Here is a 57,671-nt window from a genome sequence, read left to right on the forward strand (position 1 = left end):
CAACAGCAACAGCAACAGGCTCCGCAACAGGCGCAAATGCCGCCCATTGAGTACGACGATAGTGACATCCCATTTGCCTACATCGGACTCTCCGAAGGCAAACAATATATCCATGTTATCTAAGGGAGATGAAAGATGAAAAGATGCTTTAAATGCAATGAAATAAAGCCACTTTCATCATTTTATAGACACAAAAAGATGAAAGATGGCCACTTGAACAAATGCAAAGAATGCACAAAAATAGATGTTAGGAAAAATTATGGAAAATACGACAATACAGAGAAAGGCGTTATTCGTATAATTTATAAAACACAGAAATCAAACTCAAAGCAAAGAAAGATGCCACTACCACAATATTCAAAAAAAGAATTTACAGAATGGTTGTATAGAAATGGGTTTCGTGAGCTTTATGACAATTGGGTTAAACACGGCTACAAAAAAGACCTCAAGCCGTCCGTAGATAGGATAGATGATTTTAAACCATATTCCTTTGACAATATTCGTCTTGTTACATGGAAAGAAAACAGAGAACATCAGATAAACGATATTGTGAACGGAAAAGGGACAAGCGGAAAAATATGTAAGCCTGTTTTGTGCCTTAATGGTGATCGCAAGTTAATAAAGAAATATGTTTCATTCAGAAGTGCAGTACGAGATATTGGGTATTCAATGCGGCGTTCATTAAAAACTGGTTGTCCTGACAGGGTTAATGGCTATTACTGGAAATTTGCATCTTGATACGGAGGCAACCATGACCGAAGAAACCTACTGCGCACAACTCGCATGCGACAAGAAAGAGCATTGCCGCCATTACCAGCGCGCAAAAGAGATCGCGCCTGACAAGGCGTTCATGATGCGCGCCATCGAGGAGAGCCAATGCTCGCCAAAAAACGGCTGGCTCAAATACCTGCCGTCAAAAGGAAAACGATGAAGAGCAAAAAGAGCAGCGCGAGAACCGTCGAACGCGAACTGGCATGCATCATCATCGCCCATGACGCCATCGAGCAGGTGCTTGAAAAAACCACGACGCTGAAAGACCTGGGCATTTACGATCGCATGATCGTCCAGGCGTACAACACGATGAAATTCCTGATGAATATGTATCGCGGTTCAAAGACCATGCGAAACGCGGCAAAAATAGCTCTCAACGCCTACGAGAGAGAAGGACGCGAGAGGCCGAACGCTATGATCTTCGCGTTATCGATAATCGGAAATTCATACGATAAAAGCGGAATGAAAAGATTCCCGGTCGCAAAAATCATGGACGTTTGCGATATGTTCGATGCCGTTGCGCTTTATGTGGATGACAGAGACATCATAAAAGCAGCTGTCGATTACGCAGAAAAGATCGTCAATCGCGTCTACAAGAGCGACGCGGCGCATATCGACGACAAGATTTTGCATGTGGCGTAAGGAGAAACAATGGCATACACGCTCGACGACATCTATGGCTGCACCATCGACGAATACGCCAAGGCCCTCGGCAAAACCGTCGATGGGCTGATAGAAGAGAAGTACCGCGAAATCGAACTGCTGGAAAAGCATGTGGATGATCTCATGCCGCAGCGAGACAGGAGCATGAACGCGACGAACCTCATTCGTCATATCCACGGCGTGATCCACTCCAAGCGCAAAAAGATCGATAGGTTCGAAAAATGGAAAAGGAGACGCAATGGTTGACCTTGCAGACAGCGCGCATGTGCTGGAAGAGAAGGCGAAAAAGATCGCACTCAACACAAAAGGAACAGACGCAATTATTGAAAACTACGCAAAAAGGAATGATATGACATTTGAATAAGCAGCGAAAGCATTGGGATACAAGAACGAGACAGGCGTTCGCAACATGATCAACAAAGGCTACCTGAAAGGCGATATCAAGGCAAAAATCGTCGATGATGCTTCGGTTGAGGCATTGGCCAAGAAAAGGAATCAAACAACAGTCAAACAAAAACAGCTCAATGAGATCACGACCGATGACGACGACAGCACAATCATCGTCACGACAAAAGGCGAACTGAAAGAGGCGTTTCGACGATGGCTGCATAGCCAGAAGCGAGTCACGGTCGAGGAGATTTTGGAAATCGTAGCGTGAAGGAAGATGCCATGTTGATAGGAGAGGATGTTTTAAGTAAACAGTGGGGTGTGAGCAAAGAGTACCTTCAGAAACTCCGCGCCACAGAATTGAAAGAGGGCACTCATTATTTTAAGCCGACGGCCCGTACAATACTCTATGACGAGGATGCCGTCGAAGCGTGGGTAAGGAGCAAGTATGAGAATTTACACGCGAAACGGCACGCTTTACGTCGATTTACGGGCTGAAGGTCTTGGAAGAACGTCTACCGGGCTGAAAGATACGCCGTACAACAGGCGAATCGTTGAGTCTGAATACGCAGACTACCGTCCTGCTAAAGACTTTGGCTATTTTGCCAGAATGTACCTTCGGAACAAAGAAATCGAGGTGAAGCCGAGTTCTTTTCAAAAATATGCCAGGATCGTATCATCTGTATGCGCAAAGTTTGGAGACATGCCAATAGGCGACATCAAAGTATCCAATCTTTCAAAATGGCTTGATTCGCTCGATGTATCGCCAAAGACGGAACGAGACTACCATACCGTTTTGCGCGGCATCTTCCAGGAAGCCGTCTATGATGACGAGATCACTGATAACCCCGCGAAAAAACTTCGCAAACCGAAGCTGAAAAAACCGGAGATAGAGCCGTTCACGCCAAGCGAAATGGAACGCATCATCGCAACGGCCGATGGATGGTTCAAAAACCTCGTAATGCTTGGATTCTACACCGGTATGCGCACCGGGGAGATCGCCGGGCTGAAATGGGACGATATCGACTTCAACGCGAAAACCATTCATGTCCGCAGAACGAGACGGAAGGGAATGAACGGTGATACCAAAACCGATGGAAGCAGGCGCATCATTCCGATACTTCCGTCGCTTGAACCAGCGCTTCGTAACCAGTATGGGTTGACTGGGCTTCGCAATGGATACGTTTTCATGAAAGATGGCAAACCGTTACCGGATACGTTGCGATTGAACGAGTCAGAATGGAAGTCAACGTTGCGACGGGCTGGTGTGCCATACAGACGAATGTACAACATGCGCCACACATTCATAGTAACGATGCTCAATAGCGGGCACTATCCAGTCATGACCATTGCGAAATGGGTCGGGCATACGTCACCGCAGATGATATTTAACTGCTATGCGAAGCATGTGAAGTCAGAGTTGATAAATGCTGATTTTGATCCGTTTGGAGATGATTTTGGCACACTTTTGGCACAAAGTGGCTGAAAATACCGAAGTTATGGTGCGCAGAGCGAGACTTGAACTCGCACGGCCGAAGCCACTGCCCCCTCAAGACAGCGTGTCTACCGATTCCACCACCTGCGCATCTGTCGATAGGTAGTTGTTGTTAAGAGGCCGAAATTTTAGCAAAAAAAAATGGCCGCGTCAAGAGTGACGCGACCGTTTTGAAAAATCCTGCTATTATCCGAGGAACGGGTTTGCATAAAGTGCGATCAGGGCGATGACGAGAGTATAGATGACCTGTGCTTCGATCATCGCGAGGGCGATGAACATTGTAGTCATCAGCTTGCCACCGAGGCCTGGGTTGCGTGCCGTACCCGCGATTGTCGCTGCAGCAGTATTACCCATACCAAGGGCACCACCGGCAGCTGCAAGACCGAGGCCCACACCTGCTGCTACGACACTGTACGCCTGAATCATGGACTCACCTTCGCCTGCAAATGCAAACCCTGCAAATGCAACCATCAAAAGAAAAAACTTTTTCATCGAAAAGCTCCTGTGAAATTTTGTTTCCGGAAAACGGCGCTCCGGCTGCGCTGCAAAGTCCGTTCGGCTTGCGTATCCCTACTTATCACTTTGCGGGCAAATTATAGCCCCTCTTTTGTAAAATTACGATTAATCCAAGGGTTTCGCCAATGCCAGTTCGATTTTGTGGCCTTTTTGAGATTTGACGAGAACATCGATCTCCTGCCCCTCATGGAGCAGATCGCTCGGGTGGGCGATGTGGCCTCTTGAGATTTTGGAGATATGCAAAAGGCCGTCCACACCTCCGGGCAACTCGACAAAGGCTCCGAAATCCACGAGTTTTTTCACTTTGCCCTTCATGGGTTTGTCCATTTCAAATTGCGGCACCTCTTTTTTCGCGCGTGCCCCCTCCGCAATGCTTCTGATATGATCACACGCCGCTTTGACTTTCGCTTTGCTGGGGCCTGTTACTTTCACTTCGCCCTGTTTTTTGTCCAGATCGACACTCACTTCGAACTTCTCGATGATTTCGCGAATCGTTTTTCCGGCCTGACCGATGATATCGGCAATCTTGTGCGGTTCGATATGGAAAATTTCGGTACTCGGAAGCACCTCTTCATTAATTTCGATGGCGTTGGCCGCTTCATGCATGATGCCAAGAATGTGCAACCGCGCCTCTTTCGCCTGTGTCAGTGCTTTTTCGAGCAGATCGAGACCGATGCCGCCGAGTTTGATATCCATCTGCAGAGCGGTGATTCCCTCTTCGGTTCCTGCTACTTTGAAATCCATGTCGCCGTCGTGGTCTTCGAGTCCCATGATGTCGGTGAGAATGACATACTTCTCCCCTTCCATCACAAGACCCATCGCAACACCCGCAACGAGTTTTAGAAGCGGCACGTCCGCCGCCTTGAGCGCCAGAGAACCGCCGCAGACAGTCGCCATCGACGAAGAGCCGTTGGATTCGAGAATTTCCGAAACGAGGCGGACGATCGCATCGAGCTGCGTCTTGTCCAACGTGGGTTCGAGTGCGCGTTTGGCCAGATTGCCGTGACCGAGCTCACGTCGGCCCGGAGGTCCGATGCGAGACGCCTCCCCAACGCTGAATCCGGGGAAATTGTAATGGACCATGAACTCTTCGTAGCTGGCGCTCTTGCCGGTGATGCGCTCGAACATCTGCGCATCCTGCCGACTGCCGAGAGTACAGGTTACCAGTGCTTGGGTCTCCCCGCGGGTAAAGAGGCAGGAGCCGTGAACGCTGGGAAGGATGTTGGTTTCGATGGAGATGGGCCGCACCTCCTCGGGCCGTCTGCCATCAGCACGCCTTCCCTCTTCCAAAATCATGGAGCGGACGCGTTCGCGTTTCACTTCGCCGACTGCCGCTTTGACCTGCTCTTCTGTCCACTCTTCCGTTTTCGCAATCTCATCTTCGAGCAGTTTTTCTACGATCGCCTTGATCTCCGAACCCCGTTCGCTCTTGGCCATGCCATCAAGCGCCCGGTTGATCTCGTCCATGTAGAACTCTTTGACATAGGTGACGATAGAAGGGTCCGCTTTCACTTCAAAAAGCGGAACATCTTTTAAAGGTTTGGCGGCCTCGACGAAGACCTTCTCATACTCCGCCGCCGCCACTGAAATCGCCTTCTGCGCCACTGAAATCGCTTCAATCAGTTCTTCTTCTTTGAGCTCGTTGACATGGGGAATCTGGATTATTTCCTCGGCCAGCATCGGGTCGATCATCGGATCGACGGCCACGGTGGGCTCTATCTCCACTTCGACCGTTCCTATGGCGCGCATCTCGATCATCAGAAGATCCTCTTTCGTTCCGGAGACGAAAAGATCGAGGGTCCCCTCTTCCAGTTCGTCCAGTGTCGGATTGACGACAAACTGCCCCTCTTTTCGCCCGATGCGCACACCCGCGACACACCGGTTGACCGGAATGTCCGACAGATACAGCGCGGCGGATGCCGCATCGAGTGCGAGCGATTGCAGATCGGCCTCTTCGCCGACACTCAGCAGCAGCACCGTGATCTGCACGGGATTGAAAAATCCTTTGGGAAAGAGCGGGCGGAGGGAGCGGTCGATGAGTCGGGATGTAAGTGTTTCGAAATCTCCCGGTTTCGTCTCGCGTTTGACAAATCCGCCCGGAATCTTGCCGGCGGCGTAACTCTTCTCGATATACTGAACCGTCAAGGGCAGAAAATGATCTTCGATTGGCTTGTCGTCCATCACCGCCGTCGCCAGCAGGACGGTTTTGCCGCTTCTTAAAATCACCGAACCGTTGGCCTGCCTGGCGACCTTGCCCGTTTCGACCGTCACGGTGCGGTTGTTCATCTCAAATTCGAATGTACATGCCATATCTTTCATATCCTTTTGTCGTCTTCTTTGAATTTTACCCTATTCATCGATCAAAACCGAAATCGCTTCGCATGGCTATCCTCGGGAAACTGCCGCGCGATCTCCTCTTCACTGAAGGAAAAACGGTAATTCTCTATATAGGTTTTCAGTATTTTATAGGCTTCGTTGATCCGTGCCATCTCTTCGGTTTCGCCCCCGACGTCGGGATGCTTGCCCGACGCGAGATACCGGTACCGGTCGGTGATCTCTTTGAGGCTCACACGTGTAGGAAGCCCGAGAATGTCAAGCGCTTCGTGGATTTTGTCGTAAGCCTTGCTCATTTTGCGGCACTGACACCGGCCCCGGCCCCGGCCCCAAGCAGATATTTCATCCTATCGTCTTCGAAGCGGATGCCAAGACCGAAAAAGATGTTGTCGGCATCGGAGTTGAGAAAATTGTCGTATCCGATGTAGGCGTTGATGAATTTGTAGAACCGGTATCTCGCCGTCGCGCGCAGGTGGACATTGTCTCCCCGTATATCGTTGACGGCATTGAAATCGTAGGCATCGAGCGAGAGTTTCAGCCTGTCGTGATAGGCATAGTAGTCGATTCCGGCACCCGCGGTGCTTTCGATGATACCCCCGCGCACCATGAAATCGCGGTACCGTTTCCCAATCTGGGCGGAGACATACCAGTTGCCTTTTTCATGCTTTTTGTCGCCATCGTAAACGCATTCGCCGTTTTCCATCGAACACTTTTCGTAATCGGGGGAGGAGATGACATCGATCATGTAATGCCTCGAATAATAAGGCATGTAGTCGACATGCAGGCCGCCTTTGAAATTGTCGTCTTGCGCCAGGTAGAAGGCGTCCATACCCAGCTCCAGCCGTGTCTGCGTCACCGCATCAAGATAGTTGTTGAGTTTCACCATCGTGCTTTCACCCTTGGTGAAAAAGGTGTTGACGGACGTGAGGGCGTCGTTGAGCGGTTTTTTGTTCTCTTTGATCACGTCGTTGAGCTGATCTTCGAGCGATTCGAATTTTTCCGCCAGTGAGGGAAGCTTTTCGTCCAGTGTCTGGCCCGCCCCTCTGTAGGCGTCGATGGTCTCCTGCAGTTTGGCCATGAGACCGGGAAGATCGGCATTGATCGTATCGGCGCTTGTGGAAAACTTTTCCGACATCTTCGCGAACTTTTCGGCCGCGTTGTTGATGTTGGCAATTAGTTTGTCCATATTTTCCCTGTTTTTTACAACAATCTCTTTCATGTCCCGAGTCAAAACCTCGAGATTGGCGAATGTCTTCTTGAGTCGGGACCGGCTCTCCTTGTCAAGCGTCTCTCTTAGTTCGTGAATGAAGTGTTTCAGCTCTTCGGCCGCCGACGTTACGCTCGTTCCCATCTCTTCGAACGACGACATCGGCTTCTGGCGGCTGATGACTCCGTTTTCCCCAAGATAGGCGTGCGAGCTTCCGGGAATGATGTTGATGTATTTGCTGCCGAGCATCGACTCCTGTGTCAGCAGCACTTCGGAGTCGGCGGGGATTTTGGCGTTTTTGTAGATGAAAAGGGTCACGACAACTTTCGTACCCGAGAGCGCTATGTCTTTGACGTAACCGACTTCGACCCCTTTCATTTTGACCTTGGCGTGCTTTTCGAGGCCGCTGGCATCGTTGATGATCGCTTCGACTTCGTATCCCTTTTTCCCGACACCCTGAAATTTGTTGACCTGGGTGCTCAGCAGAAAAAGGAGAATCAATCCGATCGTGACAAAAAGGCCGACTTTTGCTTCCGTTTTCATTTATAATTCCTGCTCGAATGCATGTTCATATTCACCAAAAGGCACAAGGTTGATCCGGAAATAGAACGTGATATTGTGAATCGAATCGGCTTGCGCCGATGTCAGAATCGGTTTCATCTCATCCCTGATTCCGATATCCAGATCCCAGCAGTGCCTGTAAAAATGGGCACCTATCCCCCATCGGTTCATACGCCGGTTCAGGTTGTCGTACGAGATGTTGGCATAGTAGTCGTGCCCCGCTTCGCTTCTGTAAGTGCCGTTTAGATTGAAAAAATCGGATGTTTTTTCTACGTTTTTTTCGTCGTTCAACCGCTGCTTGATGAAATGGTTTACCATTATATCAAATTTGGGTTGGCTGATTTTGAAATAGGAGGTCGCCGCGGAGACGGTGTGGAGGTAGTAGGAGAAGAAAATATCGGTGTATATCTCGTAATGATCCAAAAAACGGTATCGGATCTCGTTTTCCAGGTCTCCGTAACGGTTGTACTTTCCGCCGCTTTCCTCGGCAGGCTCGTAGAGGATCGGCTGGGCGATCCGGTAGTAGAGAAACTCCTTATCCCGGGCATCGTAGAGATAGTTGATGACACTCATCATCAGATTTTCCCGGGGGGAACGCAAAACGGAGATCTCTTCGATCGTCGCCCCCTTTTCGCTGCTGAAACTGGGTTTGTTGTAGGTTACCCGAAGCTGCATCGTGTGGAAATTTTCTCCGTAGCTTCGCGCCAGATCGCTGTAAAGATCGATTCTGTGGTAGTTTCTAAAGAGCGAATAATAGTCGTTTTCGACACCATTCTTCTTTAGGACATCTTCCATGTTTTTGTAGGCCGAATAAGAGTAGTAGAGATTTTCCGAAATCGAGAACTTCAAGTAGTCATCGAAAAACGAGGTATAGAAGGTCAAAGGAAGGTTGATTTCCTGAAATTCGATATGTTTTCCCGATTCGGTGAAAAAGTGGTTGAAACGGTAGTCGGCCGAATATTGAAGACTGTTGAACCCCAAAAGAGCGTTTTGGTAATGGTGCAGCTGGATGATCGGAATATTCTGGAAGGTCTCTCTCCTCTCTTCATCGGAAAGCGCCGTGTCGATAAAGTATTTCCCGTAGATACCGGCGTAGTTGTCCTGCGTATTGTAGTAGTAGTTGATACGCGACTGCACCTGCGAACTGTCCGCCAATTCCGCGTTGGTTCTTGCCTGCAGATTGATATAATCCGGGTCGTTGAGATAGGTGATATCGGCATAGAAGCCGTCTCGTGAGTCGCCTCCCAAAGGTGAGAAAAGTCTCGTTCTCTCGTATCGGAGTTCCATACCGTAATGGGAGCTGTTTTTCAGATCATACTTTTCGACGTAACTCTTTTTCGTCTTGAAATAGCCCGCTTTGATATGCCCTTTCGAGTAGGGTGAGTCGACAAACCGGAAGAGCGCGTAGGCGCCGATACCCCTGTCCACCCTGTATTGGGGCGTAATCTGCAGATCCCACTGGGGGTCGATGGCGAGATAGAAGGGCTGCTCGTAGATAAAGCCGTCCCTGTCGGAAATGCCGAAATTGGGACGCAAAAGACCGCTTTTGCGCTCTTTTTCCGTCGAAACCCCCAGATAGGGGAGGTAGAAAACAGGCATATCCTTGATGTAAAAGCGGGGATTCCAGATATTCATCCACTTGGTCGTCATGTTGTAGTCGACGGACCTGAATTCGATATGCCAGTCGGGGCATGTCACGTCACAGCTGGAGAGCAGCGCCTTTTGCAAAGATATCTCCTCCTTGTGCCTTTCGGCTTTTTTCCCGCGTGCCCAGAGCTGTGTTTCGAAACCGGCGAGGAAGTAGTTTTCGAAGATATCGTGATCGTTTTTCAGATCGAGGTAGACATAGTCGCCAAGCAGCGCGTACTCCATCCCTTTCATCAGCGTGACATTGCCGAAAAATTCCATGATGGAGCGGTTCGTATCGTAAAGCGCCCTGTCGGCCTGTAGAATCATGTCCTTGTAGTAGACGACGACACTCTCCTGTGCGCTTAAAACGGTCGCATTTCTCTCCACTTTCGAAGCCAGTATCTGCACCTGCGACATCTCTTCGGAGGCGGCAAGCATAAAGGTGACCGCAAAAAGAAGGAAGAGCAGATTACGCATCGACAACCAGGGTGGAGGCTACTTTGTCATGCCATGTCTGGCGAAGAGGGTCGAAAAAGGCCCAGGCAAAACCAAGATAGAAGACCATGCCGCTGATGACACGGAATATGGCGCGATTGAAAGCGACGGAGAAACGGGGCCTTTGCATTGTCCCTGTCTCGACCACGACCATTTTCATCGCGATTTTCCCGAGTGTCGCGCCATACTGCCAGACAAACCATGTATGGTAGATAATGTGCGCCGTCGCAATCAGCAGCCAGACGCTGTTGATGACGGCTGCAACCTCCTGCGGCCCCTGTGCCATCGAAATCGGCTGCCACAGGAGTATTATAAAGATTATACTGATCAACATATCGTCGATGGCGAAAGCGACGCTTCGCCTGCCAAGCGGAGCGGGTTGCAGACCGCTCTTGCGCAGGCGGTTTTCTATCGGCTCATCCATCCGTCTGACGCAGCGCCTGATAGGCGATGTCGCTTCGGCACTGTTTGCCGGCAAAATGGACCTGCCCGCAGAGCATGTAGGCGTTGTCCCGGGCTTCTTTGATCGAATCGCCGAGCCCGACACATACGAGTACCCGGCCGCCGGTCGCCATCAGTTTCCCGTCGATGAGGGAGACACCGGCGAAATCGATGTGCGCTTTTTCGGCCAGTTCGGTATGAACGATCCTGTCGATGATGATCTCCGCCGGCTCGCTGCTTTTGTAGGGGTAGTTGCGGCTTGCCATGACGACACCTACGGCATATTTGTCCATGAACGCCACATCGAGCTCCTTAAGTCTTCCGGATGCGGCTTTGTCAAACAGCTCTCCCGCCGGCGTCTTCAGAAGCGGCATCAGCACTTCACACTCGGGATCGCCGAAGCGCACATTGAATTCGAGGGTATAGGGTTCGTTGTCGACGATCATCAGGCCGGCAAAAAGGACACCTTCAAAAGGCATCCCTTCCTCCGCCATTCCGTCGACGGTGGGCTTGATGATGCGCGCCTCGATCTTGCGGTAGAGTTCGTCGTTGATCAGCGGCGTCGGGGCGTAGGCTCCCATCCCCCCCGTATTGGGCCCTTCGTCATTGTCGAGAAGACGCTTGTGGTCCTGCGCCGCGGGCAGCAGCACGTAGTCTCTGCCGTCGCAGATGGCAAAAAGTGAAAGTTCATACCCATTAAGAAACTCTTCCACGACGATCTTGGTCCCGGCTTCGCCGAACGCTTTGCCGCTGAGCATTTCCGAGGCGGCCTTTTTCGCTTCGTCGCGGCTTTTGGCGATAATGACACCCTTGCCGGCACAAAGCCCGTCCGCTTTTACGACAATCGGTTCGGTTAGCGAATCGATGAACCCGAAAGCCTCCTCGATGCTCTCCGTCTCGACATAGCGGGCCGTCGGAATGTTATGGCGCGCCAGAAAGTTTTTCATGAAAATTTTGCTGCCTTCCAGCTGTGCCGCCTTCTTCGAAGGCCCGAAAATCTTCAGTCCCCGTGCCTTGAAAATATCGACGATCCCTCCGACAAGCGGCGCTTCGGGACCCACGATCGTCAGCTCAATCCCCTCTTTTTCCACATAGTCGGCCAGCGCTTCGTAGTCGCTGATATCGACATTTTCTCCCATCTGCGGCGTCGCCCCGTTACCCGGTGCGAAGTAGATCTTCTCCACCGCCGGATCTTTGTGCAAAGCACGCCCTATCGCATATTCACGTCCACCGCTTCCCACGACCATCACTCTCATACCGAAGACCCTTTTTTAACAAAAAATTAAAAACTAAAAATTGTAGTGAGCTGCTGACGCAGAGAATATATACAATTGGAAAAAGCAGACCGTTGGGTAAAATTTTTAGTTTTTAACTTTTAGTTTTGTTGGATTGTGACCGAGCGGGCGTTCACGCGTGAGTGTGGTCCATCAATAGACCAACGGTGCAGGAGGGAGATGCGCTTTAGGCGGCAGCTTCTCGCCGTTGGCTCCGGCTCGAACGAAGTTACCGACACACCACGCATCTACGCCAATCCCGCGATATCAAAGTGTTGGACCCCCGATATGCGGGTAGCGCACCGCTCAGTCACCCTGACGGCCGGAAGGCCGTACAGCTAATTCAATTATACTCCAAATTGCTTAATCGGGGACTAAATTTTTCGAAAAACGGATCGCTTCGTCGATGGATGTGGAGGGAGAAATTGCCGGTTTGACGCCATTTGGGAATGCTTGTGCCGTTTTGTTGCCGATGGCCACCGCCTTCCAGCTTTCGTCCCAGTCGAAATTTTCGAAGAAACATTTGACGATGGAAGGAGCAGTGAAAATGAGAACGGCGCCCGCTTCCGGTCTCTGCTTTCGTTCGTAATGACTGCAGGAGGTTTCGTAAACGACCGCCTCTTCCACTTCGATGCCCGCTTCTTGCAGCTCTTTGGCGATTTTTGAGACCACCACCCTGGGACGGGCATAGAGCCAACGCAGTTTTTTGAAACGCTTCGCCAGCTCTTTCGCCAATACATCGCCGTAGGCTTTGGACGCGACGTAAATCACTTTCCCTCCCCGCGCTTGCGCTTCCGCCGCCGTCTGCTTTCCGATGGCCGCCACCGGCAGCCTTTTCCACGCCCCGCCAGAAACCTCATCCAAAGCGACAATCCCTTGCCTTGAGGTAAGAATTATGGCGTCGAACCTGGAAAAATCGATGGTTTGTGGCAGCAGCGTAAAACGGATCATCGGAAGGTGCTTCGCCTCCGGCCGGGAGGTGGGGGAGAGAAGGTAGATTCGGGTGGGTGTTGCGTGTCGGGTGTCGGGCTTCTCGGCGGCCCGCACCGCTTCTTTCTTGTTTCTCATTTCACCGTTCACGCCGCGGCAACGCTTTGCCTCACTCCCACTCGATCGTCGCCGGCGGTTTGGAGCTGATGTCGTAGACGACCCGGTTAATGCCGTCGACTTCGTTGATGATCCGCCGGCTGATGCGCTCGAGCAGATCGTGGGGGAGGTGGGCGAAGGTGGCGGTCATGCCGTCCACGGCTTCGACGACACGCACACAGACCGTGTTGTCGTAGGTGCGGTTGTCTCCCATGACACCCACACTCTTGACGTTGAGCAGCACCGCGAACGCCTGCCATGTCTTGTTGTAGTAACCGCTCGCTTTCAGCTCCTCGAGAAGAATCACGTCCGCTTCCCTCAGAAGATCGAGATCGTAGATGTTCACCTCCCCCATGATGCGGATCGCCAGGCCGGGTCCCGGGAAGGGGTGACGGTACACCAGCGACTCGGGCAGCCCCAGCTCCAGCCCCAGTTTTCGCACCTCATCCTTGAAGAGTTCCCGAAGCGGCTCGATCAGTTCGAAATCCATCCACTCGGGAAGGCCGCCCACATTATGGTGCGACTTGATCGTCTCGCTGGGCCCCTTGACCGAAACCGATTCGATGACGTCGGGGTAGAGGGTGCCCTGGGCCAGGAATCTGATCCCTTCGTGCTTTTTCGCTTCCTCTTCGAAGACCTCGATGAAGGTGTGGCCGATGATTTTGCGCTTCTGTTCCGGATCGGTGACGCCCGCCAGTTTCACCAGAAAATGTTCGCTGGCATCGACGGTGATCAGTGGTACCTTCAAATGGACCTTGAATACGCTTTCGACCTGCTCGCGCTCCCCTTTTCTCAAGAGGCCGTTGTCGACAAAGACCGGTATAAGCTGATCGCCGATCGCTTCATAAAGCAGCGCCGCCACGACGGAAGAGTCGACCCCGCCGGAGAGGGCACAGAGCACCTTCCCGTCGCCGACCTGCTCCCGGATCTTTTTGATCTGCTCCTTGAGGAAATGTCCCATGTCCCACTTTTCGCTCACCCCGCAGATGGTGCGGGCGAAATTGCGCAGCATGATGTGCCCCTCTTCGGAGTGGTGAACTTCCGGGTGGAACTGGAGGGCGTAAATTTTTCTCGTCTCGTCCGCGATGGCGGCGTAGGGGGAGTTGTCACTGTAGGCGATCGGCTTGAAGCCTTCCGGAAGTTTTTCGACCCTGTCGGAGTGGCTCATCCAGACGACGGTGCCGTCGTGACACCCTTCAAAAAGCGGCGAAGTATGCCCATGCTCTTCGTGGAAATGGAGTTCCGCTTTGCCGTATTCGTGATGACTGGAGCGAACAACCGACCCCCCGAAATCGACGGCGATGCGCTGCATGCCGTAACAGATGCCAAGTATCGGAAGTCCCAGATCGTAGACCGCTTTGTCGACTTCGTAGGCATCCTTGTCGTATACCGAGGCAGGGCCGCCGCTGAGGATAATGCCTTTGGGGTTTTTCGCACGAATCTCTTCGACTTTCGTGAAATAGGGAACGATTTCGCAATAGACCTTCTCTTCCCGCAGCCTTCTTGCGATGAGCTGGGTGTACTGCGATCCGAAATCGAGAACGATGATGCTGACGTCTTTCAAAATGGAATCCTTGGAAATTTATTGATCGTATTTTAGCGAAAAAGGGTTGAGTGCGATATGAAGAGGAGTATGGAAGCCGCGAAAGCGGCATCCACGGTTTTTCAAAGATTCTTGTTTGGGTTCAATACAGTCCCATCATCTCGAACTGGATGTACCACAGTACCATGCCGAGCGCATAGCCGGCCAGGACGGTCCACGCGAGTTTGATGTGGGCGTTGAAGGTGTAGATACCGCGAAGGCGTCCCATAACGCCCACACCCGCGGCGGAACCGAAACTGATGAGACTGCCGCCGATACCGGCTGTCAGCGTCACCAGCAGCCACTGATCGATGCCCATTTCCGGACTCGCCTTCAAAATCGCGCTCATGACCGGCACGTTGTCGACGATCGCGGAGATGAAACCGACGCCGATGTTGGCAGCGGTCGGTCCGACGATGCCGTAAAGATCGTGGATATAGTCGAGATACCCCAGAAAGTGGAGCGCTCCCACGGCAGAGAGGATGCCGAAGAAAAAGAGGAGCGTGTCGTTTTCGACCTTCTTCATGTTGACAAAGACATCATACCCTTCCGCCGTGGTACTGTGCTGAAGCTTGTAGGAGTGGAGTTTCAGCAGCGAGAGACCGAACATCATGCCCCACATGGCGGGAAAGTGGAAAAACTGGTGTCCCAGCACCGCGATGGCGATCGTGAAAACTCCCAGCCAGATGACGGTTTTTCCCCCGTCTTTCATGGTCGGAATCTCCTCGGCCTCCACATTGAAATGGGGCTCTCCGTCCGGCACATAGCGGGCAAGAAGCCATCCGGTCAGAAGCCAACTGGCGATGGAGGGTATGAAAAGATAGAGAAAATCGACAAATTCGCCTTTGCCGGCCGTCCATGCCATCAGGGTCGTGATGTCGCCGAAGGGACTCCAGGCACCCCCCGCATTGGCGGCGACGACAATGTTGATGGCACCGGCCACGAGGAAATCTTTGTTGTTTTTGTCGATCGTGAAAAGAACGGTCGAGAGTATCAGTGCCGTCGTCAGGTTGTCGGCCACCGGAGAGATGAAGAAGGCCAGCAGGCCCGTCAGCCAGAAGAGTTTTTTGTAACTGTACCCTTTCGAAACCAGTTTGTATTTGAGCACATCGAAAACACGGCGTTCGATCAATGTTTCGATGAATGTCATCGCCACGAAGAGAAAGAAGAAGATTTCGGCGATTTCCAGTATCAGCTTGCTCATCTCGTGATGGAGCGGGTCGGGGTCCATCCCGTTGAGTGTAAAATAGATGCCGATGAGCATAAACATGAAGGTACCGGCAAACAGCGCGGGCTTGGCTTTGTTGATTTCATACTTCTCTTCGGTCGCTACGAAGTAGTAGGCCAGCAAAAAGATCGCCAGGTCGATGATGCCGACCCAGGTGGTCGTCAGATGAAACGTCGCTTCGTGCATTGTTTTCCTTTCTGTAATGACATAACGTTGCGCAAGCGGCGCAAAATCACGTCGTTGATATTCGCTCAATACGACGATCGAGCAGATCGCGCCCGACCGGGCGCCGCATCTGCTTTCCATCGATTTGAGTAAATATCGGTACTATTCGTTGATTATGTAATGCGCTCCCACCGATTCTTTGCGGGCAAGCGCCGATTCGATAATTTTTCTGGCGGTTTTAAGACGCAAAGCAAGCAGACGGCCGATGGTCAGATGCTGGACGTCGTCGACGAAATCGAGGGCACGTTCGAGCCCCGAGCGGGTTCTGACGATGCCCACCTCCTGCCACATCGTCCGCCGCAGGCGCTGTTTGAGAATCGTATCGTCCTTTTCGACCAGTTTGCCCTTGAACTCGGCGAAAGCGGGTTTGTGGCTCCAGGAGAAACGTTTTTCGACCAGGTGGATCGCGGCGCGACGGCCAAAAACGAGTCCCTCCAGCAGCGAATTGCTCGCCAGCCTGTTGGCCCCGTGAACCCCGGTACTCGCCGCTTCGCCGACGACATAGAGGTTTTCGAGCCCCGGCACCACGCCGTCGAGGTCGCAGACGATGCCGCCGATCGCGTAGTGGAAAGCCGGCGAGATGGGCACCCAGTCTTTGGGCAGATTGAAGCCGACCGAGGCGAGGGACTTCTTGATGTTGGGAAAGCGGTGGGCGAAAAACTCTTCGTCGAACATGTCCATCTTCAGATAGACTTTGGTGCCCCGGCGCTTTTGATAGTCGAAAATCGCCCGGCTGACGATATCCCTCGAGGCCAGCTCTCCCCGCTCGTCGTAGTCGAAAAGAAAGCGGCGCCCCTCTTCGTCTACGATTTCGGCACCCTCCCCCCTGAGAGCTTCGGTCAGAAGCTGTTTTCTCGCCCAGGGGTTGTCCACATAGACGGTGGGATGAAACTGCATCATCTCCATCATGTCGAGGCGAATGCCCCGTTCGAGGCCGATGCCATGGATGTCGGAGCTGATGGTGCGGGAGTTGGTGTGGTAGGCGTAAAGGCTTCCCACACCGCCGCTGGCGATGATGATCGCATCGGCGTAAAGTTCCTTGATCTCGTCGTTGATCAATGCACGCAGCCCGTAGCAGGTATCGCCCGAACGCAGAAGGTCGAAGACCCGGACATTGTAGACAAAGGGGTGGGGGTTGGCCTCCATGAGAAACTGGTGAAGGTAGCGCCCCGTCGCGTCGCCGCCGGCATGGAGAATGCGCGGTCGGCTGTGGGCGGCCTCCTTCGTGTAAAGAAGATTGCCCTTTTCGTCACGGTCGAACAGAAATCCGCGTCGGACGAGATCGGGAATCACGTCAAGGCTCTCTTTGACCATCACCTCCACCGCTTCGCGGTTGCACAGGCCCGCGCCTGCGTTGAGCGTATCTTCGATATGGGCTTCGACATCGCTTTCATCCACGGCAGCAGCCACGCCACCCTGGGCGTAGAAAGTGTTGCACTCCCACGGAATATCCTTGCACAAAATCAGAACGCGCTTCTGTTTGGGAATATGAAGTGCCGCGTAGAGCCCGGCGATTCCCGCGCCGATTATGATGACATCGTATTTGCTGTCGGTTTTCATGATGGTTTCATCTCTCCCTTTGCGTATCGTTCCCTCCGGCCTTTTCCCTAAACTTTAGTGGCCGCTCTTCTCTTTGGGGTAGTAGGGCGGCGCCTTGTGGCCGCAGCCTCCAAGGCCTGCCAGAAGTGATGCTATAATAAGTATATGAAAAAGATTGATACTGTTCTTCATCATCTCGTTTCCCAACCCATCTATGCCCGACTGCGGGAGCGGGAGTGTTTTCGGCGCATCAAAGCCGCCCTTCCCGAACCGATGCGGCGCGGCATTCTTTTTATGTATATCAAAAACCGGACACTCTTCTTCGTGGTGAAACACCCGGCCTTCAAAATGGAGTTCGATTATAAGCTCTCTTTAATTAAGAACCTATTAAGCTCTCTTCCGCCGGTAAAGGAGGCGTGCATCGATGACGAAATCACCGAAATCAGGGCTTTCGTTTCGAAGTTCTCACCGGCACCGAAACCCCCCGTGGATACAGAACCGAGGTATCGTGAACGGGCACGGGGCACGTTCGACGCCGATTCGGCCGATCCATCGATCAAAGAGGTTTTCGCACAGATAAAAAAGAGTATAGAACACAACCTGAGACGATGATAGAGCGTTTGAAAAACCTTCCCGACACGCCGGGTGTTTACCAGTATTTCGATAAAGAGGGGCGGCTTCTGTATGTCGGCAAAGCCAAAAGCCTGAAAAAACGTGTCAAAAGCTATTTCAGGTTTACGCCCACGCTGGCCCCCGCGCCGAACCTTGGTCCACGCATCTACCAGATGATCGCCCAGGCCGCACGCATCAAAACGATCGTCACCCCCACCGAAAGCGATGCGCTCCTGCTGGAAAACTCCCTTATAAAGCAGCTCAAACCCAAATACAACATACTGCTCAGAGACGACAAAACCTATCCCTACATCTACATCGACATGAGCGAGCCTTTCCCCCGCTTCGAACTGACACGCAAGGTAGTCAGAGGCAGAAAAGTGAAATATTTCGGCCCCTTCCCCCACGGTGCCAGGGCCATTCTCGACTCCTTGTACGAACTGGTGCCGCTGGTTCAGAAAAAGGGGTGCCTCAAAGGCAAGAAAGCGTGCCTTTTCCACCAGATCGGCCGCTGCGAGGCTCCCTGCGAAGGGAAAATCGACGAAACCGCCTACAAAACCCTCATCAAAGAGGCCCTCTCCTACATCCACAACCGGCAGAAGATAAAAAAAGCGCTCGAGCGGCGCATGCAGCAGTATGCCCAGTCGCTCCGGTTCGAAGAGGCGGCACAGATTCGCGACCGCATCGACGCGATCGACAAGATCGAGGAGTTTTCCAGTGCCGACCTGGCCAAGCTCGAGGACCTCGACATCTTCGCCGTCGATTTCGGCGAGGAGGGAGGTGTCCTGGTCAGACTCTTCATGCGGGAGGGCAAAATCGTGGCTTCGAGCCATACATGGCTCAATCTGCATGACGAGTCGGACATCGGCGAAGTCTATCGCCGCAGCATCCTCGAATTCTACAGTGCCGAAACCCCCTTCACGGCCCGCGCCATACTCACCGCCCATCCCTTCGAAGAGCAGGAGGAGCTGGCCGCGCTTCTTGCGAAACGTCTTGGGAAAAAGGTCGCCATCGCGACACCCAGGCGGGGAGACAAAAAACGGCTCGTCGCGCTGGGCATGCAAAACGCCAAAGAGCTGCTCAGACAAAAAAGGGATCGTCCGAAATCCGACGTTTCCGAGCAGATCCGCGATCTCCTGGATCTTGCGGAGCCGCCGGAGCGGATCGAGATTTTCGACAACTCCCATCTTGCCGGCAAAGCGCCGGTGGGCGCGATGGTCGTCTTTAATGGCGGAAAATGGGAAAAATCCTCCTACCGCCACTACAATCTCGCCGCAAAAGACGAATACCACCAGATGGAGGAGATGCTCACACAGCGCATCGCCTCTTTTAAAAAATCGCCACCCCCCGACCTGTGGGTCATCGACGGGGGGGAGACCCTGCGCGCACTAGCATCTGGACTGCTCAAAAAGTTCGGAACGAACCTGCCTGTTGTCGGCATCGCGAAGGAGAAGATCGACGCCAAAGCCCACCGGGCGAAAGGATCGGCCAGGGATCTTCTCTACACCGAAAAGGGCGCGATGCGCCTGATGCCAAGCGACCGGCGACTTCAGTGGTTCCAGCGCCTGCGCGACGAAGCCCACCGTTTCGCCATCGCCTACCACAAAAAACAGCGCCTCAAGGAGGACAAGAAGATCTCCCTGCTGGAGGCCAGGGGCATCGGTCCGGCCAAAGTGAAACGGCTGATCGACTATTTCAGCTCCTTCGAAGCGATCAGGGAGGCCGATATGCAGACACTGGCGAAGGTACTAAACAAAACCGATGCCGTGTCGATAATTAGGTATCTTCAAAACGCCCGTGAAAAAGAGCAGGATTGACGGGCGTGAAGATCCAAGAAAAATGTAGAGAGCATTGTGCTATGATAGAAAAGAATTAGACGTCAGGTGTGTCAGATGATCCGAACTTTCCGATGGGCCATGTTCTGCAGAATCGGCAAAAAGCACTTTTTTCATCCCGGTTTTTCCGGATTTTCCGAAAAACCGCACCACCCCGTCTCTTTTCGCGGCGACAATGCGCAATATCATATTTTGGAGTGTCCATGAAGCGGCCCGAACCGATTGACGAAGAGTACACATTCGCCGATGGCGTCATCATCAGCGAAACCGATCTGAAGGGAATCATCACATACGCGAACCGCAAATTCATAGAGATTTCAGGCTATTCCAAAGAGGAGCTTGTCGGCAAGCCCCACAGCATCATCCGGCACCCGGACATGCCGAAAGCGGCCTTTAAACAGATGTGGGATACCATAGAAAACGACAAAGAGTGGCAGGGCATCGTTAAAAATCTTCGCAAAGATGGCCGATATTACTGGGTAGATACCTATATCAAACCTGTCTACAAAGACGGCAAAAAGGTCGGATACATCGCCGCCAGGCATCCGGCAAAACAGATCGATGTCCTGTCCATCAAAAACACTTACGCCCAGATGCTTGAAGACGAGAGAAAAGGATAAACGTGTTAATCTACAGAAACGACGGAAAACTGCACAGCATCTCCAAAAAAGCTCTGAAAATCGCAGGCTATCACGATATCGCCCAGTTTCTGGGTGACCACAATGATTACAGCGAGCTTTTTGTCAAAAAACCCGGCTATATCTACAATTTCGAAAACTTTTCCTGGCTGAGTTTTCTAAGAAATGCCACAACCCAGCAGAAAAAGGTTCTCATCGCGACTAACGACAAAGCCACCTACGAGTGCGAACTCGAGCTCGAGACTCTTTTTCCCGTGACATTCGATCAGAACACACCGGAGTTTTATTACCAGATCACTTTCAAAAACATGCGCCTTTTGGCGGGCAGCGGCGACAGCGCACTCTCCATTGATCTTACCGGTTTTGAAACGGAAACGGTCGAAGAGGAGATTCAACCCGCTATCACCGAAGCGCCGGCTGCCGCCGCGCCGGCCGAAACAATGGCACAGGGTCCCGAAGAGGAGAGCGAAATGATCCTCTTCGGCGAATCTCCAGCCGAAGAGAAAGAAAGCGAAACCGACGAATTTGAAATAGTTCTGAAAGAGACACCTCCCGAAACGCCGGCCCCCTCCCTTTCCGCCCAAAAAGAGGAGGCGCTGGAGCTGGTCGACTTCTCGTTCGAAGACGAAAAAGCGCCGGCGGCCGAACCGGCCGTTACCGAAGAAGAGCTTCCCCTGGGCGCCGAACGTGTCCAAGAGGAGATGGTCCCCGAAATCGGCCTCAAAGAAGAGCCCACTGAAGCGTCCATTGAAGCGCCGGCTTTTGAAGAAGAACCAAAACCCGCAGAAAGCACGGAGCCCAAAGGAGAAAAAGCCGAACTCTCCATCGAGATGCCTGACATCCGAAAAGTTTCCGGAACGCTCGGACTGCCTGAGACGATGGTCAAGGCTTTCATCCGGGAATTTGTCGACACCTATTTCAACGACCTTGACGAAGTGAAAGCGGCCATCGGAGCCGAGAAGCCGGACATCGTCAGAAAAGAGGCGATGAAACTCAAAGGCATCGCCGCCAATCTGATGATGTCGCCCCTGGTGCAGATTCTCGAAGAGGTCCTCTCGGCAAAAGAGCAGAGCGGTATCGAGTCGGCCTGGAACGGGATCGACCGCTACATGAAAGAGCTCGCGGCGCTCTACGCTTCCCCTATCACCCAACCGCCGAGTGGCGAACCGATCGCGGAAACGGCAGTGGCGGAAGAGGCGGAGGAGTCCAAAGCAACAAAAACCTCGAAGGCGGAGGAGACGGCGCAGCCGGGCGAGACGGCCAAAAAACTACGGCTGGATATGACAGAAGGCGAAGAGACGATAGAGTTCGATCCCTCCGAGGCGGCCAACGCCCTGGGGCTGCCAGAGTCTCTGATCGTCGAATTCGTCAACGACTTCATCCAGCAGGCGAAAGAGGAGAAGGCCAATTTCGAAAAACATTTCGAAATGGACGACATCAAAACGATCAACGAAATCGCCCACAAACTCAAAGGAGTCGCCGCGAATCTGCGTATCGAGGATATGCGGCAGCTGATGGAGAACGCGCAGCACGCCAAAACGCCCGAAGAGGTCGAAAAGAGCCTGAGAGTATTCTACAGGAAACTGGCAGCGCTGACGAAATCGATGGCAAAGGAATATGCATGAAACAGAAGCTATTGCCTTTTATACTGATTTTTCCGTTACTGAGTGTTGCCAGTTACTTTTCCGACGGTATGCGTGCATACAAGCAGGGAAACTACAAAGAGGCGAAAGCCCAGTTCGAACAGGCGATCGAAGAAGAGGGCTCCGAACAGGCCAACTTCTTTCTGGGCCTGCTCTATCTTAAAGGGATGGGAGTCGAACGGGATATTTCCGCCGCGAAACGGTTTCTCGCCAAAGCCGCGGAAGCCGGCAACGCGCGCGCAAAATGTTATCTGGCGGAAGCCTATCTGCTCCAGAACCAATCGGACAAGCAGGTGGCGCTCAAACTCCTCAAAGAGGGGAAAAACGCCGGGGCCAGCGAGTGCCTGGAAATCGCAACAACATACAAAATTCCACTATAATATCGAGGTGACGCATGCAAGTAGGTATTCGAAGTAAACTCAAACTGATATCACTGATTCCCATCCTGCTTCTGTTGGGATTTGCGAGTTATTTTCTCTATCAGTCCTCCACCAACTATTTCAAAGGGCAGACATTCAACGAAAGGATGGTCTACAGCTCCATCATCAACGACCTGGCCACGCAGCTGGCCAAAGAGCGGGGCATGACATCCATCTACATCGCTTCCAACGGGAAAAAAATCAAAGAGTCCCTGGCCAGCCAGAGAAAAGAGGTGGACAAGGTCGCCGGCCGGCTCAAAAGCTACCTCTCCCAGCATCCAGAAATCGCCCCGAAGAAACTGATTACGATGCTGCTGGGCATTCTCCACAAAAAGCGCCAGCAGATCGATACGCTGGAGATCACGTTCGACGAAGCCTTCTTCAACTACTACTCCGTCCTGATCAAGGCGCTGCTGGACGAAATCGACGCGGTGAGTTCGACGGGACCCGACAGCGAGATCACCAACGAAGCGAAAGCCTTCATCAGCTTCGCCAAGGCGAAAGAGGCGAGCGGCATCGAACGCGGATTCATGTCCTACATCCTCACGCGCTATACGAAAATGAGCGACGAAGAGCTGCAGAAATGGATCCACTACATCGGCAAGGCCGATACGTACGAATACAGCTTCATCGGGGATGAAAACCTCAGAAAGAGGATCCGGACAATCCTGGAGAACGACGAGGCCAAAGAGATCTTCGACGAACTGGCGCAGGCACGCACCGAAATTCTCCACTCCATCAACGACGGATACTATACGATCGACCCGACACTGTGGTTCAACCTCAACACCGAAAAGATCTCCATCCTCGTCAACGCCCAGAAGGTGATCATGAAGGAGATGAACCGCAAGACGGCCGAAACGCTGCAGGAGCAGATGTATATCGCCGTCGCGTCGGGCGCGCTCTGGATCATCTCCATCATCCTGGCGATCATCGGCTTCATCGTCAGCCGAGAAATTACGCAGAACATCAAAAACCTCGAAACCATTCTGCAGAACGTGGCGGAATCGACCAATCAGAAAGTGGATATCAACCTCGACACGCCGGAAGGCACGGCGAAAGCCTACGCGCTGCTGCAGGCGATCATCGAAGAGACGCGCCGCGAACAGCAGCGCGCCGAAGAGGCGAGCGAAGCGAAATCGCTCTTTCTTGCGAACATGTCCCACGAAATCCGCACGCCTCTTAACGGTATCGTCGGCTTTACCGAGCTGCTGAAAAACACCGAGCTTAAAGGGGAGCAGAAAGAGTTCGTCAGCATCATCGAAAAGAGCTCGGAAAACCTTCTGGAGATCATCAACAACATTCTCGACCTCTCCAAGATCGAGAGCAACAAGGTCGAGATCGAAAACATCGTCTTCAACCCGATCGAAGAGTTCGAGAGCGCCGTCGAAATCTACGCCGTCAAAGCGGCCGAAAAGCACGTCAACCTCGCCTGTTTCATCGATCCCCGTCTGAACCAGCCCATCAAGGGCGACCCGACGAAGATCAAGGAAATCCTGATCAACCTGATGAGCAACGCCGTCAAGTTCACGAACCAGGGCGGATCGATCAATGTGGAGATCCGCAAGGTCCACGCCAGCGATCCCGAAAAGTGCGCCATCAGCTTCAGTGTCGAAGATACCGGCATCGGTATCTCGCCGGACAAGAAAGCGCACATCTTCGAAGCCTTCTCCCAGGCCGACACGAGCGTCACACGCAAATTCGGCGGCACGGGTCTTGGCCTGACTATCTCCGCACGTTACGCGGAACTGATGGGGGGCAAACTCGACCTCGAGAGTGAGCTGGGCAAAGGGACGAAATTCTTCTTCACGATCGAGTTCGAAGAACTCCCGCAGATGAACGAAGATCTCAGAGACCACTTCACCAACGTCTCCGTCGCCTTCTTCACTTCGCCCTCACAGAGCAAGAAGCAGGACGAGTACATCAAGGAGTACCTGGACTACTTCGGCGCGCAGTTCATTCCTTTCAGCGCGCCCGAAGAGCTCATAAAACTCGCCACGGAGAAGAAGGCGCAATCCGCGCTCATCGACGCGGACTACGCCTCCGACAGCGATCTGAGGAAAATGGGCAAAACGCCGATTCACTGCAACGTCATCATCAAATCGACCCAGCAGAAACGGATCGAGGCACTGAGGCTCCACTGCGAAAAGATCATCTACGAACCGGTCAACGTGACGAAAATGATCTCGCTGCTGAAAGCGGCGACCTCCGAAGTGACCAAAGAGGCGAGACGTCCGCTTCTGGACATCGACCACATCGGATTCAGCGCCAAGGCGCTCGTGGCCGAGGACAATACGATCAACCAGAAACTCATCAAGCGGACCCTCGAAGACCTGGGGCTGACCGTCGAACTGGCGGACAATGGTCTCGAAGCTTTCGAAAAGCGCAGAAACGGCGATTACGACATCATCTTCATGGATATCTCGATGCCGGTGATGGACGGGGTGGAAGCGACCCACGAGATTCTCGACTACGAAGAGGACGAAGACATTCCCCACGTGCCCATCATCGCCCTGACGGCCAACGCACTCAAAGGCGACAGGGAGAGGTTCCTGGCGGAGGGTCTCGACGAATACACGACCAAACCGCTCATTAGAGAAGAGATCGTCTCCATCCTGAAAAAGTTCCTCGGCGACAAAATGTACACCAAAGAGCCTACCGAAAGCGCGGCAAAACGGATGGAAAAGAGCAAGAAGGCGGCAGCCGCCGCGACGGCACCGCAGGAGAGCGTAAGTTTCGACGAGGTGCAAGAGGCCGCTTTGGCGACCGAGGAAACGGCGGCTCCCGGCGACACAGCGAAAGCCGATACGATCCTTGTCTTGAAAAAAAGTCCGTTAGAGGGTAAAATTTTCGCCAATCTTTTGCATCAGCTCGGTTACAAAGTCGACATGGCGGAATCACCCAAGGAGCTCGGGGACAAACTGAACGAGAATGTCGCCATCGTCTTTGTCGACAAGGAGACGGAGGGGCTGGCACTCGAACCCCTCAGCCGCGAAGTGAAGATGAGCGCGCCCCAGGCGGCACTCATCCTCATGACCGACCCGGCGACGCAGGTGGACGAAAACGAGCGCCGCTTCTGCGACGAAGTGATCATCAACCTCGTCAACCGGGACCTGATACGACTGATCATCGAAAAATTTATGAAACACGAAGGATAACCGAATGGGCAAAATCAAAGTGCTGGTTGTCGATGACGATATGATCAACAGGAAGCTCATGGCAGCCATGCTCAAGAAGCATCCCAATATCGGCGAGATCATCGAAGCGGCCGACGGTCAGGAAGCGATCACGCTCCTGCGCGATCTCGATGATATCGACGTGGTACTGCTCGATATCATCATGCCGATCATGGACGGTATCTCCGTCCTGCAGATCATGAATTCCGACCCGAAACTTCAGAACATCCCCGTCATCGTCCTGACGACCGACGAGTCGAAAAAGACCGAAGCGCTCAACAGCGGCGCCAACGACTTCATCGCCAAACCGGTCCGCGAACAGGATATCGTCGGCAAGATCGAACGCCTCACCTCCCTTTGAAACAAAAAAGGCGGAAAAAACCGCCTTTTGGTTTCCCCCGCCCTCTCTTCTTGGCCCATGACGGCGCCGTCATTCGATAATCAACGCCTCTTTGAGCACCTCTTCCACATGTGAAACGGGAACGATCCGCAATGCGTCTTTGACCACGTCCGGGATATCGTCGAGATCCCTTTTGTAGTTTTTGGCGGGAATGAGCACCGTTTTCATCTTCGCCTTGTAAGCGGCGATCAGCTTCTCCTTCAGCCCGCCGATCGGCAGCACTTTGCCCGTCAGCGTCAGCTCGCCCGTCATCGCCACGTCAGGACGCACCCTGTACTCGCCAAAGATCGACGCGATCGCCGTCGCCATCGTGATGCCGGCACTCGGCCCGTCTTTTGGCGTCGCCCCTTCGGGCACGTGGATATGCAGATCGTACCGCTTGTAGACTTCGCTCGGCTCCACCTTGATCTTCTCTTCCCGCTCTTTGGCGGTTTTGGGAATGATCCGCTCGTCGATCTTCAGTTTGCCCTGGTCGATCAGCGTCTTGACCACGCTGAGCGCGATGCGCGCCGACTCCTTCATGACGTCGCCGAGGCTTCCTGTCAGCTGCAGCCCTCCCTTGCCCTTGATCTTGATGGTCTCGATCTTCAGTACGTCGCCTCCCACCGCCGTCCAGGCGAGGCCGTTGACGACGCCGACCGTCGGAACCTTGTCGCTCTGGTCGATCTCGAATATCGGCTTGTCGAGGAACTCCTGCAGATTCTTCACGTTCACCGTCACTTTTTGGATAGTCGGATCGCTGAGAATCTCTTTGGCGGCTTTTCGGATCATGTCGGCGATACGCCGGCGGAGATTGCGCACGCCCGCCTCTCTTGTATAGTTCTCGATCACCATCTCCAGCGCCGCTTTCGTAATCGAGAACTCGCTCTTTTTCAGCGCGTGCTTACGAAGCTCCTGGGGAATCAGATAGCGCTTCGCGATCTCGTACTTCTCCTGGGGCGTGTAGCTGCTGAGAAAGATGAACTCCATCCGGTCGCGCAGCGGTCCCGGAATGGATGCCACGTCGTTTGCCGTGGCGATGAAGATCACCTGGCTCAGATCGATGTTGAAGTTGAGATAGTAGTCCCTGAAGGCACTGTTTTGTTCGGGGTCGAGAATCTCCAGCAGCACCGACGTCGGGTCGCCCCGCATGCTTCGCCCCACTTTGTCGATTTCGTCCAGAACCATCACGGGGTTCATTTCGCCCGCGTCGATGAGCCCCTGCACGATTCGCCCCGGCATCGCGCCGATGTAGGTACGCCGGTGGCCACGCAGTTCGTTGACATCTTCCAGCCCGCCCAGGGCGATGCGAACCAGCTTGCGCTTGAGCGCCTTGGAGATGGAGTTGGCCAAAGAGGTTTTGCCGATGCCCGGAGGTCCGGCGAAACAGAGGATTGCCCCTTTGATCTGGCTGTCGGCCACCCCCCGAAGCTCCGCCAGTTCGCGGACCGAAAAGTATTCGACGATCCGCTCTTTCGGTTTTTTGAGCCCGTAGTGGTCCTTGTCGAGCTGTCTTTGGACATCCTCGATCTTCAGGTGCTTCCTGGCCATTTTCCCGAAAGGGATCTCAAGCACCCAATCAAGCCACCCCTGGATCATGTTGGCGTCGGCCGAGTCGGGATGCATCCGCGAAAAACGGTCGATCTGCTTCTTGATCTCTTTGTAGGCGTCCTCGTTCATATGGGGCTTTTTGGCCTCGAGTTTTTTGTAGTACTCCTCGATCTCCTCTTCCCGCTGGGTGTCGGTGCCGAGTTCTTGCTGAATCTGCTTGAGCTGCTCTTTTAGGAAATACTCCTTGTTCACCTGCTCGATGCGGCTGTGGACCTTGGAACGGATCTCCTTCTGCAGCTTGCTCGCCTCGATTTCGGCACTGATGAGATCGATAAGAAGCAAAAGCCGCTGCTCCACGTCCTCTTCGATGAAGAGTTCGTAAGCTTCCGGCTTTTTGATCTTGATCGTGCTCGAGATCAGATCGGCGATGCGGTTGGGTTCATGGTTCTCTTCGATGGTGCGGACAAGATCGGGCGGGAACTGGTTGCTCACCTGCGAAAGCTGCCTGAGCTTTTCCCTGAGCACCTCCATAAGCGCCTCGATCTTCAGTTCGTTGTAGGGTTTCGCGTGGATCACGTCCACCTTCGCTATCAGCGGCGAGCGGCTGACCTCTTCGATGATGCGCCCCCGAGCGAGCCCCTGGAAAAGAACTTTGATCCGTCCATCAGGCAGCGTCACCTTCCGCATGATCGAACCGATGACGCCGGCATTGTAGATGGCGTCGAAGCTTCTCTCCCCCTCGTGCCCCGGTTTGGTCGGGCAGACCATGACCAAAGAGTTGGTCTCGACCGCTTCCACGGCCGCCTGGACGTTTTTCTCGTCGCTGAGGAATATCGGGGAAATCATAAAGGGATACAAAAAGAGGTCATCTTCGACGATCACCGGAATATCGGCGGGAAAAGCGCTGTAATCGCTAAGTTGCATATAAAAATCCTTTTTTATGAAAAATCTGTTCTAAATATGTCGATAATCTGGGCAAAGGCCGCTTTGGCGGCACTTTTATTTTCCTGTAAGTTTATATATTTTTTTGTTCCGTTTGTCAAGGCCGCTCTAATGCGTCGGCATGCCGTCACATTTGCGTCACCTCCTCCATCCGCTCTCAACGGATGGTATGCAAAGCATGAGCGAAGTCACGCTTTGGCGGAGGGGTGTCCGTCTCCGTCACCCCTGAGGCTGTAAAACCGAAGAATGCAAGATAACGTTTGGCCTGTTACCTCGCGTGGGTCATTCAAACAGCCAACCGAACCATCCGCCGGAGGGAGGCTCGATGTCGTCGGCTTTTATCCAGCTCGCTTCGTTGCGTTTGCGGTAGATGGCCGCCGCTTTGGGTTTGTCGCGGCGGTCGTAGAGCCGGGCGATCTTTTCGTTGAGCAGGAAGCGGGTCATCTCCAGCCGCACCTCCATCGTGTGGACCATCGGCGTGAACTCACCTTTCGGATAGGTGACGATGTAGTTTCTCGCCCGAATCAGCGTGTCGGAGATGAGCTTCTGGTCGCGCTGGGGCGAATGAAGGCCGTAGAAAGCGGCTTTGATCTGTATGAATTCGGCCAGTTCCCGGTTCTTGAAGCTGCCGTAGCGTTTCATGTACTCTTCAAGATAGAAGTTGGCCAGCAGATACTCCTCGTTGTCTATGTGGGCCTGCATCAAAATCAACATCGCCTGGGGAATGAGGGGGGAGCTGATATGTTCGCTCTCCAGTGACGTGAAGATGTTGTCCGCCTTCTCCAGGTTCCCCGACGCGATCTTTTTCATCATCTTCTGGTACCAGTAAAGAGCCGGTTTTTCGTACTCCTCTTCGCTTTTCGCGCCGCAGCCGGCCCAAAACACCATCGTCAAAACTCCCGTCACGAATATCAGAGCGATTCGCTGCATCGATTGCCTTTTCAGTATTGTCATAGGTTGTCTGGAATAAACTATAGATCGATTTTAGCCGATATATTATTACTACCGCATTAAAGGATGCCTCTCCATGGATTTCAAAGTGGTCCTGCCTATACTGGGTTTCGACACTCTCGAAGAGGTCGAACTTGAACCGATCGACGAAATATTCTACACTCTAAGGAACAAGCGGGGCGAAACGCCCGCCTTCACCCTGATACAGCCCGGCGCGCTGCGCGGCGACTATGTTTTCGAGCTCCCCGAAAGCGCCGAAAAGAAACTGGCGCTCGAAAAGGAGGAGGACGCGATGGTGCTGAACATCATGATCGTCGATACGCCGTTGGAGAACTCCCATGTCAACTTCATCGCCCCCCTCGTATTCAACAAAACGAAAGGGACGATGGGGCAGGTGGTTCTTGATTCCGCCAACTATTCCGACTACGGGCTCGCCGAGCCGCTGAAACACTATCTCGAATCCGCGGAGAGTGAAAAATGAGACTGACAATCGTCGGCCCGGGAAAGATGGCCCTCGCCCTGGCCAAAGGCCTCGAGAAAGAGCACGAACTCACCATCGTCGGACGTGACGGCGAAAAGCTCCTCCACTTCACGCGGCAGCTGGCCAGACACGCCAAAACGGCCCTGCTTGAAAAGTACGAAACGGAAGGGCAGACCCTCATTCTATGCGTCAAGCCCCACGCCCTCAAAGAGGTCGCCAAAGAGCTCAGAGGCAAAGCGGCGGCCATCTACTCCATCCTCGCCGGCACCGATATCGAAACGCTGAAAAAGGCGCTGAAAGCGGAAAGCTACATCCGGGCCATGCCCAATCTCGCCGCCGAGTATTTCGCCTCCATGACCACCCTCACGGGCGAGAAAAACAAAAAAGAGGAGGCCAAGACCCTTTTCGCCTCCATCGGAAACACCCTCTGGGTCGAGAGCGAAAAGGAGCTCGATATCGCCACCGCCGTCGCCGGCAGCGGCCCGGCCTACCTGGCGCTGGTAGCCGAAGCGCTTGCCGACGGCGCCGTCAAAGAGGGTCTTGGGCGCGCCGACGCGATGAAGCTGGTCGAAGGCCTCTTCGCCGGTTTCGCACCGCTTATCGCCCACAGTCATCCCGCCCTCATAAAAGACGCCGTCATGAGCCCCGGGGGCACCACCGCCGCGGGATACGGGGCGCTGGAAGCCGCAGGCGCCCGTGACGCCTTTATCGAAGCCGTCGAAAAAGCCTACAAAAAGACCCTCTGACTTCACCGGCTTCATATGCCGGCTTTTTTTGCGGATATTTTTTTCGAAATACCCTAAAGCTTTTCAATTTTGTGCCGATACTCTTTCCGTAATGGGACAGTAGACACAAATTCCCGTCCACTGTTCAAGGTCGTTAACATTAAGAAGCATTTTACCGCCATGCGGTTAAAATAGATATCAAGGTGGGTGGTTGGGATGCATAAATTACACAACAATACGCTATTTTTATGCACTTCTCTTTTTTTTCCCGCCCTCAAGAGCCGAAGGGGACAAGAATGAAGACAAAGAGTCTTTTAAAACAGATATTCTCACTGATTTTGGGTATATTATTCGTACAAACATGGGTGTACGGCGGAGTATCCGGTAAACCGGATATCGAAATCACCTCTTTGACGGACTCGCCAGACCCGGTATCGGCAGGCGGAGACATAACCTATACTGTCAATATAAAAAATTCGAGCGCGGACGTTTCTGCCTTCAATGTTTATGTCGATTTCTCTTCCTCTTCCTCTCTTTCTCTTACCAAAATTTCAGGAAGCGGCTGGAGCTGCTCCAGCAATCACTGCACTTACGCTTCACCTCTTCCCGCGGGTACATCGGCGACAACCCTGAAAGTCAAAAGAACAGCCCCCAACAGCGGCGGAACCATCAATCTGACAGCCCACGCAGATTCCGACACCACAGACGGTGACACAAGCAACAATGTCAAAACCGTCACAACGACCGTAGAAGCCCCCAAAGAACCCAAACTGAAAATCACCAAAACAGCCAACACGACCGACATGAATGTCAACGATTCGGTCACATTCACACTCAAAGCCCAAAACACGGGGGATGCCACTGCGACAGGAACGAAGATAACCGACACCGTTCCTTCCATTTTCGACATCACCTCTTACTCTTCGGGATGCTCGAAAAGCGGTCAAAAGGTGACATGCACCATTGGCAACCTGAATGCGGGCGCAAGCAAGACATTCAGAATCTACGCCAAAGCAAAAGAGCCGGGCGATGCCACAAACACCGCCAAAATAACGGCTGACAATGCCAGCAGCAAAACCAGCAGTGTCAGCCTGCATGTCAGAGGGGTCAAACTTCAGGCTAATACCGTGTCGGCGTACAGTGTCGCAAGTGGTGAAAAAACCACGTTCAAATACCGCGTCAAAAACAACGGAGACGCAACAGCCCAAAACACCTATCTTTATATCGATCTCGATGATGCGTTCACCATCACGTCAAACGGCGGATGCACCACTCTAAGCGGGAAAAAACTCAAATGCGGTCCCTATACGCTCAATGCGGGAAGCTACTCACCCACAATAACAGTCGAAGCACGGGCACCGGAAGTAAGCAGCAGCCGTTCATACAAAACCGTTTTCAGTGCCCAAACCACTTCAGCGGGCAATCCTTCCGATATCTCTTCATCGAGATGGAAAACCATTTATGCTGTCAATCTGTCGATTAGCAAAAACGTCAGTCCGACCGAAGTGGGTCCCGGAGACGACGCAACGTTCACCATTCGTGTCACCAACAAGACAGGGGCCACGGTATCCGGCGTCAAGATGGAAGATACCCTTCCTTCCGGTTTTTCCATCAGTAGTCTCTCGCCTTCAGAATGCAGCAAAAGCGGACGCAAAGTCACTTGTAATTTTTCTTCGCTGAGCAACAATGCCCATAAAGATATCACAGTCCATGTCAAAGCTCCGACTTCATTGGGCACCTACACGAATACCGCAGAGACAACCTCTACCCATGCAACCCGTTCATGGAGTGACGATGCGACATTGAGAGTCAGTGGTGCCCATCTTTCCGTTGACAAACGGGTTTCTCCCTCCTACGTTGCACCGGGCGGCGAGGTCGTATATACGATTGAGGTCACGAACGACGGATTCGACACCGCACACAATGTTCTTGTCGATGACAGCAGTTTCCCCGCAGGTTTCAGTGTCACAAAAATCGAACCGGCCGGTTGTACACTCTCCTCCTGCAATCTTGGCGATATCGCTGTTAACCAGACCAAAACCATGAAAATTTGGGCAGATGCCGCTAGTTCTGCCGGCAATTACACCAATACCGCCGTGGCCGAGGACAATCAACACAACAGGGGACAGGACAGTGCCACCGTACATGTTCAAAATGTCGATATTCAGGCGATTCTTCAATGCACGGATTATGTCGCCATCAGTGGGAACTATGTCTGCTACGCTTATATCAGAGAGAGGAATGCTCCTGCCGTCACCAATGCCGAATTGACATTTTCACTTCCAAGTGACGTCAACCGTGCCTCTTTCAGGGGGTCGAAAATCGACAATATCGACAGTCGTTTTACCTGTTCGGTCAGCGGAAGAGACGTCCATTGCCAGATGAAGAGCGGCGAACAGATTTCCCAGGGTTACACACGAGTCGTACGCGTATTGATCAAAGCCTTCGATGCGGCGGTTTTTGATACAACAGGCTTCAATAAAAACGGTATTGTCCATAGTCTCGACGTTTCCACAACACTTTCGGACGGCAACAGTGGCAACAATCACGATGAAGAGACGACGTGGGTACGGGGTGCCAATCCCTCCATCACCAAAACCGGCGATTCCGCCACCGGTCCAGGACATGAAATGACCTATACCATTCGCGTTCGAAACTGGCCGCGGGACAATGTCAACAATCAGACAAGACCAAGTACCACAGCGACCCACATCGAAATCACAGACCCTCTGCCGCTGGAAGTGGAGTTCGTCAGTGCATCGGGTTCGAACTGGACATGCCCCGCATCCATCCCGGGGAATCTTCTGACATGTACCTACGCCTCTTCGATCGCTCCCAATCACAGCGCGGACGATTTGCATATCACCGTCAGGGTCAAAGATGACATATCGCTGGGTTCGAATATCGTCAATTCGATATTCGTTACAAACGATACACCCGAACTGAAAGCCAATCCCGATTTGACGGTTGACAATGAAGACAGCTGGACAACAACCGTTGAAGGCGCACATCTTTCAACTTCTGTGTCCAGTTCGCTCGATAGTGTCATCGAAACCAACAAAGTCGTTTTCGACTTCACCGTACGTAACGACGGTTACGCGCCAGCCGGCGAGGTCAATGCGACATTCGATTTCGACAGGCCCGATCTGATCGATTCCCTTTCGCTCCTTTCCGCACCCTCCTATTGCCGCATCGTCGACAAGTCTGTCGAGTGCAACACCTCCGAACTTGCGGACGGTGACGAGATTACAGCAGAAGTCGAAGCGACAACCGCCAATGTCGACAGCGACCAGGTAGTCACCGCAAGAGTGCAGGCGGACGCGAACAACACCGATCCAAGCAGCGCGGAAAAAAGTGTGACGATCGTCGATTTCGCGACCTATGCCGAATGGCGAATGGACGACTGCCATATCAAATGGAAGCAGCGTACTGTCAAAGAGGAGAATGGACGTTTCCCCGGCACAACAGAAAAAAAAGTCGGCAAAGTTTTAAAGGGTAAAGTCTGTTCGGCTATCAGAGTCAATAAAAACAACAGTGGTAACAACAAAATCAAAACCAGCCTCGACATCAACGATTTGGGAAGCGGCGGCACCATCATGTTCTGGTTCAAAAGTTTCGTCAAATGGGAAAAAGCTGATAATCAGAAACTTTTCGACTGTTCAACGACCCACGGACACAAATATTATTATTTGTATTTGCATAAAGGCAGATTGAAATTTGCTTTTGAAGACTCTGCTGATGATGATTTTACTTACGAAACTTCGAACAAACTGACCTACGGTGCATGGAGTTGGCACCATATCGCACTGACATTCGATCAACACTCCCATCAAATCAAAATCTATGTCGACGGCAGCTTGATAGCGGGTAGTTTGAACAAATCCTGGACGACGGACATCGCAGACGTGGGACCTCTTTATATCGGCGGCAATTCATCAACCTATGCCAAGAAAAAATCTGCCAACGGCGCTTTCGACGAATTCAAAGTTTTTGATAGTGTACTCGACGCCGCCACCATCCAGGATATATATCAAAACGAAGACAGTGGCAAAAATTTCAACGGCAGCGAAAGAGTCTGTCCCGCATGCGGCGCTGACGCACGCATAAAAACATTCAGCGCATCGCCAAACAAAATATATGCAGAGAATCCCTTCGACTATACCATCAAAATACAAAACATCGATGTCTATCCCATTGAAGAGGTGAATCTGACCGTAGATATCGACAACAGGGCCGATGTGCTCGACATCAACTACACAAGCGACTGGAGCTGTTCATTTGACGGAACTTCTTCCCGTCTCTCCTGCTATTTCGATGCCGACGGCAACGAATCAGCCATGTTCAAACCATGGAAAACAAAAACCATAACACTCAAAATGCGCGCTCCCAATGAAGTCATCACCTCCTCACCTCTTCTAAGCAGCGAAGCTGATATCGCAACTTCGCCTGTGGACGATTTCCCCGAGGACAATAGGAAAACGAAAAACGTAAAAGTATATCCGGTGGACATTTCCATCGCCAAAACAGTGGACAACGACGAGCCCAATCAGAACGAACCCTATCTCTACACACTGAATATCAAAAACAACAGCGGCATGGCCAACCACATCAAAGTCGTGGACGAGATAGAGAGTACGCTGAACATCACATCCATCGCCAATGACGATGCCAACTGGACATGCAATACGATAGGCCATACCATCGAATGCCAGCGCGATTCGCTACCAGCCGTCTATGACGGCAATATCTACATCATGGTCACCCCGACTGTGGATAAACCGATACACAACGAAGCCAATGTCTCGACTACAACCGCAGAGACGAGATTGGGCAACAACCGAAGCAGCGTGGACGTCAATGTGCAGTCCTCCGTCGGGACAGGATGGGACAAATCGAAATTCAAAGATTTCACGCTGAGGAAAAACCGAACCTTCTACGGCGACCTTCTGGTTATCGGCAACAGCAACCTGGAGGGCAGCGGATCCAGTGGCGACAAGCTCGCCGATATCAATGCCACCTATGTTTCGGGCAACAAATCCAGTGCCAATCTCAACCTCGAATCCTATGAAAAAGTACAATTTGCACGACTTTACTGGACAGGACACTTGCATGGCGCAAAAGGAGATGCTTCGGACGAAGGAGAGGATGAAGGTTTCAAAACGATCACTTTCTACACACCGGATGGAAACACGCATACTCTCACGGCCGACGACAACGACACCTATTTTTACTACTACAAAGATGCGGGCGACACCTACCGGCGCATCTATTCGGCCTCGGTCGACGTCACGGATATACTCAACGACGTCAACCAAAGCCGCGGAACCTATGGCGGAACCTACGCGGTGGGAGGTATAAAGGCCAATACCGGAAAAGATATCTTCATCAGAACACCGGTACTCGACAGTAACGGAACCATCAAGCCGGACAATATCAAATTCGGCCATTTCGCCGGATGGAATCTCGTCGTCTTCTACGAGGTGGACCACCGTACACACAGGGAACAGGTTTACAAAAACATCAATATATTCGACGGATTTAGAAAACTGCTCCCGGCAAGCGTTGGTTACGAAAAACTTACCATACCTGTTAGCGGATTCATCACGCCCAAATTCGGCGACATCGACTCGAGACTTTCGCTGTTCGCAGCCGGCGGTGAGCGTAATGTCGAACTCGACAGTATCAGTATCGTCTCGAAAGAGAACAACGTTTCGTCGGAAGTCAAGATTTCCGATGCCCTCAACCCTGAAAACAATGTCCTAAACGGCACCATTTCCCGTGCGGGGTCCGATGTATCCGACAGAGTGCCAGACCAAGATTACAATATCGGCATCGACCTCGATCAATTCGATATCAGTTCGGATTTTTCCATCAACAAAATCTATTTCGGCCATCTGCAGCAAGATACCAACATCACGCTCTCCGTCGGCAGACAGAAAGATGGCTCCTACGAAATTTTCGATCAATCTTTCCCGACGGCCATCGGTATTTCGACCCAGATATACAACCCCGATTTCATCGACTCCTACAAAGAGTGTTTCGTCGAGGACAAACTGACAGGGGCATACAAATCCTGTTCGGACGTCAACATCTCAAGAGGCGGTGAAATCATTTACCGTATCACCATCGTCAACACAGGCGACGAAAAGGCGAGCAACGTCATTATCGAGGACCCGTTGCCCAAAGAGGTCGATTTCAACATCTCGACAGCCGATCTGAAAGTTGTCACAAATACCAAACCTCTCTGTGCCGGACTCGACACGAGTGCCGAAAGCATCAACGACTGTGCCCACCACCTCGAAACCCTCGGCGTCTTTGACCACAGGGTACTGACAGATGAGGGCAAAACCTACATCTCCAGCTATTTCGGAACCGATGTCAACGAAACGAACAACAGGCTATACGACGATGTATGGAACGCTTCGTTCAGCGATTACAACGTCACCACCGAAGGAAGCGGCGAAGAGGAACACACCAAACTGACGATCGACCTGAGCAACGAACTCAACCAAGGAGAGGGAGACGAATACGAAGGCTATTTCCCCGCCCTCAATGTCACGTGGATCGAATTCAAAGTCAAAGTCAACACGAGAGCGGTTTTGAACAAGACGTTCGAAAACATCGCCTACATCAATTTCACCAACCCCACCCTCGCCGCGTATGGCTATCCCGACGCGACACAGCGGCAGGAGAGCGCCTCGGTCGAATCGCCGCCGGTCGTCTTCCAGTGGACACAACTGCAAGGAGACATACGTGACCCGGGCAGAATAAGCATGGGCACCAAAATCGTCAACCATCCTTTCGACCTGAACATCAGCATCGACGATTCCAACAGCACTTTCGCGACATTCGCCGCCAACTACCCGGATGTCAACCTCACGGTCGCCGCCATCGCGCTGGTGGACAACAATCTGATTCCCCAGGGAGGCACCTGCGACTCCTACATGAGCATGGCCACGCTTGCCGGCTTCGACCGCGACCCGAGTACCACGACGCCCGACTTTGGCATCGTATCGAACGAGTATATCCCCATCGGAAGCGGCATGTACTGGGTCACCGACCGCAACATCACCTCCGCCATCGCCGCAAAAGATGTCGGCTTCTGTCTGCTTTTCAGAATGAGCTACAAGGACGGAACGGTGACCAAATACGCCGACGCGCCGGCATTCTACGGCCCCTTCGGCGATCACTTCGCCCTCAGGCCACAACGCATCGATTTCGATACGGGACTGCCCAAAAGCGGTGACTACTATGTCGTCAAAGCGGGGCAGACTTTCGCTTTGGACGCCAACGCCACCGACGGCATGACGGCACTTGGCACCCCGGGCTACACAACGGTACTTTCAGCGGGCGAACTCGAGGATGGCAACACCTCCCTCGCGACCATCTCGATTTTCGACGAGAAGGGGTGCATCGACTACAAACTCTCCGATCCGACCGGCGTCAAAGTCCATCTCTACGACTTCAATTTCACAAACGGAGACATGGCCGCCATACCCAACAACAAATTCGACGATGTCGGTATCGTCACGATACGGGTCAGGGATGTCAACTGGTCGGAGGTTGATGTGGCCAACGATGACTGCAACAGCTCCTCCGACGATGATCAGAACGGAAGTTTCGTCAGTTGCGCCGTCAAGGGCGAAGCGAAATTCATCTTCGTTCCCGACAAGATCGAGGTTCAGACTACCGTCAACAATCAGGGCAACGGTTTTACGTACATGGCCAACGATTTGGATGCAATGCATACGAATATCCATGCAAAACTGAGGTCTTTGAACCTGGAAGGCAACGTGACCGAAGCGTTCAAAAGCGGATGCTACGCCGATGACGTCAACCTCTCCATCGACGCCAATTTCACGTTCGCGAGCGCCGAAACCGTTCCCTACGTGCTCAATTGGAAGGTGGATGGCGAAACAACCATCAACACCCTCTCCATAGCGGCTGGCGGTGTGGCGAGCATCGACTATGTGGTGGGTGAATCGAACTTTAGCAACGGTGAAGCCGACATCGATTTCCTCGTCAATGTTGCGCGAACGAAAACCCATGCCTATTATCCGCTCGACATGGACACCCTAAACGGCCGGACCTCGATCGACAACTATCTGGGGCGCGTGGACGTGCCCGAAAGCACGTCGCCGCTCGATGCGGACAATATCGCCAGATTCTGGTACGCCCGCCTGCATGCGCCCGATTATCGAAGCAGCACGACGACAATCGAGACGCCCATCTACATCGAAGTCTTCTGCAACGACGACAAAGCCGACTGTTCGCAGTTTGGCATGGCCGGTCTGCCCGAAAGTTCCGACGACGTCTTCTGGTGGGTCAACACGAACCACAGCGGCGCCCACCTTGGAGTCCTCTTCGACATGAACGCCACCCAGAAAAATCAGCTCGACCCGCTGATCAAAATCAATGGCGGAACCAACGTGGCGAACGACATCAACGCTTCGTTCGCCCAGGGCGTCTATGTCCCGACGGTCACTTACACGGGATCGTCCAAGCTCTACAGAACGCAGATCAATACACGCCCCTCCGAGTGGTTGAAATACAATAGGTTCTACGCGGACGGACGGACGAAGTATCATGTCGAATTCAACCTGCCGGTCGATGAGTGGTCCGGCATCGGCCAGCGGGGTGAGACGGTCGAAACCAACGGCAGCCGCAAGAGCAACAGGAGACTCGAATGGTAAAAAGCAGAAGGGGCTTCTCCTTCATCGAACTGCTCGTCTCCATCGTTGTCATCGGCATCGTCTTCATGTCGGTGCCCCTGATTTTGATGGAGACGGAGCGAAGCAGTGCGTTCTCGACGCAGCAGGAAGGAATCATGGCGGGGGTGACCTCGCTTGTCAACATACTGGGATACCGCTGGGACGAAACGGATACCAACCAGACCCTCAACGGGGGATTCGCCAAAGTGTGCGATGTCACCCAGGGCGCCGCCGACCTCAACAGGACCTCCGGCACTTCCAACCGCCGCAAAGGCCATTTCAAAGGGGAGTACCGCAGAAAATTTTTCGATTACACCTACCTCAACGACCCGACTGTCAGCACTTTCGCCACACTTCCGGCTTCGCTTGGAGCAGACAGTGACGACGGCGGTTTGGCGGACGATATCGACGACTTCTCCAACAGCAGCACCACCTTGACGGGGGGAGGAATCCGCGACTACAAGTTCGACTATACGATCGGCACGAAGGTCTACTACGTCACGGACAATTTCGGCTACGACGTGAATACGACACTCAACGCGGACATCTCAAACACGAACATCAATCAGATGACCAACATCAAGATGATAGAGACGACCGTCACCAGCGATGAAGGCGTCATAAAACTCTACGCCTTCTCCTCCAATATCGGAGAGTACAAAATTTTGCACCGGACATTCGAATGAAAGCCATCAGACACGCCTTTACGATGATCGAACTGATCATGGTGATCCTCATATTCGGCATCATCGCGATGATAGGGGCCGATATTTTCGTCAAAATCTACGACAACTACATCATCGCCCGAACTATGAACACCCTACAGACCAAAACGGAACTGGCCCTAGAGCAGATCGCCAGGCGGCTGCAGTACCGCATCAAGGACAGTACGATCGCGCGAAAGGATTCCAACCTGAGCCAGTACAAGTTTCTGGGGGACGCGGACGAGAGTTACCATATCCTCGAGTGGATCGGGTATGCCGACGAAGCCCTGAAGGGGGAGTGGAACGGCACGATGAATGTACCGGGATGGAGCGGTTTCATCGATCTGGACGACAGCAACAAAACCCATGTCGCGACACCCGGGAGCCATCTGAGCTACGCCGACAACATCATCAAAACACTCTCCAACAACACTATCTCCCTTGCGACGGCGGCCAGCGCCCCAGCCATCGTCATGGACGGCCATGTGGGGGATTACAAGGTCTCATCCTACGGCTGGCATCCCCATGCCGACCACAACTACACGTTTCCGGTTACAAAACAGGACGAGACGACACTCAATTTCGTGGACGGCACCACATCCAAGGAGATTTACGAGCATTACAAAATGGCGTGGACCGCCTACGCGCTCGTACCGAGCTGCCCGTCAGGCGTGACGGATGACTGCAACCTGAGCCTCTACTACAATTACCAGCCCTGGTATGCCGAAAGGTTCGACCAGGACGCCAACAGCAGCCTGCTCATGGAGCATGTCTCGACATTCAAGTTTATCCAGATGGGAGATTCGATACGTTTGAAACTTTGCGTGGGGGAACACTTCTACGACAAAAACATCTCCTTCTGCAAAGAGAAGGTGGTATTCTGATGCGACGCGGTTTCACACTCCTTTCGGCGATATTTCTGATGGTGCTTGTGGCCACACTCATGGTGCTTGCGTACTCGCTTTCGGCGCAGACGAAGAAGCAGACGGGAGACATCTACATGCAGGAGCAGGCGCAGCTGCTCGCCAGGAGCGCGACCGAATTCGCTCTGCTGGCGGTATCGGGCCACGACAACACGGCCGACTGTATCGATCAAATCAATCTGCGCTACCCGCAGGGCTCTCCGGTCTACGATATCAACATGACACTCTACTATATCGGCAACGGCCTGCCCTGTTCGCATATTCTCGCCAACGGCATCGCCACGGCGGAATCGAACGGGACCATACTCATCGACACGTCCGTCTCCTATACCATCCCCGATTCGAACGAAAAGGTCAGATTTTTCAGACGGACGATCCAGAAGCCTTAAAGGTCTCGCTTAAGGGTCGGTTGGATATAATTGCGGGATTATTACCATCCTGTACGAAAAAGCCGATATAACGGTGAGGTAATCAACATCAAAAAGGAGTTTCACGATGAATATAAGCATCGTAGGTCGCCACTTCGAGCTGACCGACGCCATCAAACAGCACATCGAGAGTGCCATTGATGGATTGAAAAAATACAATCTCGACATCATCTCTACCCGCGTCGTCGTCGACGCGGACGAGAAAAACGGCAAAAAAGGGTACAGCGTCGAGTTTGTCATCAATATGTCGAACAAAAACACGGTGGTCATCCGCCAGAAAGACAAGGATGTCTACGCCGCGATCGATCTGGCCATCGACCGCGCCCACAAGGTGCTCCGACGCCACCACGACAAAGTGACCGAGCACAAGTCGGTCCGTCCGGACGAACTGGCGGCGGCCCACGAGGCGGAAATCGCCGCGGCGCTCGCCGACGACAGCGCGGAAATCGTTCCCGCGGAGCTGGAACTCTACAAACCCCTCGAAATCGAAGAAGCGCTGAATCTGCTCAAAGAGAGCCCCGACCGCCAGTTCATCGTCTTCAACGATATCGAAGGCAAGATGCGCGTCCTCTACCGCCGCAGCGATGGACGGTTCGGCCTCTATTGATTGCATCGACGCCGCCGACGCGGTGAGCAAAAGGCAGGGCCGAGGGGCTAACCCCTCGGCCTTTTTTTATGCGGCTGCCCAAGCCGCTTGCGAAACGACCATCCAAAAACCGTCGTTCTTTCCTGTGACGTACGGGCGCGTCGGCTTTATAGGAAGCTGTCGCCCTCTCCCTCCGCCTTTTTTATCGCCGCCTTGACGATCTCTTCATCTTCGGCCACGTCAAGCCACCGGAACGCTTTGCCGCTTTGGGCTTTGCCGTCAAGAAGGTCCCCCGATTTTCGGAATTTCAGGTCGAGCCGCGCGATTTCAAACCCGTTCGTCGTTTTGGCGAAAGCGGCGAGCCGTTCATTGTTTTCATCGTAGGTGAAGAGAAAGCAGTACCCTTTGAGTCCCGTGCGGCTGACGCGCCCTCTGAGCTGATGCAATGTCGCAAGCCCCATGCGCTCGGCGCCGACGATGACGATGGTGGAGAGTCTTGGAAGCGAGATACCCACTTCGATGACCGTCGTCGCCAGCAGAATCCTGCCCCTTTCGGCAAAGTCTTGCAGCACTTCGTCCTTGTGTTTGTCCCTCCCGTGGGTGACGTAGACACCTTCAAAACGCCTTTTCCAGAAATGTTCGCCCTCTTCGATGGAGCGGTAGCCGATATGTTCGCTCTCCTCCACCAGCGGGTAGACCACCAGCACCTGCCTCCCCTCCCCGGTCTCCCTGCGGATATGTTCGAGCATCGCGGCAAAACCTTTTTTGCCCACGATTTCGGTTACAACCTCCTTTTCGTAGGGTGTCCCCTCGATGAGCGAGACATCCACAAGCGCCGAATCCATCATCGCCTGGGTGCGTGGGATGGGGGTGGCGGAGAACTGAAGGTAATGGGGACGGGGGGAAGTGGGAAGGTGGGATGGCGATTCCCCTTGCTCCATCCCCGCCAGAAGCTCCAGCCGCTTGCGCTGTTCGGTCCCGAAGCGGTGCTGCTCGTCCACCATAACCAGCGGCGCTTTGGGCAGTTCGCGGTAGAGCAGCGCATGGGTCCCGATAAGAAAATGGGCGTTTTGGGGGTCGCCCTCTTCCCTGCTCTGGGTCACCAGGGCGACATTGACCCGGTCAGGAAGCCAACGGCGCGCCTCTTCATAAAGCTGCCGGGCGAGAATCGAGGTGGGCGCCATGAGGATCGAACGTTGTGGAAATGCCGTCATGGCGGCGGCGAGTATCACCATCGTTTTGCCCGAGCCGACATCGCCGACAATCATCCGGCGTGCCGCCGTTTCGCTTTTCAAATCCTCGCGAATGTCGCCTATCGCCCTCTTCTGCCCTTCGGTGAGTTCAAAGGGAAGCCTTTTGACGAAGGGTTCGATGGACCCCTTCAGGGAAGCCATGGCAGGAAATCTGACCCGCTTGCCGCGCAGTCGCCTGAAATGATCGAGGGCTTCCGCGAATTTGAGAGCCTCAACGGTCCGGGGTCCGAACCCCCCGTGTTTTCTGTAGAGGCGCAGCCATCTCGCGTCGGGCCGGTGGGCGCGCACGATCATTTCGGCACGCGCCTCATCGAGCCCCTCTTGCGTGAGATTGGCCACCGTCACCAGCGATTCGACGAGTCGTCGGTGGATGTCCTGCCGGAGTTTGCACTTGTACTGCGGGACGATCTCGCCCGTTTTCGACACCTTTTTGGGGTTGACCATCTGCAGTTTCATGCCGAAAAGCTCGATCTTTCCCTGCAGGCAATGGCGCATGCCCGGCGTGTACAAAGCGGCGTGCCACGGTTTGGGGTGGAAAATTGTCACGTCGATGGGACGGTCGGTGATTGGTGTGCGAACCGTCGCCACCAGCCGTTTCGAAGGCCTGGCGACAGAAATCACCTCAGCTTCGATGGTATGGATCTCTCCCGGCAAGATGGCAGCAGAAAGCCTCGTGTCGAGGTAGGAGACGGGCGTATGGATAGCCAGGTCCAGAAGCGAGGAGAAACCGGCTTTTTCGAGTTTTTCCGAAAAGGGGCTCTTCGTTTTTTTCAAAGATTGCCCGCGAAGCGGTTCATCCTCTTTTTTCACTTTCTGTTTTCGGTTTCGTTCTCGTTCGTGATGATGGCGAAGGTAAGCTTCAGTATCTCCGGATGCGCCTTGATGAAGCTGTTCAAATCATCAAGTTTCAGCGCCTCGATCAGTTCGAGCTGTTTTTTAAAGTAGCCAAGCCCAAGCCCCTTGTAGTACTCGTCGAAAGCGCGCCCCAGACGCTGCGAGAGGGTTTCGTTGCGAAGCGGTTCGCTGCCTAAAAGGAACATCTTGGCATCGTCGAGCTCCTGCTGCGTCGCCCCTTTGGCGACGAACTCCTCGATCACCTCTTTGACCACCTTCACCGCCTCCTCCTGGCTTTCGAGTTTGGTCTGCAGATAGCCGCTGAAGTAGCTGCTGCTCTTGTTCAGCGCGATACGGCCGTAGGCGCTGTAGGCGAGCCCGCGTTTGACACGCACCTCCTCCATCAGACGGCTGCCGAACCCGCTGCTGCCGAGGATGAAGGCGGCGACCCGCGCCTTGTAGCTCTCGGGGTCGTCGACGCGCAGCCCGAAAGGGGCGCCGAAGTAGATGTAGGCCTGCTCCGTGGGCTTCGTCTGCACCACCGTTTCGGCCTTGTCGCTGGCCGTGAAATAGGGAAGCGGCTCCACATCGCCGGACGGGAGCGCTTCAAGGGCTTTCCTGGCATACGATTTCGCCTCTTCCATCGTCATCGACCCGCCCACGACGACGATCGCCCGCCGCAGCACCAGATGCTCTTTTAGAAACTTTTCGACATCTTTCAACCGCAGCGCTTTGAGATTCTCCACGGTGCCGTCCGCGGGTCTTGCCAGCGGCGTACCCTCAAAAAGCGAGCGCTTCAGAAGAAGGCTCGCCTGGTAGTCGTAATCGCTCTCTTTGCGCATCAGGGAGCCGATCGTCGTGGTCTGCACCTTTTTGAAACTCTCTTGCGTCAGGTTCGGCTCTTTCAGCAGCTTCGCGAAAAGGCGGGTGCCCTGGTCGAACTCCTCTTTGAGGCTGCCCAGTTCGAAAACGAACGTCTCCGTTCCCGCGTGGGCGCTCAGGCTGATAGCACGCTCCTCGAGGGCTTTGGCAAAACCGGTCGCCCCCAGGCTCTTTGTCCCTTCGTTCATCATCCGGGCAGAAAATTTCGCCAGCCCCGGATGTTCCCCGTCGGCCAGAGAACCGCTGTAGCGGAACACCACCTGCATCGACGCGATGGGCAGCAGCCTCTCTTCCTCGAAAATCAGCGGCACTTCGATCCCGTTTATCTCAACCTTGTCCAAAACCGCACTCATCAACACTCCTTGCACGATCAACAAAATCGCGAATAATTTTTTCATTCTCGAACCTTCTTTTTTCCAATCTGTCCTGATGTCCAATGACTTTACAACAATATCCCATCCCGCATCGCCACCTGCTCGATGCGCTCTTCCGGATGTCGCGCAACGACGATATCGATCTTCTGCTCTCCCAGCCGTTTTTGCATACATATCCAAAATTTTCCACGTTTTTCCCACCAATCCTCAGGCAACGGTTCGGCCACGATATACAGATCGATATCCCCTCCCCGTTTGGCATCGTCGACCCGACTGCCGAAAAGATAGACTCGCGCCCTCTCTCCGAAACTCTCTTTCAGGCATGCTTTGATGGCGTCGACTTCCCAGGGTTTGAGCCTCACAGAAGCTCCTCTTCGTTGAGCTTCGTTTCGATCGCGTCAAAAAGCTCTATGATATAGACCGATTTGTCGAATGCCTCCTGAATCGTTTCGACCGCTTTTTCGGGAACGGTTTCGTATTCGTGCGTGATCATGTTGCGCACGCCCCGAAGGTTACGCCACTCCCAGGCGTCGGGAAGGTAGCGGTACTTTTCCAGGCGATTCAGAATATCGATGATGGGCCTGGATGTCCACTCGATATCGTCATCCACCACGACAAGAATTTGCGGAAAGAGTTTGTATCCCATCGTATCCTGAAGCTTGATGAAACGATAAAAAAGCCAGTCGATATGTTCGATCGCTTCCGGCGCGAGGTTTTCGTAATCCTCGGGAATCATCGGTAACAACGAAGCGACTTTCTCTCTTGCCATCCGAAGACGGTCCGCATGGAGCCGGCACTCTTTCAGGTAGGTTCGCAGCCGCGAAAACGCCACATCCCAGGCCGCCATCAGTAAACCTCCAGAATCTCGTAGGCCGTGTTGCGCTTCGCGGGTGTCTCGCCCACGTCGCGAATGAGGCGTATCATCTCCTCCTGGTTCATGCGGTTCATCGCGCCCGCGGCTTTGACGACGTTCTCTTCCATCATCGTGCTGCCCAGGTCGTTGGCGCCATACAGCAGCGCCATTTGCCCGATATAGCTTCCCTGGGTCACCCAGGAACTCTGGATATTGCGGACGTTGTCGAGAAAGAGGCGGCTGACGGCGAGCAGGCGGAGGTAGCGGTTGGGGCTGGCTTTGTGTTTGACGATCCCCTCTTTCTGCAGCGCCGTATGGTAGGGCTGAAAACTCCACATGATGAAGGCGCGAAATCCTCCCGTCTCATCCTGCAGGTCGCGCACATGCGCCCAGTGCTCGACGATCTCCTCGTCGGTCTCGACGGTGCCGAACATCATGGTGGCTGTGGATTTGATACCGTTTTTATGCGCCAGTCGGTGGACGTTCAGCCAATCTTTCACGTCGATCTTCTTGGGGGCGATAATATCCCGCACCCGGTCACTGAGTATCTCCGCCCCCGCGCCCGGAATGGAGCTGAGCCCCTTGGCTTTGAGGCGCTTCAGCACCTCTTCGACGCTAATGCGCGAGACTTTGGCGATGTAGTTGATCTCCACCGCCGAAAAGCCGTGAATCGTGATCTGCGGATATTTGGTGTGGATATGCTCCACCAGCTCTTCGTACCACTCGATCTTGAGTTTGGGATGCACGCCGCCTTGAAAGAGTATCTGCGTCCCGCCGATGGCCAGCAGCTCCTCGATCTTCTCGTCGATCTCGTCGAAACTGAGAACGTAGACATCCTCGTCGTCGCCGTGGCGGTAGAAGGCGCAAAATTTGCAGTCGACCCAGCAGCGGTTGGTGTAGTTGATGTTGCGGTCGACGACGAAAGTGGTGAGGCCTTGCGGGTGGAGTTCCTTCTTCTTTTCGTAGGCCATCCGCCCCAGCTCTTTGAGGTCGCCGTGGCGTATCAGCTCCACCGCTTCGGCGGGGGTCATGCGACTCATTCCGCCCCGCTCCCGCTCTTTGTCTCCGCCGTTTTCTCTCTCTTTTCCACCGGTGCCTGTTTGCTTTTCTTTTTGCCCGGTGCCGACTTTTGAATGGCATCGAGCACGCCGTTGACGAATTTGGGCGACTGGTCGCTGCCCAGTTCCTTGGCCAGCTCCACCGCCTCGTTGATCACGACAGCGTGATCGAGATCGGTATGCAGAAGCTCGTAAGTACCCAGACGCAGGATCGATTTGTCCACATGGTCGAGACGGTCGAAATCCCACTCTTTCAGGTGGATTTTGATCCGGTCATCGATTTCGGACAGATGCGACAGCACGCCGTTGTAAAGCCCCAGAGCGAACTCCCGCTGTTTGTGGCGGATCTTCTTCTCCTCCAGCAGGTCTTCGGCAAATTTCTGGACTTCCGGGTTGCCGATGTCATGGGCGTAGAGCAGGCTGATGACCGCCGCGCGGGACTGGTGACGCGTCGCCATTACCCCTCCATCCGGCGGTAGAGGTCGAGCATCTCGATGACGCCTGTCATCGCTTCGAATCCCTTGTTGCCCGCTTTGGAGCCGGCCCGTTCGATCGCCTGTTCGATCGTGTCGGTCGTCAAAACGCCGAAAGCGACCGGTTTGCCGTGTTTGAGCGTGACGTTGGCGACCCCCTTCGTCGCTTCGGCGGCCACGTAGTCGAAATGGGGCGTCGAACCGCGGATGATGGCGCCGACACAGCAGACACCCGCGTATTTGTCGCCCAGGAGCGCCTTTTCAAGGGCGAAAGGAATTTCGAATGCGCCGGGAACCAGGATCAGGTCGAGATGATCCTCCCGTCCCCCGTGACGCAAAAACGCATCCCGCGCACCCTCAACGAGGCGGTCGGTGATGATGTGGTTGAAGCGGCTCGCGATGACGGCGATACGCTCCGAGCCTTCGAGTTTGAGTTGTCCTTCGATAATGTTCATGGGAATCCTCGGTGAGATGAAATGGTGATATTTTAGCATAATCGGCGCAAACCGCCGTCGGCTCGACAGAATCCAAGATCGCGCGGAGGCCGCTATGCCTCTTCTACGATCTCCCGGATCGCCTTGATCTGTCCGATCAGGCTCTCCAGCGCGTCGGGCCGTATCATGTTCGGACCGTCGCTGAGTGCGATGGCAGGATCGAAGTGGGTCTCGAAGAAAAACCCGTCCACGCCCGCGGCGGCAGCCGCGCGGGCCAGATAGGGAACGAAGGTACTGTCACCCCCCGTCTTCCCTCCCTGTCCCGGCATCTGCACGCTGTGGGTGGCGTCGAAAACGACGGGGGCGAATCGCCGCATGATGGGGAGCGCACGCATATCGACGACGAGATTGCCGTATCCGAAGGTCGAACCCCGTTCGGTGAGCCAGACGCCGGCCTTTTCGCTCGTTTCGTAATCGGCGCTCTCGAATCCCCGGGTCTTGAGGACCTTGAGAACCGAATATTTCATGTCCGAGGGAACCATGAACTGCCCTTTTTTGATATTGACGATGCAGTCGGTCTTGGCGGCCGCCACCAGCAGGTCGGTCTGCCTGCAGAGGAAAGCGGGAATCTGCAGCACATCCACCGTTTCAGCCGCCGCGGGCACCTGCCATGTCTCATGCACATCGGTCAAGGTCCTGTAACCGAAGCGCTCTTTGACCTCTTCGAAAATGCGCATCCCCTCTTCGAGGCCCGGCCCCCGGAAACTCTCCAGGGAGGTGCGGTTGGCCTTGTCGAAACTCGCCTTGAAATAGAAATCGATCGTTTCTTCTTCGGCGTATCGTTTCAGCGATTCGGCGATGCGCATCACGTTCTCTCGGCTTTCGATGACGCAGGGCCCGGCGATGAGCACCATCTTTTTCATCCTTTGACCTCCATTCCCTCTTTGTCAAATACGACGAGGTTTTTTTTCTGCTCTTTGGCTGCGTTCAGCGCGTCTTCGGCAAGCTCCATCATCCGATTCAGGTGGATATGCATCCCGTACATCGTCACCGCCCCGGCGGTACGGCGGTATTCGATTCTCTTTTTGCCCTGCATCAGAGGGGTTTTGCCGATCTTCTCCTCGATCCGCTCCAAAACGGAAGGGATATTGTCGATATCGCACTCCGGCATCAGGACAAAGATGCCCGAACCGCCGAAGCGTCCCAGCACGTCACTGCTTCTGAGCACGCTTTGGATCGATTCGGTCAAATGTTTGAGCACGTTGTCGCCGGTTTTGAAGCTGTAGCGAAGATTGATCTTCTCCAATTGGTCCACATCCACGATCATCAGCGTGACGGGCCAGCGGTGCCGGCGCGCGAGCTTGATCTGGACATTGGCGGTCTTGACGAAAAAAGGGTAGTTGAAGGCACCCGTCACCTCATCGAGAGATCGGGCCGCATGGACCTCCTCACTCAACGCCGCGAGCCGTTTTTTGCAAAGTTCCAGGGTTTTGAAATATTTGTAAAAGAAAAAACCCGTCACGCCGTTTACAATCACGAGGGTGGCGATCACTCCCAGCAGAATGTCATTCATCGTTCATCCGTTTTTCCCTCTTTTCAGTAGGTCTCGATCAGATTGCCGGACTTGCCCCGGATACGGTCGAGGGCATTGAGGGACCTTTCCATCAGACGTTTCAAATCGGCCGCGACCGGTTCCAGCGAAGCGAGTCCGCATTGGCACCCGAGCGTGTATTTTTCCTCTTCGATATCGATCTCTTTTCGGGAAAGATGGGATCCGATCCTCTCGGCAATCTCCTTCGCATGCTCCAGGGAGCAGTCGGGCAGGAGCAGAAGGTACTCGTTTTTGGAGAAACTCCCGGCAAGATCGCTTCCTCTCAGCAGCGAGTCAAGCTCTTTCACGACGATCTCCTTGATCTTTTTGCCCATCTCTTGCGAAACGCGCCTGCGCCCTTTGCCCGCACCGACATACATCGCGATCATGCTCACTGGCCACTCGTTGCGACGGGCCATGAGAATCTCTTTGTGTCCCATCCTGAAAAAAAGCTGTTTGTCATGAAGTTCGAAAGCCGACGAGGGGTTGAGAACCTCGTCGCATCTTTGGATCTGGACTTTTGCCCGAATCCACTCTTTTATGAACACATAGGAGACGACGAAGGCGATCAGGAAAAAGAGTGCGTAAGCGGTATTGACGCCCATGATTCGGGCAAGACCGTAGGCTTCCATCTCCTTTTCCAAAACCGGAAGCCATATCGCCGCACTGGTCAGCACGATGCCGCCAAGCAGCGCTCCAAGGATTTTGTACCGACCGCTGTTTGCGATATCTGCCATTCAAACACCTTTCTTTCGGAAATGAATCAGAAGAGTTCGATACGGTTTCCGCCCTTTTTCTTTGCCTGCTCCAACGCCACGTTCGCACGATTTATCAAATGGTTGAATTTGGCGACCCGGCCGGCAAACGAAACGACTCCACAGGAAAACCGGATCTTGATCTCTTTTTTGTCTACCGTCAGGGGCGTCGAAAGTATCTGGTTCTGAAACCGCTGAACCACTCTCTTCGCACTGTTGATATCGCAGTTGGGCAGGAGGACGACGAAACGGTCGTCGTCGAATCTCGCGACCAGGTCGCTCTCCCTTATCGTCTCTTTCAAGATGGCGGCGAAATGGGAGAGCACCTGGTTGCCCGCATCGAAACTGTATGCCTTGTTGATGCCCGCCAGCTGGTCGATGTCCATGAGTATCATCCCCACCGGCCAGCCGTTGCGTTTGCACAGGCGAATCTGCGTGCCTGCCAGCTCCCTGAAAACCTTGCTTTTGTAAAGCCGTGTCGTCACATCGCGGAGCAGGCTCTCCTCCTGCTCCCTCTCGATTCGGTCGACGACGCTCTTTTGCTGCACAAAGGTATAAAAAAGAGGGGCGAAGAACACCACGTAGACCGCCGCCATTATCTCGATGCCAAGCATCGGCTGCGTCCACAAGCCGTTTTTCGCCAGCAGCCACGCGATGGCGCTCAGCAGGAGGCTCGCCGCCATCGCGAGCCCCAACGCCACTCCTCCTCTTCTCAACAGACGCTTATCTATTTTCGACATGGTTACTCTTTAATGTAGCATATTTTCTCTTAAAGGCTCTGCGGAACCCCTGTTGGAGTCCCCCGGGCTATATCGGCATTTTTTTATGTTTTGTTACTTGCGACGACAATCCCGGCGACGATGACCAGCGTGATACCGAGCCATGTGAGAAGATCGGGGAAGGGATCTCCCACAAGAAGCCCGAAGAGGATGGAAAAGAGGATGTTGCTGTAGCTGACGGCCCCGACGATGCCCGCCTTGGTCACACCGTAGGCTCTGGTCATATAGATTTGCGCGAGTGTGGCGAAAAGCCCCATGGCGATCACATACAGCCAGGTATGGCCCGAAGGCATGACGAACTCCCCGAAAAGCATGTCGAGTTTGGGGGAGTCGACACAGGGACTCGCCGCCATCAGAAAAAGAGGTCCAAGCGTCCCGATCCCCATGAACGAAAGGACGATGGCACGGGTGTCGTAGTACTGCTTCAGTTCCCGTACCGCCGTATAGGCGAGTGCGGCACCCACGCCGCTGAAGATGCCCAGCCATGCGGTTTTGTCCAGAATCATGCCGCTGGGTTTGGCGATCAGGACGATACCCAAAAATCCCAGAATCAGTGCCGCCCATCCCCTCATTCCCATTCGCTCTTTCAAAAAGAGCCAGGCGAAAAAGGCGGTAAAGACGGGAGAGGTTTTCGAATAGGTCATCGCATCGCCCAGGGGGATGTGCGCGATATTGTAGAAAAACGCGAGGAGGGCCAAAAAGCCCATGAGTCCGCGGAAAAAAAGTAGCCACGGCTTGCCGCCTTTGTGCCTCATCGGTTTTTTCACGAGCGTGGCCGCCACAAGAAAGACCCCGAAGACATTTCTGAAAAAGACCACTTCAAGCGATGGCATCGTCCCGCTCAGCAGTTTCGCGAACACCCCCATCAACGCGAACATCAGCGAGGCGAAAAGCATGTAGCGCACGCCTCTGTCGAGGCGACCGAAACGTTCTCTCACCGCTTCAGGGTCTAATCATAAAATCGACGAGTCGTCCGCGCACATCTCCGAACATGACCACATCCTTCAAAACGGCTTTCGTCACCACGCCGTCGGGACGCAGCGCCAGATAGAGCGTGCCCCCTTTGGAACCGAAGAGTTTCTGGTATACGGTCACCTCCAAATAGCAGGAGGCCTCTCCCAGGAGCTCTTTGACATCTTTTCTCTCCTCCCCCACCACGGTGCGGACACGGACTTTGCCCGTCTTCTTTTCCGCCCCCACCGCATGCAGATGCCTGTCGAAAGGCTTGGAACAGTCGCCGATGATATCCAGGATGTTGAAATAGAGCGAGAAGATGTCATCAAGAGCGTAGTAAGGAAGCGTTTCATCCTTCTGCGACACAAGCTTACCCTCTTTGTAGCGCTCTTCGTGAAAGGTCACCCTGCCGTGGGGATGGTCGAACCGGTAGGTTTTGATGCGCCTTTTGGAAAACCGTCTGATATCTTTGGAAAAAAGTTCGGGAACAAGCCTGCCGTCGACAATCAAGCCCTTGCTTCTGTAGATTTCCACCCGTCCGCCGCTCAGAACCTTGGCGAGTCCCGTCGCCCTGGCGGTCATGACGATCTCGTATCTGTTCTCGGCCCGTGTCAGCTTCGCCTCGGATGTACCCATTTTGCCGAATATTCCGTATTCGACGCTGTATTTTCCGATCATCGTATCGGCACAAAGCGCGAGCGCGGCCAAAAGCAATATTGAAAACCATTTGATCATCGTCTGTCCCCCTCCCGCTTATTTAATCACATTTACGATAAAATCGCACTAAATCGCCGATGTTACGCGACTCACACCGCCATCCGCCTCGCGCGAACGCAAGGCGCGGGGGCAAGGCGGACCCAAGCGCATCCGGTGCGTTTTCGTTTGACTAAGAGGCAAAGGATGCGCAACTCAAGTCAATGACAACTATTGACAAGATTCGAGTATACTGATAAATTATCCCAAAAAATTGTGAACCAAAGAGAGATATGAAAAAGATAGCGATTCTGGGACAGCCCAATGTGGGCAAAAGCTCCCTTTTCAACCGATTCGCCAAACGGCGCATCGCAATCACGTCCGACATGGCGGGGACAACCCGCGACATAAGAAAAGAGATCATCGATTTCGAGGGGAGCGAGGCGGAGATACTCGATACCGGCGGCATCGATGAAAGCAGCGAACTTTTCCGACGTGTCGGCAACAAGGCGATCGAAGCGGCGGAGCAGGCGGATATCATCATCTACATGGTCGACGGCAAGGCACTGCCCGACGAGCGGGACAAACAGCTTTTCTACCGGCTTCAGGCCCTTGGAAAACCGATCGCCCTGGTTGTCAACAAGATCGACAACGACAAAGAGGAGGAGCGGGCCTGGGAGTTCGCCGAATTCGGTGCCAAAAATCTGTTCGCCATCTCGGTCTCCCACAACCGGCGCGTCGGTCGCCTGATCGAGTGGATCAAAAGCCATCTTGCAGAACCCGCGCCCCTTCTTGGGGAGGAGCTGGTCTGTGAAGAACCCGACGCCCTCGAAAATCTCATCGGACAGTTCGACGAAAGCGGAACGCTGCAACAGGAGGAGGATCTGAGCACTATCGGCGTGGCGATCATCGGGCGCACCAATGTCGGCAAAAGCTCCCTGCTCAACGCTCTGCTGGGTGAGGAGCGGGCCGTCGTCAGCAACGTGGCGGGCACGACGGTCGACCCGGTGGACGAAAGAGTGATTCTGGGCGACAAAACCGTCACCTTCGTCGATACGGCGGGCCTGCGCCGACGAGGGAAGATCCAGGGGATCGAACGCTACGCCCTGGGCCGGACACGCCAGATGCTGGAGAAGGCCGATATCGCTCTGCTGGTGCTCGATGCCAGCGAACCTCTCAGTGAACTGGACGAAAAGATCGCCGGCCTGGTGGACGAATACAAACTGGGATGCATCATCGTCCTCAACAAATGGGACGAGGCCCTGGGCGGCTACGAGGAGATGGTCAAAGAGATCCGGTACCGCTTCAAGTTTCTCAGCTGGGCACCCGTTATCACCGTTTCTGCCAAATCAAAAAAACGGGTCCACAAAATCGGAGAGATGATCCTGAAAGTGTTCGAAAACTACACCCGCCATATTCCAACAAGAGAGCTGAACGAAGTGATCAGGCAGGCTGCGATGCGGCACCATATACCCAGTCACAAAGGCAAGCCGGTCAATATCCTTTTTGCGTCGCAGTATGCGATCAAACCGCCGAAAATCGCCCTTATCTCAAATCGCCCCCGAGGCATACACTTCAGCTATCTCAGGTACCTGACCAACCAGCTGCGCGAGCGTTTCGACCTCGAAGGAACACCGGTGATACTGGTGCCGAAAAAACGGGGGGAACGCGAAGAGGAGAGCGAAAGCATCGGTTAAAGGTCAGAAATCGAGTGTCAGCTTGCACGCAAGCGACAGCTCGCACTCCTTTCCCTGCATGACGTAATAGAATTCGTAGATATTCTCCATGATATACTCCATATCTTCGAATGCCTCTTTGGTGCCGGCGAAAAGTATCTCATCTCCGATCCGAATGGGAAGCGAGGGATCGGGCAGCAGATGCTCCTCCTCTCCCCTGCGGATATAGAGGATGAGCATCGGATTCTCTTTTCTCCAGTCGTCACGCCTGCGGTAGAGGATACTGTAGGGCACCTCTTCTTTCGTCTCTTCGATGTGCCTCACCAGCGCGTAGGCGTGCTCTTCGTCGATTCTCGTCTCCAGCGTATCGGGATTGTTGTTGATATGATTTTTCATCAGATCGACCACTTTTTTCCCCCACGATTCGCCACGGTAGGCCATCAGGCGGATGAAACGGTCCGCCAGAGGCCGCGCAAGCACATTGTAGGTTTTGTTGATCATCAGTGTCTCCAGCATGATGACACGGTCGATTTTGGCCGCTTTGAAGACGACGGTATCGGCCAGATGGTTCTCCCGGGCGATCGTATAGATTTCGGGGTTGATCCGTTTGGCGGCCATGATGATCGAAAGGTTGAGAAGATCGTCTTTCGTGGCCGCGATGATGCAGGACGCCTCCTGAACGTCCGCTTTGAGAAGAATCTTTTTGTCGTCGGCGTCTCCGACCATCACCTTCTCCCCTCGTCTCGCCTTCGCCGCTTTTTCGGGACTCGCCTCGATAAATACGTAATCGATGCCGGCACGCCGGAGTCCCACTTCAAGCGCCGTGCCCATCCGGCCGTACCCGCAGACGATGTATTTGCCCTCTTTCGGCAGGCGGTCCTTGCGCCTCAGTACCAGCGGATCGCCGTAGAGCCACTGTTCGATCATCAGCAGCGAAGGTGAGGTGAGCGAGAGATAAACACGCTTCGCCACGATTTTGAAAGGGTTCTCCACCACGTCGGCGCCGATGGTCTTGAGGTTCTGCCCATACTCGTCCTGCGTCGCTTCGACCACCACCATGACATGCTTGTTCATCAGTTTCGCCGAGAGGGCCACGTGGAGGTTCATGGCGTCGTCGTTGAAAAGCGAAACGACCGCACGGCAGTTGCGCTTGTGAATGCCGGCCGTCTTGAAAATTTTCGGATCCCTTATATCCCCTGCCAGTGCCGGCACTTCGATCGTGTAGTTCTCCAGCGAGAGCTCCTTGATCTTCTCCTCGTCCTTCTCGATGACCACGCTGCGTATGCCGTCTTTTGAGAGATGGTCGATAATCTGGCGGGTCATCGAGTTGTAGCCGACAAATATGATGAAAGGCTCCTCCATTTTGCGGATTTTCCGCTGAAACTGCGCCAGGGCGATCTGCGCGGCGAGGACCTTGTCCTGCACCAGCGTGATGATGGCGCCGATCGCGTAGAACCATCCGATAACGGTCAGATAGATACAGAAAGCGACCCACAGCTTCTGGGGATAGGTGAAGGTGTAGGGGGATTCGCCAAAACCGATCGTCGTCGCCATGTAGCTGACGAAATAGAAGGCGTCGAAAAAGGAGAGGTGGTAAGGCCTTCCCTGATCGTCCACGCCGGGAATGAGCACCATTCCCAGGATCGAGATGGCGAAGGTGATCACCAGGACGAACATCGGCGTCCGCATCCGTTTGATGATCAGAAAAAGAGAGTTGTTGCCCAAAAGAGGTTACCTTTTCGATTTCAGAACATCGCCGGTAAAGAGAACCACGGAGGTGATGTTGGCAAGCAGCGCACCGCCCGAAAAGGAGATGATCGCCGTGACCACTTCGGTATTCATGCCGGTCACGTACTCACCCAGTGCCCAGATCGACGCGGCGCCGATAAGCTGGATATCGGCAACGAGACTGGTGGCCAGCAGCACGGCGCCAAGCTGCGTCTTGTCGCCGAGTTTGTAGATCGTGGCGATCAGGTTGACGATGATCGCCGCGAAGAGTTCGTAGCGGTTGTGCTGTTCCAGTACCGTCGGATCGCCGTAGAAGAACCCGAAGTTCATCGTCAGCGCCAGGATGATGAAAAAGCCCGCGATCACCTTTTCGAGATTCATGGAATTCCTTTGATCGGCATTTTGGTCAAGTCTTGCATTATTGTAAACCGATACGGATTAAACCGTACTAAAATCATCATCCGGTATAATCGCCGGAAATTCAACAGCGCAAGGATATTCGATGCGAATCGTCAGCGGTATGCGCCCGACGGGCAAACTTCATCTCGGACACTATCTGGGTGTACTGAAAAACTGGGTCACTCTCCAGCAGGAGAACGACTGCCACTTCTTCGTGGCCGACTGGCACGCCCTCTCCACCAGTTACGAAGACAGGCTCAACCTGAAACTTCTCGGAAAGGAGCTGGTCAAAGACTGGATCGCCGCGGGGATCGATCCCGACAAATCGACGCTTTTCGTTCAGAGTGCGATCAAAGAGCACGCCGAGCTCTATGTGCTTTTGAACATGATCACGCCGCTGGGATGGCTGGAACGCAACCCGACCTACAAGGACCAGCTGGCACAGATGCGGCACAAGGAGATCCATACGGCGGGCTTTCTGACCTATCCTGTTCTTCAGGCGGCCGACATCATCCTCTACCAGGCCGACCTGGTCCCCATCGGCGAGGACCAGAAGCCTCACCTCGAGATCACCCGCGAAATCGTACGCCGTTTTCACCATCTTTTCGACTGTGAAGTGTTCACGGAACCCAAAGAGATGCTCACGGAGACCTCGCGCCTGCCGGGCCTTGATGGGCGGAAAATGAGCAAAAGCTACAACAACGCCATCTTCCTCTCCGACACACCCGAAGAGGTGTGGCAGAAACTGCGCGTGGCCAAAACCGATCCCCAGCGTGTACGCCGCAACGACCCGGGCGA

The 57,671-nt window shown here is 53.7% G+C and carries 53 protein-coding genes and 1 tRNA gene (2 of these 54 only partly in view); 25 read left to right on the plus strand and 29 right to left on the minus strand.

From position 1 onward, the window contains the following. The 9 genes in view from ssb to JMG82_RS05170 are tightly spaced (at most 45 nt apart) and all read left to right on the plus strand, a layout consistent with a single transcriptional unit that may run on beyond the window. A protein-coding gene (gene ssb / locus JMG82_RS05135) for a single-stranded DNA-binding protein (RefSeq protein ID WP_201353856.1) crosses the window boundary here: on the plus strand, positions 1-123 show its final stretch. It extends 432 nt beyond the left edge of the window; 123 of the gene's 555 nt are visible here — the last part of the coding sequence; its start codon lies off the left edge, out of view; the stop codon is at positions 121-123. Between the two features lie 12 nt (positions 124-135). Beyond that, positions 136-738 carry a hypothetical protein gene (locus tag JMG82_RS05140; RefSeq protein WP_201353857.1) on the plus strand — a complete coding sequence of 201 codons (603 nt, stop codon included), beginning with the start codon at positions 136-138 and terminating at the stop codon, positions 736-738. Between the two features lie 13 nt (positions 739-751). Next, entirely contained in the window at positions 752-931 is a 180-nt protein-coding gene (locus tag JMG82_RS05145) for a hypothetical protein (protein WP_201353858.1), read from the plus strand. Beyond that, entirely contained in the window at positions 928-1,413 is a 486-nt protein-coding gene (locus JMG82_RS05150; protein WP_201353859.1) for a hypothetical protein, read from the plus strand. Before JMG82_RS05145 ends, JMG82_RS05150 begins: the two co-directional genes overlap by 4 nt. Positions 1,414-1,422: 9 nt before the next feature. Continuing rightward, a complete protein-coding gene (locus JMG82_RS05155; protein WP_201353860.1) occupies positions 1,423-1,680 on the plus strand; it encodes a hypothetical protein in 258 nt (85 codons plus the stop codon). Beyond that, positions 1,673-1,798 (plus strand): hypothetical protein, encoded by a 126-nt coding sequence (locus JMG82_RS11780; protein WP_269089358.1) that lies wholly within the window; start codon positions 1,673-1,675, stop codon positions 1,796-1,798. The genes JMG82_RS05155 and JMG82_RS11780 overlap by 8 nt, the downstream gene beginning before the upstream one ends. A 45-nt stretch (positions 1,799-1,843) precedes the next feature. Next, positions 1,844-2,092, plus strand: a complete 249-nt coding sequence (locus JMG82_RS05160) for a hypothetical protein (RefSeq protein WP_201353861.1) — start codon at positions 1,844-1,846, stop codon at positions 2,090-2,092. An 11-nt stretch (positions 2,093-2,103) separates the two neighbouring features. After that, positions 2,104-2,319 carry a hypothetical protein gene (locus JMG82_RS05165; RefSeq protein WP_201353862.1) on the plus strand — a complete coding sequence of 72 codons (216 nt, stop codon included), beginning with the start codon at positions 2,104-2,106 and terminating at the stop codon, positions 2,317-2,319. Then, entirely contained in the window at positions 2,270-3,307 is a 1,038-nt protein-coding gene (locus JMG82_RS05170; protein WP_201353863.1) for a tyrosine-type recombinase/integrase, read from the plus strand. Before JMG82_RS05165 ends, JMG82_RS05170 begins: the two co-directional genes overlap by 50 nt. 14 nt (positions 3,308-3,321) lie before the next feature. On the opposite strand, the gene JMG82_RS05175 is transcribed toward JMG82_RS05170, so the two are convergent. The 12 genes from JMG82_RS05175 to nadB all read right to left on the minus strand — a co-directional run bounded on the left by JMG82_RS05175 (position 3,322) and on the right by nadB (position 17,454). Further along, positions 3,322-3,406 (minus strand) — tRNA-Leu (locus JMG82_RS05175). Between the two features lie 96 nt (positions 3,407-3,502). After that, complete coding sequence (locus JMG82_RS05180) at positions 3,503-3,808, minus strand: F0F1 ATP synthase subunit C (protein WP_201353864.1); 306 nt, start codon at positions 3,806-3,808, stop codon at positions 3,503-3,505. Between the two features lie 129 nt (positions 3,809-3,937). Continuing rightward, entirely contained in the window at positions 3,938-6,142 is a 2,205-nt protein-coding gene (locus JMG82_RS05185; RefSeq protein WP_201353865.1) for a polyribonucleotide nucleotidyltransferase, read from the minus strand. Positions 6,143-6,192: 50 nt separating this feature from the next. Further along, positions 6,193-6,462 (minus strand): J domain-containing protein, encoded by a 270-nt coding sequence (locus JMG82_RS05190; RefSeq protein ID WP_201353866.1) that lies wholly within the window; start codon positions 6,460-6,462, stop codon positions 6,193-6,195. Next, complete coding sequence (locus tag JMG82_RS05195; RefSeq protein WP_201353867.1) at positions 6,459-7,916, minus strand: MlaD family protein; 1,458 nt, start codon at positions 7,914-7,916, stop codon at positions 6,459-6,461. Before JMG82_RS05195 ends, JMG82_RS05190 begins: the two co-directional genes overlap by 4 nt. Next, positions 7,917-10,040: an LPS-assembly protein LptD gene (locus JMG82_RS05200; RefSeq protein ID WP_201353868.1), complete on the minus strand. Its 2,124-nt coding sequence runs from the start codon at positions 10,038-10,040 to the stop codon at positions 7,917-7,919. After that, complete coding sequence (locus tag JMG82_RS05205) at positions 10,033-10,482, minus strand: RDD family protein (protein WP_201353869.1); 450 nt, start codon at positions 10,480-10,482, stop codon at positions 10,033-10,035. Before JMG82_RS05205 ends, JMG82_RS05200 begins: the two co-directional genes overlap by 8 nt. Continuing rightward, positions 10,475-11,755, minus strand: coding sequence for a phosphoribosylamine--glycine ligase (purD, locus tag JMG82_RS05210; protein WP_201353870.1), 1,281 nt, complete (start codon positions 11,753-11,755; stop codon positions 10,475-10,477). Before purD ends, JMG82_RS05205 begins: the two co-directional genes overlap by 8 nt. A gap of 381 nt (positions 11,756-12,136) precedes the next feature. Continuing rightward, the gene (locus JMG82_RS05215) at positions 12,137-12,841 is read right to left on the minus strand and encodes a uroporphyrinogen-III synthase (RefSeq protein WP_201353871.1); all 705 of its coding nucleotides are present in this window, start codon (positions 12,839-12,841) and stop codon (positions 12,137-12,139) included. A gap of 31 nt (positions 12,842-12,872) precedes the next feature. Further along, positions 12,873-14,423 (minus strand): glutamine-hydrolyzing GMP synthase, encoded by a 1,551-nt coding sequence (gene guaA / locus JMG82_RS05220; protein WP_201353872.1) that lies wholly within the window; start codon positions 14,421-14,423, stop codon positions 12,873-12,875. A 121-nt stretch (positions 14,424-14,544) separates the two neighbouring features. Further along, positions 14,545-15,855: a sodium:proton antiporter NhaD gene (gene nhaD, locus JMG82_RS05225; protein ID WP_201354227.1), complete on the minus strand. Its 1,311-nt coding sequence runs from the start codon at positions 15,853-15,855 to the stop codon at positions 14,545-14,547. A gap of 141 nt (positions 15,856-15,996) precedes the next feature. Continuing rightward, positions 15,997-17,454 carry an L-aspartate oxidase gene (gene nadB / locus JMG82_RS05230; protein ID WP_201353873.1) on the minus strand — a complete coding sequence of 486 codons (1,458 nt, stop codon included), beginning with the start codon at positions 17,452-17,454 and terminating at the stop codon, positions 15,997-15,999. A gap of 144 nt (positions 17,455-17,598) precedes the next feature. On the opposite strand from nadB, the gene JMG82_RS05235 reads away from it, so the two are divergent. The 7 genes from JMG82_RS05235 (at position 17,599) to JMG82_RS05265 (ending at position 26,117) form a co-directional block, all read left to right on the plus strand. Next, positions 17,599-18,045 (plus strand): hypothetical protein, encoded by a 447-nt coding sequence (locus tag JMG82_RS05235; RefSeq protein ID WP_201353875.1) that lies wholly within the window; start codon positions 17,599-17,601, stop codon positions 18,043-18,045. Then, positions 18,042-19,862: an excinuclease ABC subunit UvrC gene (uvrC, locus tag JMG82_RS05240; protein ID WP_201353877.1), complete on the plus strand. Its 1,821-nt coding sequence runs from the start codon at positions 18,042-18,044 to the stop codon at positions 19,860-19,862. The genes JMG82_RS05235 and uvrC overlap by 4 nt, the downstream gene beginning before the upstream one ends. Before the next feature lie 221 nt (positions 19,863-20,083). Beyond that, positions 20,084-20,500, plus strand: a complete 417-nt coding sequence (locus JMG82_RS05245) for a PAS domain-containing protein (protein ID WP_201353879.1) — start codon at positions 20,084-20,086, stop codon at positions 20,498-20,500. A 2-nt stretch (positions 20,501-20,502) separates the two neighbouring features. Next, complete coding sequence (locus JMG82_RS05250) at positions 20,503-22,143, plus strand: Hpt domain-containing protein (RefSeq protein ID WP_201353881.1); 1,641 nt, start codon at positions 20,503-20,505, stop codon at positions 22,141-22,143. Beyond that, entirely contained in the window at positions 22,140-22,541 is a 402-nt protein-coding gene (locus JMG82_RS05255) for a tetratricopeptide repeat protein (RefSeq protein WP_201353883.1), read from the plus strand. Before JMG82_RS05250 ends, JMG82_RS05255 begins: the two co-directional genes overlap by 4 nt. A gap of 14 nt (positions 22,542-22,555) precedes the next feature. After that, entirely contained in the window at positions 22,556-25,738 is a 3,183-nt protein-coding gene (locus JMG82_RS05260; protein WP_201353885.1) for a nitrate- and nitrite sensing domain-containing protein, read from the plus strand. A gap of 4 nt (positions 25,739-25,742) precedes the next feature. Further along, positions 25,743-26,117 (plus strand): response regulator, encoded by a 375-nt coding sequence (locus JMG82_RS05265; RefSeq protein ID WP_201353886.1) that lies wholly within the window; start codon positions 25,743-25,745, stop codon positions 26,115-26,117. Positions 26,118-26,186: 69 nt separating this feature from the next. On the opposite strand, the gene lon is transcribed toward JMG82_RS05265, so the two are convergent. Both lon and JMG82_RS05275 read right to left on the minus strand, forming a co-directional pair. Beyond that, positions 26,187-28,610, minus strand: coding sequence for an endopeptidase La (lon, locus tag JMG82_RS05270; RefSeq protein WP_201353888.1), 2,424 nt, complete (start codon positions 28,608-28,610; stop codon positions 26,187-26,189). Between the two features lie 300 nt (positions 28,611-28,910). Further along, complete coding sequence (locus tag JMG82_RS05275; protein ID WP_201353890.1) at positions 28,911-29,558, minus strand: outer membrane protein assembly factor BamD; 648 nt, start codon at positions 29,556-29,558, stop codon at positions 28,911-28,913. 97 nt (positions 29,559-29,655) lie between these two features. Here JMG82_RS05275 and fliW point away from each other — a divergent pair, with 97 nt between their 5' ends. The 7 genes from fliW (at position 29,656) to hpf (ending at position 42,158) form a co-directional block, all read left to right on the plus strand. Next, on the plus strand, positions 29,656-30,060 hold the full coding sequence (gene fliW, locus JMG82_RS05280; protein ID WP_201353892.1) for a flagellar assembly protein FliW: 405 nt from the start codon (positions 29,656-29,658) through the stop codon (positions 30,058-30,060). Beyond that, positions 30,057-30,806 (plus strand): pyrroline-5-carboxylate reductase, encoded by a 750-nt coding sequence (locus tag JMG82_RS05285; RefSeq protein WP_201353894.1) that lies wholly within the window; start codon positions 30,057-30,059, stop codon positions 30,804-30,806. The genes fliW and JMG82_RS05285 overlap by 4 nt, the downstream gene beginning before the upstream one ends. Before the next feature lie 275 nt (positions 30,807-31,081). After that, positions 31,082-39,478 carry a LamG-like jellyroll fold domain-containing protein gene (locus tag JMG82_RS05290; RefSeq protein ID WP_201353896.1) on the plus strand — a complete coding sequence of 2,799 codons (8,397 nt, stop codon included), beginning with the start codon at positions 31,082-31,084 and terminating at the stop codon, positions 39,476-39,478. Then, positions 39,472-40,182, plus strand: coding sequence for a type II secretion system protein (locus JMG82_RS05295; RefSeq protein ID WP_201353898.1), 711 nt, complete (start codon positions 39,472-39,474; stop codon positions 40,180-40,182). Before JMG82_RS05290 ends, JMG82_RS05295 begins: the two co-directional genes overlap by 7 nt. Then, positions 40,179-41,084: a pilus assembly FimT family protein gene (locus tag JMG82_RS05300; RefSeq protein WP_201353900.1), complete on the plus strand. Its 906-nt coding sequence runs from the start codon at positions 40,179-40,181 to the stop codon at positions 41,082-41,084. The genes JMG82_RS05295 and JMG82_RS05300 overlap by 4 nt, the downstream gene beginning before the upstream one ends. Beyond that, positions 41,084-41,512 carry a type IV pilus modification PilV family protein gene (locus JMG82_RS05305; RefSeq protein ID WP_201353902.1) on the plus strand — a complete coding sequence of 143 codons (429 nt, stop codon included), beginning with the start codon at positions 41,084-41,086 and terminating at the stop codon, positions 41,510-41,512. Before JMG82_RS05300 ends, JMG82_RS05305 begins: the two co-directional genes overlap by 1 nt. 106 nt (positions 41,513-41,618) lie before the next feature. Next, the gene (gene hpf, locus JMG82_RS05310) at positions 41,619-42,158 is read left to right on the plus strand and encodes a ribosome hibernation-promoting factor, HPF/YfiA family (RefSeq protein WP_201353904.1); all 540 of its coding nucleotides are present in this window, start codon (positions 41,619-41,621) and stop codon (positions 42,156-42,158) included. A 146-nt stretch (positions 42,159-42,304) separates the two neighbouring features. On the opposite strand, the gene recG is transcribed toward hpf, so the two are convergent. The 13 genes from recG to JMG82_RS05375 form a co-directional block, all read right to left on the minus strand. Then, a complete protein-coding gene (recG, locus tag JMG82_RS05315; RefSeq protein WP_236579194.1) occupies positions 42,305-44,200 on the minus strand; it encodes an ATP-dependent DNA helicase RecG in 1,896 nt (631 codons plus the stop codon). Beyond that, positions 44,197-45,504, minus strand: coding sequence for a M16 family metallopeptidase (locus tag JMG82_RS05320; protein ID WP_236579195.1), 1,308 nt, complete (start codon positions 45,502-45,504; stop codon positions 44,197-44,199). The genes recG and JMG82_RS05320 overlap by 4 nt, the downstream gene beginning before the upstream one ends. Positions 45,505-45,548: 44 nt before the next feature. Then, positions 45,549-45,842: a nucleotidyltransferase domain-containing protein gene (locus JMG82_RS05325; protein ID WP_201353907.1), complete on the minus strand. Its 294-nt coding sequence runs from the start codon at positions 45,840-45,842 to the stop codon at positions 45,549-45,551. Continuing rightward, positions 45,839-46,327 carry a hypothetical protein gene (locus tag JMG82_RS05330; RefSeq protein ID WP_201353908.1) on the minus strand — a complete coding sequence of 163 codons (489 nt, stop codon included), beginning with the start codon at positions 46,325-46,327 and terminating at the stop codon, positions 45,839-45,841. Before JMG82_RS05330 ends, JMG82_RS05325 begins: the two co-directional genes overlap by 4 nt. After that, positions 46,327-47,373, minus strand: coding sequence for a dehypoxanthine futalosine cyclase (locus JMG82_RS05335; protein WP_201353910.1), 1,047 nt, complete (start codon positions 47,371-47,373; stop codon positions 46,327-46,329). Before JMG82_RS05335 ends, JMG82_RS05330 begins: the two co-directional genes overlap by 1 nt. Further along, positions 47,370-47,849 (minus strand): transcription antitermination factor NusB, encoded by a 480-nt coding sequence (gene nusB / locus JMG82_RS05340; protein WP_201353912.1) that lies wholly within the window; start codon positions 47,847-47,849, stop codon positions 47,370-47,372. Before nusB ends, JMG82_RS05335 begins: the two co-directional genes overlap by 4 nt. After that, on the minus strand, positions 47,849-48,319 hold the full coding sequence (gene ribH / locus JMG82_RS05345; protein WP_201353914.1) for a 6,7-dimethyl-8-ribityllumazine synthase: 471 nt from the start codon (positions 48,317-48,319) through the stop codon (positions 47,849-47,851). The genes nusB and ribH overlap by 1 nt, the downstream gene beginning before the upstream one ends. 92 nt (positions 48,320-48,411) lie before the next feature. Next, positions 48,412-49,212, minus strand: coding sequence for a 3-deoxy-8-phosphooctulonate synthase (gene kdsA, locus JMG82_RS05350; protein ID WP_201354233.1), 801 nt, complete (start codon positions 49,210-49,212; stop codon positions 48,412-48,414). Positions 49,213-49,217: 5 nt separating this feature from the next. Then, entirely contained in the window at positions 49,218-49,871 is a 654-nt protein-coding gene (locus JMG82_RS05355) for a GGDEF domain-containing protein (RefSeq protein ID WP_201353916.1), read from the minus strand. A 23-nt stretch (positions 49,872-49,894) separates the two neighbouring features. Further along, a complete protein-coding gene (locus JMG82_RS05360; protein WP_201353925.1) occupies positions 49,895-50,626 on the minus strand; it encodes a GGDEF domain-containing protein in 732 nt (243 codons plus the stop codon). A gap of 26 nt (positions 50,627-50,652) precedes the next feature. Continuing rightward, positions 50,653-51,384, minus strand: coding sequence for a GGDEF domain-containing protein (locus JMG82_RS05365; protein ID WP_201353927.1), 732 nt, complete (start codon positions 51,382-51,384; stop codon positions 50,653-50,655). Between the two features lie 83 nt (positions 51,385-51,467). After that, positions 51,468-52,361, minus strand: coding sequence for a DMT family transporter (locus JMG82_RS05370; protein WP_269089359.1), 894 nt, complete (start codon positions 52,359-52,361; stop codon positions 51,468-51,470). Between the two features lie 4 nt (positions 52,362-52,365). After that, entirely contained in the window at positions 52,366-53,112 is a 747-nt protein-coding gene (locus JMG82_RS05375) for a DUF3108 domain-containing protein (protein ID WP_201353929.1), read from the minus strand. 251 nt (positions 53,113-53,363) lie between these two features. Between JMG82_RS05375 and der the strand changes: the two genes are divergently transcribed. Beyond that, positions 53,364-54,767 (plus strand): ribosome biogenesis GTPase Der, encoded by a 1,404-nt coding sequence (gene der / locus JMG82_RS05380; RefSeq protein ID WP_201353931.1) that lies wholly within the window; start codon positions 53,364-53,366, stop codon positions 54,765-54,767. Positions 54,768-54,770: 3 nt separating this feature from the next. Here the strand turns inward: der and JMG82_RS05385 are convergent, their stop codons facing one another. Continuing rightward, entirely contained in the window at positions 54,771-56,471 is a 1,701-nt protein-coding gene (locus JMG82_RS05385) for a potassium channel family protein (protein ID WP_201353934.1), read from the minus strand. Between the two features lie 6 nt (positions 56,472-56,477). Beyond that, positions 56,478-56,855 carry a DUF6394 family protein gene (locus JMG82_RS05390; protein WP_201353936.1) on the minus strand — a complete coding sequence of 126 codons (378 nt, stop codon included), beginning with the start codon at positions 56,853-56,855 and terminating at the stop codon, positions 56,478-56,480. A gap of 121 nt (positions 56,856-56,976) precedes the next feature. Here JMG82_RS05390 and trpS point away from each other — a divergent pair, with 121 nt between their 5' ends. After that, positions 56,977-57,671, plus strand: partial view of a tryptophan--tRNA ligase gene (gene trpS / locus JMG82_RS05395; RefSeq protein WP_201353938.1) — the 5' portion only. The gene runs 292 nt beyond the window's last position; 695 of the gene's 987 nt are visible here — the first part of the coding sequence; its start codon is at positions 56,977-56,979; its stop codon lies beyond the right edge, outside the window.

This window comes from Hydrogenimonas urashimensis (assembly GCF_016593255.1).
In the GTDB taxonomy this organism is placed as follows: Bacteria; Campylobacterota; Campylobacteria; order Campylobacterales; family Hydrogenimonadaceae; genus Hydrogenimonas; species Hydrogenimonas urashimensis.

Coding starts and splice junctions, on each gene's coding strand:
- JMG82_RS05140 (WP_201353857.1), top strand. CDS start 136: ATGAAAAGATGCTTTAAATGCAATGAAATAAAGCCACTTTCATCATTT.
- JMG82_RS05145 (WP_201353858.1), top strand. CDS start 752: ATGACCGAAGAAACCTACTGCGCACAACTCGCATGCGACAAGAAAGAG.
- JMG82_RS05150 (WP_201353859.1), top strand. CDS start 928: ATGAAGAGCAAAAAGAGCAGCGCGAGAACCGTCGAACGCGAACTGGCA.
- JMG82_RS05155 (WP_201353860.1), top strand. CDS start 1,423: ATGGCATACACGCTCGACGACATCTATGGCTGCACCATCGACGAATAC.
- JMG82_RS11780 (WP_269089358.1), top strand. CDS start 1,673: ATGGTTGACCTTGCAGACAGCGCGCATGTGCTGGAAGAGAAGGCGAAA.
- JMG82_RS05160 (WP_201353861.1), top strand. CDS start 1,844: ATGATCAACAAAGGCTACCTGAAAGGCGATATCAAGGCAAAAATCGTC.
- JMG82_RS05165 (WP_201353862.1), top strand. CDS start 2,104: ATGTTGATAGGAGAGGATGTTTTAAGTAAACAGTGGGGTGTGAGCAAA.
- JMG82_RS05170 (WP_201353863.1), top strand. CDS start 2,270: ATGAGAATTTACACGCGAAACGGCACGCTTTACGTCGATTTACGGGCT.
- JMG82_RS05180 (WP_201353864.1), bottom strand. CDS start 3,808: ATGAAAAAGTTTTTTCTTTTGATGGTTGCATTTGCAGGGTTTGCATTT.
- JMG82_RS05185 (WP_201353865.1), bottom strand. CDS start 6,142: ATGGCATGTACATTCGAATTTGAGATGAACAACCGCACCGTGACGGTC.
- JMG82_RS05190 (WP_201353866.1), bottom strand. CDS start 6,462: ATGAGCAAGGCTTACGACAAAATCCACGAAGCGCTTGACATTCTCGGG.
- JMG82_RS05195 (WP_201353867.1), bottom strand. CDS start 7,916: ATGAAAACGGAAGCAAAAGTCGGCCTTTTTGTCACGATCGGATTGATT.
- JMG82_RS05200 (WP_201353868.1), bottom strand. CDS start 10,040: ATGCGTAATCTGCTCTTCCTTCTTTTTGCGGTCACCTTTATGCTTGCC.
- JMG82_RS05205 (WP_201353869.1), bottom strand. CDS start 10,482: ATGGATGAGCCGATAGAAAACCGCCTGCGCAAGAGCGGTCTGCAACCC.
- purD (WP_201353870.1), bottom strand. CDS start 11,755: ATGAGAGTGATGGTCGTGGGAAGCGGTGGACGTGAATATGCGATAGGG.
- JMG82_RS05215 (WP_201353871.1), bottom strand. CDS start 12,841: ATGAGAAACAAGAAAGAAGCGGTGCGGGCCGCCGAGAAGCCCGACACC.
- nhaD (WP_201354227.1), bottom strand. CDS start 15,855: ATGCACGAAGCGACGTTTCATCTGACGACCACCTGGGTCGGCATCATC.
- nadB (WP_201353873.1), bottom strand. CDS start 17,454: ATGAAAACCGACAGCAAATACGATGTCATCATAATCGGCGCGGGAATC.
- JMG82_RS05235 (WP_201353875.1), top strand. CDS start 17,599: ATGAAAAAGATTGATACTGTTCTTCATCATCTCGTTTCCCAACCCATC.
- uvrC (WP_201353877.1), top strand. CDS start 18,042: ATGATAGAGCGTTTGAAAAACCTTCCCGACACGCCGGGTGTTTACCAG.
- JMG82_RS05245 (WP_201353879.1), top strand. CDS start 20,084: ATGAAGCGGCCCGAACCGATTGACGAAGAGTACACATTCGCCGATGGC.
- JMG82_RS05255 (WP_201353883.1), top strand. CDS start 22,140: ATGAAACAGAAGCTATTGCCTTTTATACTGATTTTTCCGTTACTGAGT.
- JMG82_RS05260 (WP_201353885.1), top strand. CDS start 22,556: ATGCAAGTAGGTATTCGAAGTAAACTCAAACTGATATCACTGATTCCC.
- JMG82_RS05265 (WP_201353886.1), top strand. CDS start 25,743: ATGGGCAAAATCAAAGTGCTGGTTGTCGATGACGATATGATCAACAGG.
- lon (WP_201353888.1), bottom strand. CDS start 28,610: ATGCAACTTAGCGATTACAGCGCTTTTCCCGCCGATATTCCGGTGATC.
- JMG82_RS05275 (WP_201353890.1), bottom strand. CDS start 29,558: ATGCAGCGAATCGCTCTGATATTCGTGACGGGAGTTTTGACGATGGTG.
- fliW (WP_201353892.1), top strand. CDS start 29,656: ATGGATTTCAAAGTGGTCCTGCCTATACTGGGTTTCGACACTCTCGAA.
- JMG82_RS05285 (WP_201353894.1), top strand. CDS start 30,057: ATGAGACTGACAATCGTCGGCCCGGGAAAGATGGCCCTCGCCCTGGCC.
- JMG82_RS05290 (WP_201353896.1), top strand. CDS start 31,082: ATGAAGACAAAGAGTCTTTTAAAACAGATATTCTCACTGATTTTGGGT.
- JMG82_RS05295 (WP_201353898.1), top strand. CDS start 39,472: ATGGTAAAAAGCAGAAGGGGCTTCTCCTTCATCGAACTGCTCGTCTCC.
- JMG82_RS05300 (WP_201353900.1), top strand. CDS start 40,179: ATGAAAGCCATCAGACACGCCTTTACGATGATCGAACTGATCATGGTG.
- JMG82_RS05305 (WP_201353902.1), top strand. CDS start 41,084: ATGCGACGCGGTTTCACACTCCTTTCGGCGATATTTCTGATGGTGCTT.
- hpf (WP_201353904.1), top strand. CDS start 41,619: ATGAATATAAGCATCGTAGGTCGCCACTTCGAGCTGACCGACGCCATC.
- JMG82_RS05320 (WP_236579195.1), bottom strand. CDS start 45,504: ATGAAAAAATTATTCGCGATTTTGTTGATCGTGCAAGGAGTGTTGATG.
- JMG82_RS05330 (WP_201353908.1), bottom strand. CDS start 46,327: ATGGCGGCCTGGGATGTGGCGTTTTCGCGGCTGCGAACCTACCTGAAA.
- JMG82_RS05335 (WP_201353910.1), bottom strand. CDS start 47,373: ATGAGTCGCATGACCCCCGCCGAAGCGGTGGAGCTGATACGCCACGGC.
- nusB (WP_201353912.1), bottom strand. CDS start 47,849: ATGGCGACGCGTCACCAGTCCCGCGCGGCGGTCATCAGCCTGCTCTAC.
- ribH (WP_201353914.1), bottom strand. CDS start 48,319: ATGAACATTATCGAAGGACAACTCAAACTCGAAGGCTCGGAGCGTATC.
- kdsA (WP_201354233.1), bottom strand. CDS start 49,212: ATGGTGCTCATCGCCGGGCCCTGCGTCATCGAAAGCCGAGAGAACGTG.
- JMG82_RS05355 (WP_201353916.1), bottom strand. CDS start 49,871: ATGAATGACATTCTGCTGGGAGTGATCGCCACCCTCGTGATTGTAAAC.
- JMG82_RS05360 (WP_201353925.1), bottom strand. CDS start 50,626: ATGGCAGATATCGCAAACAGCGGTCGGTACAAAATCCTTGGAGCGCTG.
- JMG82_RS05365 (WP_201353927.1), bottom strand. CDS start 51,384: ATGTCGAAAATAGATAAGCGTCTGTTGAGAAGAGGAGGAGTGGCGTTG.
- JMG82_RS05375 (WP_201353929.1), bottom strand. CDS start 53,112: ATGATCAAATGGTTTTCAATATTGCTTTTGGCCGCGCTCGCGCTTTGT.
- der (WP_201353931.1), top strand. CDS start 53,364: ATGAAAAAGATAGCGATTCTGGGACAGCCCAATGTGGGCAAAAGCTCC.
- JMG82_RS05390 (WP_201353936.1), bottom strand. CDS start 56,855: ATGAATCTCGAAAAGGTGATCGCGGGCTTTTTCATCATCCTGGCGCTG.